Annotated in this window: 52 protein-coding genes and 3 pseudogenes (2 of these 55 cut by a window edge); 19 read left to right on the top strand and 36 right to left on the bottom strand. The window is 64.8% G+C overall.

Annotated elements, in window-relative coordinates:
* From FOM02_RS12915 to FOM02_RS12905, 3 genes are all read left to right on the top strand, one after another.
* A protein-coding gene (locus FOM02_RS12915; protein ID WP_027558474.1) for a L,D-transpeptidase family protein crosses the window boundary here: on the top strand, positions 1-1,257 show its 3' portion. It extends 96 nt beyond the left edge of the window; the window shows 1,257 of its 1,353 coding nt (coding positions 97-1,353); its start codon lies beyond the left edge, outside the window; it ends in the stop codon at positions 1,255-1,257.
* Positions 1,258-1,376: 119 nt separating this feature from the next.
* The gene (locus tag FOM02_RS12910) at positions 1,377-2,198 is read left to right on the top strand and encodes an enoyl-CoA hydratase (RefSeq protein WP_027558473.1); all 822 of its coding nucleotides are present in this window, start codon (positions 1,377-1,379) and stop codon (positions 2,196-2,198) included.
* 254 nt (positions 2,199-2,452) lie between these two features.
* Complete coding sequence (locus tag FOM02_RS12905; protein WP_027558472.1) at positions 2,453-2,734, top strand: hypothetical protein; 282 nt, start codon at positions 2,453-2,455, stop codon at positions 2,732-2,734.
* A 42-nt stretch (positions 2,735-2,776) separates the two neighbouring features.
* Here the strand turns inward: FOM02_RS12905 and FOM02_RS12900 are convergent, their stop codons facing one another.
* The 3 genes from FOM02_RS12900 to FOM02_RS12890 form a co-directional block, all read right to left on the bottom strand.
* Positions 2,777-3,856, bottom strand: a complete 1,080-nt coding sequence (locus FOM02_RS12900) for an isocitrate/isopropylmalate dehydrogenase family protein (RefSeq protein WP_027558471.1) — start codon at positions 3,854-3,856, stop codon at positions 2,777-2,779.
* A gap of 130 nt (positions 3,857-3,986) precedes the next feature.
* Positions 3,987-5,054 carry an alcohol dehydrogenase gene (locus tag FOM02_RS12895; protein ID WP_027558470.1) on the bottom strand — a complete coding sequence of 356 codons (1,068 nt, stop codon included), beginning with the start codon at positions 5,052-5,054 and terminating at the stop codon, positions 3,987-3,989.
* Between the two features lie 148 nt (positions 5,055-5,202).
* Complete coding sequence (locus tag FOM02_RS12890) at positions 5,203-6,399, bottom strand: CaiB/BaiF CoA transferase family protein (RefSeq protein ID WP_027558469.1); 1,197 nt, start codon at positions 6,397-6,399, stop codon at positions 5,203-5,205.
* Between the two features lie 205 nt (positions 6,400-6,604).
* Here FOM02_RS12890 and glgA point away from each other — a divergent pair, with 205 nt between their 5' ends.
* A complete protein-coding gene (gene glgA, locus FOM02_RS12885) occupies positions 6,605-8,020 on the top strand; it encodes a glycogen synthase GlgA (protein ID WP_035730030.1) in 1,416 nt (471 codons plus the stop codon).
* A 289-nt stretch (positions 8,021-8,309) separates the two neighbouring features.
* Here the strand turns inward: glgA and FOM02_RS12880 are convergent, their stop codons facing one another.
* Entirely contained in the window at positions 8,310-9,260 is a 951-nt protein-coding gene (locus FOM02_RS12880; protein WP_027558467.1) for an oxygenase MpaB family protein, read from the bottom strand.
* Positions 9,261-9,344: 84 nt separating this feature from the next.
* A complete protein-coding gene (locus FOM02_RS12875) occupies positions 9,345-10,493 on the bottom strand; it encodes a patatin-like phospholipase family protein (RefSeq protein ID WP_027558466.1) in 1,149 nt (382 codons plus the stop codon).
* Between the two features lie 198 nt (positions 10,494-10,691).
* Between FOM02_RS12875 and FOM02_RS12870 the strand changes: the two genes are divergently transcribed.
* A complete protein-coding gene (locus FOM02_RS12870; protein ID WP_027558465.1) occupies positions 10,692-11,573 on the top strand; it encodes a LysR family transcriptional regulator in 882 nt (293 codons plus the stop codon).
* Between the two features lie 22 nt (positions 11,574-11,595).
* Here the strand turns inward: FOM02_RS12870 and FOM02_RS12865 are convergent, their stop codons facing one another.
* Positions 11,596-12,306: a peroxiredoxin-like family protein gene (locus FOM02_RS12865; protein WP_027558464.1), complete on the bottom strand. Its 711-nt coding sequence runs from the start codon at positions 12,304-12,306 to the stop codon at positions 11,596-11,598.
* 83 nt (positions 12,307-12,389) lie between these two features.
* The gene (locus FOM02_RS12860; RefSeq protein ID WP_027558463.1) at positions 12,390-12,674 is read right to left on the bottom strand and encodes a hypothetical protein; all 285 of its coding nucleotides are present in this window, start codon (positions 12,672-12,674) and stop codon (positions 12,390-12,392) included.
* Positions 12,675-12,911: 237 nt separating this feature from the next.
* On the opposite strand from FOM02_RS12860, the gene FOM02_RS12855 reads away from it, so the two are divergent.
* Entirely contained in the window at positions 12,912-13,391 is a 480-nt protein-coding gene (locus FOM02_RS12855) for a cupin domain-containing protein (protein ID WP_027558462.1), read from the top strand.
* A 162-nt stretch (positions 13,392-13,553) separates the two neighbouring features.
* Complete coding sequence (locus tag FOM02_RS12850) at positions 13,554-14,756, top strand: MFS transporter (RefSeq protein WP_027558461.1); 1,203 nt, start codon at positions 13,554-13,556, stop codon at positions 14,754-14,756.
* Here FOM02_RS12850 and ccoS read toward each other — a convergent pair.
* The 10 genes and pseudogenes from ccoS to FOM02_RS12800 form a co-directional block, all read right to left on the bottom strand.
* A complete protein-coding gene (ccoS, locus tag FOM02_RS12845; RefSeq protein ID WP_027558460.1) occupies positions 14,753-14,917 on the bottom strand; it encodes a cbb3-type cytochrome oxidase assembly protein CcoS in 165 nt (54 codons plus the stop codon). The genes FOM02_RS12850 and ccoS overlap by 4 nt on opposite strands.
* Entirely contained in the window at positions 14,917-17,055 is a 2,139-nt protein-coding gene (locus tag FOM02_RS12840) for a heavy metal translocating P-type ATPase (protein ID WP_265441819.1), read from the bottom strand. The genes ccoS and FOM02_RS12840 overlap by 1 nt, the downstream gene beginning before the upstream one ends.
* Positions 17,056-17,066: 11 nt before the next feature.
* Complete coding sequence (locus FOM02_RS12835; RefSeq protein WP_027558458.1) at positions 17,067-17,552, bottom strand: FixH family protein; 486 nt, start codon at positions 17,550-17,552, stop codon at positions 17,067-17,069.
* A gap of 15 nt (positions 17,553-17,567) precedes the next feature.
* Positions 17,568-19,034, bottom strand: coding sequence for a cytochrome c oxidase accessory protein CcoG (gene ccoG / locus FOM02_RS12830; RefSeq protein WP_027558457.1), 1,467 nt, complete (start codon positions 19,032-19,034; stop codon positions 17,568-17,570).
* 126 nt (positions 19,035-19,160) lie between these two features.
* Positions 19,161-20,036 carry a cytochrome-c oxidase, cbb3-type subunit III gene (ccoP, locus tag FOM02_RS12825; protein WP_027558456.1) on the bottom strand — a complete coding sequence of 292 codons (876 nt, stop codon included), beginning with the start codon at positions 20,034-20,036 and terminating at the stop codon, positions 19,161-19,163.
* Positions 20,037-20,042: 6 nt separating this feature from the next.
* A complete protein-coding gene (locus tag FOM02_RS12820; protein ID WP_027558455.1) occupies positions 20,043-20,207 on the bottom strand; it encodes a CcoQ/FixQ family Cbb3-type cytochrome c oxidase assembly chaperone in 165 nt (54 codons plus the stop codon).
* A 13-nt stretch (positions 20,208-20,220) separates the two neighbouring features.
* Positions 20,221-20,954 (bottom strand): annotated as a pseudogene (gene ccoO / locus FOM02_RS12815) (cytochrome-c oxidase, cbb3-type subunit II).
* A gap of 10 nt (positions 20,955-20,964) precedes the next feature.
* A complete protein-coding gene (gene ccoN, locus FOM02_RS12810) occupies positions 20,965-22,614 on the bottom strand; it encodes a cytochrome-c oxidase, cbb3-type subunit I (protein ID WP_035730034.1) in 1,650 nt (549 codons plus the stop codon).
* Between the two features lie 402 nt (positions 22,615-23,016).
* Positions 23,017-23,442 carry an HPP family protein gene (locus FOM02_RS12805; RefSeq protein WP_027558452.1) on the bottom strand — a complete coding sequence of 142 codons (426 nt, stop codon included), beginning with the start codon at positions 23,440-23,442 and terminating at the stop codon, positions 23,017-23,019.
* Between the two features lie 25 nt (positions 23,443-23,467).
* Positions 23,468-24,301 (bottom strand): universal stress protein, encoded by an 834-nt coding sequence (locus tag FOM02_RS12800; RefSeq protein WP_027558451.1) that lies wholly within the window; start codon positions 24,299-24,301, stop codon positions 23,468-23,470.
* A gap of 204 nt (positions 24,302-24,505) precedes the next feature.
* Between FOM02_RS12800 and fixL the strand changes: the two genes are divergently transcribed.
* From fixL to FOM02_RS12780, 4 genes are all read left to right on the top strand, one after another.
* Positions 24,506-26,023 (top strand): sensor protein FixL, encoded by a 1,518-nt coding sequence (fixL, locus tag FOM02_RS12795; RefSeq protein ID WP_027558450.1) that lies wholly within the window; start codon positions 24,506-24,508, stop codon positions 26,021-26,023.
* Between the two features lie 3 nt (positions 26,024-26,026).
* Entirely contained in the window at positions 26,027-26,644 is a 618-nt protein-coding gene (gene fixJ / locus FOM02_RS12790) for a response regulator FixJ (RefSeq protein ID WP_027558449.1), read from the top strand.
* Positions 26,645-26,702: 58 nt separating this feature from the next.
* Positions 26,703-27,125, top strand: a complete 423-nt coding sequence (locus tag FOM02_RS12785) for a response regulator (protein ID WP_027558448.1) — start codon at positions 26,703-26,705, stop codon at positions 27,123-27,125.
* A 104-nt stretch (positions 27,126-27,229) separates the two neighbouring features.
* Complete coding sequence (locus FOM02_RS12780) at positions 27,230-27,928, top strand: helix-turn-helix domain-containing protein (protein ID WP_027558447.1); 699 nt, start codon at positions 27,230-27,232, stop codon at positions 27,926-27,928.
* Positions 27,929-27,964: 36 nt separating this feature from the next.
* On the opposite strand, the gene FOM02_RS12775 is transcribed toward FOM02_RS12780, so the two are convergent.
* The 4 genes from FOM02_RS12775 to FOM02_RS12760 are packed head-to-tail and all read right to left on the bottom strand — an operon-like array spanning position 27,965 to position 33,873.
* Positions 27,965-29,269 carry an MFS transporter gene (locus FOM02_RS12775; protein ID WP_027558446.1) on the bottom strand — a complete coding sequence of 435 codons (1,305 nt, stop codon included), beginning with the start codon at positions 29,267-29,269 and terminating at the stop codon, positions 27,965-27,967.
* 23 nt (positions 29,270-29,292) lie between these two features.
* Entirely contained in the window at positions 29,293-29,829 is a 537-nt protein-coding gene (locus FOM02_RS12770) for a PRC-barrel domain-containing protein (RefSeq protein ID WP_027558445.1), read from the bottom strand.
* 19 nt (positions 29,830-29,848) lie between these two features.
* The gene (locus FOM02_RS12765; RefSeq protein WP_027558444.1) at positions 29,849-32,053 is read right to left on the bottom strand and encodes an amylo-alpha-1,6-glucosidase; all 2,205 of its coding nucleotides are present in this window, start codon (positions 32,051-32,053) and stop codon (positions 29,849-29,851) included.
* A gap of 56 nt (positions 32,054-32,109) precedes the next feature.
* Positions 32,110-33,873, bottom strand: a complete 1,764-nt coding sequence (locus tag FOM02_RS12760; RefSeq protein ID WP_027558443.1) for an ABC transporter ATP-binding protein — start codon at positions 33,871-33,873, stop codon at positions 32,110-32,112.
* Between the two features lie 277 nt (positions 33,874-34,150).
* Between FOM02_RS12760 and FOM02_RS12755 the strand changes: the two genes are divergently transcribed.
* Positions 34,151-35,221, top strand: coding sequence for a glycosyltransferase family 4 protein (locus tag FOM02_RS12755; RefSeq protein WP_027558442.1), 1,071 nt, complete (start codon positions 34,151-34,153; stop codon positions 35,219-35,221).
* 279 nt (positions 35,222-35,500) lie between these two features.
* Here the strand turns inward: FOM02_RS12755 and FOM02_RS12750 are convergent, their stop codons facing one another.
* The 5 genes and pseudogenes from FOM02_RS12750 to FOM02_RS12735 form a co-directional block, all read right to left on the bottom strand.
* Positions 35,501-37,429 (bottom strand): alkyl/aryl-sulfatase, encoded by a 1,929-nt coding sequence (locus FOM02_RS12750; protein WP_027558441.1) that lies wholly within the window; start codon positions 37,427-37,429, stop codon positions 35,501-35,503.
* A gap of 303 nt (positions 37,430-37,732) precedes the next feature.
* Entirely contained in the window at positions 37,733-39,016 is a 1,284-nt protein-coding gene (locus FOM02_RS46810) for a TRAP transporter large permease subunit (RefSeq protein WP_027558440.1), read from the bottom strand.
* Positions 39,017-39,256: 240 nt separating this feature from the next.
* A pseudogene (locus FOM02_RS46805) lies at positions 39,257-39,601 on the bottom strand (TRAP transporter small permease); the annotation flags it as partial.
* A 259-nt stretch (positions 39,602-39,860) separates the two neighbouring features.
* Positions 39,861-40,871, bottom strand: coding sequence for a DctP family TRAP transporter solute-binding subunit (locus FOM02_RS12740; protein WP_027558439.1), 1,011 nt, complete (start codon positions 40,869-40,871; stop codon positions 39,861-39,863).
* A 200-nt stretch (positions 40,872-41,071) separates the two neighbouring features.
* Positions 41,072-41,842, bottom strand: coding sequence for a methyltransferase domain-containing protein (locus FOM02_RS12735; protein WP_027558438.1), 771 nt, complete (start codon positions 41,840-41,842; stop codon positions 41,072-41,074).
* Between the two features lie 139 nt (positions 41,843-41,981).
* Here FOM02_RS12735 and FOM02_RS12730 point away from each other — a divergent pair, with 139 nt between their 5' ends.
* Positions 41,982-42,725, top strand: a complete 744-nt coding sequence (locus FOM02_RS12730) for an SDR family NAD(P)-dependent oxidoreductase (protein WP_027558437.1) — start codon at positions 41,982-41,984, stop codon at positions 42,723-42,725.
* Positions 42,726-42,810: 85 nt separating this feature from the next.
* Here the strand turns inward: FOM02_RS12730 and FOM02_RS12725 are convergent, their stop codons facing one another.
* The 3 genes from FOM02_RS12725 to FOM02_RS12715 all read right to left on the bottom strand — a co-directional run bounded on the left by FOM02_RS12725 (position 42,811) and on the right by FOM02_RS12715 (position 43,585).
* Positions 42,811-43,008 (bottom strand): hypothetical protein, encoded by a 198-nt coding sequence (locus tag FOM02_RS12725; protein WP_027558436.1) that lies wholly within the window; start codon positions 43,006-43,008, stop codon positions 42,811-42,813.
* 133 nt (positions 43,009-43,141) lie between these two features.
* The gene (locus tag FOM02_RS12720) at positions 43,142-43,396 is read right to left on the bottom strand and encodes a hypothetical protein (RefSeq protein WP_063617168.1); all 255 of its coding nucleotides are present in this window, start codon (positions 43,394-43,396) and stop codon (positions 43,142-43,144) included.
* Positions 43,397-43,414: 18 nt separating this feature from the next.
* Positions 43,415-43,585 (bottom strand): hypothetical protein, encoded by a 171-nt coding sequence (locus tag FOM02_RS12715; protein WP_156950872.1) that lies wholly within the window; start codon positions 43,583-43,585, stop codon positions 43,415-43,417.
* A 501-nt stretch (positions 43,586-44,086) separates the two neighbouring features.
* Between FOM02_RS12715 and FOM02_RS12710 the strand changes: the two genes are divergently transcribed.
* Entirely contained in the window at positions 44,087-44,512 is a 426-nt protein-coding gene (locus tag FOM02_RS12710; RefSeq protein WP_231164372.1) for a helix-turn-helix domain-containing protein, read from the top strand.
* Between the two features lie 131 nt (positions 44,513-44,643).
* Complete coding sequence (locus FOM02_RS12705) at positions 44,644-45,084, top strand: hypothetical protein (RefSeq protein ID WP_027558434.1); 441 nt, start codon at positions 44,644-44,646, stop codon at positions 45,082-45,084.
* A gap of 217 nt (positions 45,085-45,301) precedes the next feature.
* Here the strand turns inward: FOM02_RS12705 and cax are convergent.
* A pseudogene (gene cax, locus FOM02_RS12700) lies at positions 45,302-46,380 on the bottom strand (calcium/proton exchanger); the annotation flags it as partial.
* A 364-nt stretch (positions 46,381-46,744) separates the two neighbouring features.
* Here cax and FOM02_RS12695 point away from each other — a divergent pair.
* Positions 46,745-47,746: an ornithine cyclodeaminase family protein gene (locus tag FOM02_RS12695; RefSeq protein ID WP_027558432.1), complete on the top strand. Its 1,002-nt coding sequence runs from the start codon at positions 46,745-46,747 to the stop codon at positions 47,744-47,746.
* Positions 47,743-48,582, top strand: a complete 840-nt coding sequence (locus tag FOM02_RS12690) for a phosphate/phosphite/phosphonate ABC transporter substrate-binding protein (protein ID WP_051378007.1) — start codon at positions 47,743-47,745, stop codon at positions 48,580-48,582. The genes FOM02_RS12695 and FOM02_RS12690 overlap by 4 nt, the downstream gene beginning before the upstream one ends.
* A 12-nt stretch (positions 48,583-48,594) precedes the next feature.
* Here FOM02_RS12690 and FOM02_RS12685 read toward each other — a convergent pair whose 3' ends face one another.
* The 5 genes from FOM02_RS12685 to FOM02_RS12665 form a co-directional block, all read right to left on the bottom strand.
* Positions 48,595-49,635: an ABC transporter substrate-binding protein gene (locus tag FOM02_RS12685; RefSeq protein WP_027558430.1), complete on the bottom strand. Its 1,041-nt coding sequence runs from the start codon at positions 49,633-49,635 to the stop codon at positions 48,595-48,597.
* 17 nt (positions 49,636-49,652) lie between these two features.
* Entirely contained in the window at positions 49,653-50,495 is an 843-nt protein-coding gene (locus FOM02_RS12680) for an ABC transporter permease (RefSeq protein ID WP_051378009.1), read from the bottom strand.
* Between the two features lie 13 nt (positions 50,496-50,508).
* Positions 50,509-51,288 (bottom strand): ABC transporter ATP-binding protein, encoded by a 780-nt coding sequence (locus tag FOM02_RS12675; RefSeq protein WP_159073921.1) that lies wholly within the window; start codon positions 51,286-51,288, stop codon positions 50,509-50,511.
* Between the two features lie 245 nt (positions 51,289-51,533).
* Positions 51,534-51,887 carry a UBP-type zinc finger domain-containing protein gene (locus FOM02_RS12670; RefSeq protein ID WP_084334227.1) on the bottom strand — a complete coding sequence of 118 codons (354 nt, stop codon included), beginning with the start codon at positions 51,885-51,887 and terminating at the stop codon, positions 51,534-51,536.
* A 227-nt stretch (positions 51,888-52,114) separates the two neighbouring features.
* The gene (locus FOM02_RS12665) at positions 52,115-53,176 is read right to left on the bottom strand and encodes an isocitrate/isopropylmalate dehydrogenase family protein (RefSeq protein ID WP_027558428.1); all 1,062 of its coding nucleotides are present in this window, start codon (positions 53,174-53,176) and stop codon (positions 52,115-52,117) included.
* Positions 53,177-53,347: 171 nt separating this feature from the next.
* Between FOM02_RS12665 and FOM02_RS12660 the strand changes: the two genes are divergently transcribed.
* On the top strand, positions 53,348-54,736 hold the full coding sequence (locus tag FOM02_RS12660; RefSeq protein WP_027558427.1) for an MFS transporter: 1,389 nt from the start codon (positions 53,348-53,350) through the stop codon (positions 54,734-54,736).
* Positions 54,737-54,740: 4 nt separating this feature from the next.
* Here FOM02_RS12660 and FOM02_RS12655 read toward each other — a convergent pair whose 3' ends face one another.
* Positions 54,741-56,363 carry a B12-binding domain-containing radical SAM protein gene (locus FOM02_RS12655; RefSeq protein WP_027558426.1) on the bottom strand — a complete coding sequence of 541 codons (1,623 nt, stop codon included), beginning with the start codon at positions 56,361-56,363 and terminating at the stop codon, positions 54,741-54,743.
* A 313-nt stretch (positions 56,364-56,676) separates the two neighbouring features.
* Here FOM02_RS12655 and FOM02_RS12650 point away from each other — a divergent pair, with 313 nt between their 5' ends.
* Positions 56,677-56,855, top strand: partial view of a (2Fe-2S)-binding protein gene (locus FOM02_RS12650; protein ID WP_027558425.1) — the beginning only. Its footprint extends 271 nt past the window's final position; the window shows 179 of its 450 coding nt (coding positions 1-179); the start codon lies at positions 56,677-56,679; its stop codon lies beyond the right edge, outside the window.

The following is a 56,855-nucleotide window of genomic DNA, read 5'->3' as shown; positions in this document are numbered from 1 at the left end:
CCGGCGACATCAGGCACGGTGCCGGCCGCGGCGAACCCGGCCCATGCGGCTGCGCCGAAAGCGGCCGCGTCGACGCCCATCTCGACGGCGGAGAGCCGCTCGGCCGCAGCCCTCGCGATGACGCATGAGCCAACCTATGACGAGGGCTCTGCCCAGCGCATCAAGGATGCGGCGCTGAGCTATTCGGACCTCGCCGTGCGCGGCGGCTGGCCGACGATCCCGGCAGACGCCAAATTCGCTGTCGGCGTCCAGGGCGCCAACGATGATCTGTTGCGCAAGCGGCTGATCGTCTCCGGCGATCTCTCGGCCGAGAAGGCGACCGGCGCCTTCGACCAGGATCTCGCGGACGCCGTGAAGCGTTTTCAGGCCCGTCATGGCCTCGCCCCGACCGGCATGATGACGCCGCGCACGATCGCGGCGATGAACGTGCCGGTGCAGAAGCGCATTCGGCAGCTCGAGGCTTCGCTGCAGCGGCTCGAGAACATGAATTTCGGCTTTGGCCAGCGCTATGTCGTGGTCAACATCCCCGCCGCCTTTGCCGAAGCGGTCGAGAACGACGTCGTGGTGCGGCGCTATCGCGTCATCGTCGGCAAGACCGAAAAGCCCTCGCCGACGCTGACAGCGCAAATCACCAGCGTCGTGCTCAACCCGACCTGGACGGTGCCGGCCTCGATCGCCAAGACCGAGATCTCCGCGCATATGCGCAAGGACCCGACTTATCTGTCGCGCATGCACATGGAGGTGCTCGATGCCCACGACAATCCGATCGATCCGCATTCGGTCGACTGGTCGGGCACGCACACGCCGAACTTCACCGTGCGCCAGCACAACGGCAGCTTCAACGCGCTCGGTGCGGTGAAGATCGACATGCCGAATTCCTATTCGGTCTACATGCACGACACCAATCAGCGCAATCTGTTCAGCGACGACTATCGCTTCGATTCCCACGGCTGCTCGCGCGTCGACAATGTGCGCGATCTCGCGGCCTGGCTGCTCAAGGACCAGCCGAAATGGAGCCGCGCCGCGATCGACGCGGAGATCGCCAGCGGACAGCATCTCGACGTCGCCATGGCGAAGAAGGTGCCGGTGGCCTGGATCTATCTAACGGCGTGGATGACCAAGGACCAGACCGTCCAGTTCCGCAACGACGTCTATAACCAGGACGAGCAGCTGCTGGAGGCCACCGCCGAGGAGGCGGCGTTCTTCAGCAATGCCGGCAGCCATCCGCTGACCGCGCACATGCACGTGACCCAATAAGCGCCTCTCGCGCCATGCAATCGCGGCACAGGCGGGTGCAAAGCCGCATGCCTTGCCGCGGTTGACCTGGGCCCTGTCGGGGCCGCACATTGCGCTTCGCAATGACGAGCGAGCGCGCGATGCCTGACACTTCCAGCCCGACCGAAACACCTTACGCCGACGGCAAGATCCTCAAGCAGGTCACCGACGGCGTCGGCGTCATCATCTTCAACAATCCCGACAAGCGCAATGCGATGTCGCTGGAGATGTGGGAGGGATTTGGCGAGGCGCTGACGGCCTTGCGCGACGACGATGCGGTCCGCGTCGTGATCCTGCGCGGCGCCGGCGGCAAGGCCTTCGTGTCGGGCGCCGACATCAGCCAGTTCGAGAAGACGCGCCACAATGCTGCGGCGTCGGAGGAATACAGCAAGCGCAGCGCCGCCCAGCGCGCGCTGCTCGCCGACTATCCCAAGCCGACCATCGCCTGCATCCAGGGCTTCTGCCTCGGCGGCGGCATGCAGGTCGCGATGCTCGCCGACATCCGCATCGCCGCGCATGACAGCCAGTTCGGTATTCCCGCCGCGAAGCTCGGCATCGCCTATGGCTTTGACGGCTTGAAGCACCTGGTCTCGCTCGTCGGCCCGTCCTGGGCGCGGCTTCTGATGTACACCGGCATGCGGATCGATTCCGCCGAGGCGCTGCGCATCGGCCTCGTCGAGCGCGTGTTCCCCGATGATCAGCTCTGGGGCGAGACCATGGCGGTGGCCGAAACGATCGCGCACAACGCCCCGCTCGCGATCAAGGCCGCGAAGCTCACCATCGCGCAGGTATTGAAGGACGAAAGCCAGCGCGACATGAACGCGATCAAGGCGATCGGCAACGCCTGCATGGACTCGGCAGATTTTCGCGAGGGCCGTCAGGCCTTCATGGAGAAGCGCAAGCCGAAATTTTCGGGGAAATAACACCGTCGTTGCTGCGGGCGCAGCCCTCTCCCCATCGTCATTGCGAGGAGCGCAGCGACGAAGCAATCCAGACTCTCGCCGTGGAAAGACTCTGGATTGCTTCGCTACGCTCGCAATGACGCGCGGAGAGATCGCGGAACTTCCGACGAAGCTGAACCGTTATTCAGGAAGATTAAATTCCTCTCCTTCCCGCATCGCGATAGCAACTACTTGATCCGCCGCAAGTTCTCTCGCCACCAACGAGGGAGATTGCGATGAAACTGAAATTTGCTGTTCTCGGTCTGGCTGCCCTGGGCGGAGCTGCGCTGGCGTCGGGACAAGCGCTCGCGGCGATGCCGAACGGCATTCCGCAGGCCGACAAGGTCGCAAGCGGCCCGGCGGCGAATGTCGACCAGGTGCGCATGGTCTGCAATGCCTGGGGCCGCTGCTGGTGGCGTCCGAACTACTATGGCGCCTATGGTTACTATGGCGGCCCGCGACGCTTCTACGGTGCACGCCCGTGGGGCTACGGCCATCGCCACTGGCGCCGCTGGTGAGCAACGAAGGGGCCGCAAGGCCCCTTTTCTTTTCGCGACTGTCTACAGCGCTCCCAGCACCGCTTTCGTGATATCCGCCGTGCCGTTGCTGCCGCCGAACTCCATCGGCTTGATGCCGCCGGCATAGACCTGGTCGATGGCGCGCTCGATGGTCTCGCCGGCTTCCGCTGCGCTTTCGACGCCGTGCTTGTCGGCGAGCCAGTCCAGCATCATCGCCGCCGACAAGATCATGCCGGTGGGATTGGCCTTGCCCTGCCCCATGATATCGGGCGCAGTGCCGTGGCACGGCTGGAACACGGCGTATTTGTCGCCGATGTCGGCCGACGGCGCCATGCCGAGGCCGCCGATCAGGCTCGCGGTGATGTCGGAGACGATGTCGCCGAACATGTTCTCCATCACCATCACGTCGAAATCCCAGGGCCGCTTCACCAGCATCGCCGAGCAGGCATCGACATAGAGGCGATCGGTCTTCACACCAGGATGCTTCTTCTCGATCTCGTCGAAGATGCTGCGGAAGAACGCAAAGGCCTTGAACACGTTCGCCTTGTCGACGCAGGTCAGCGCACCCGGCTTGCCGCGCGCCTTGCGCCGCTCGGCGAGGCGGAACGAGAACTCGAACAGGCGCTCGGAGGTCTTGCGCGTGATCACCATGGTCTCGCGCGCGTCCTCGTGGGTGACGACGCCCTTGCCCATCGAGGCAAACAGGCCTTCGGTCGACTCGCGGATGACGACGAGATCGATGCCGCGCTGGTCAGCGCCGACGATCGGACTCGGAACGCCGGGAATGAGACGCGCCGGACGCACCCCGGCATAGAGGTCGAAGATGAAGCGCAGCTCGATCTGCGGCGCGATCTCGGTGTTGTCCGGATAGCGCACCGACGGCAGGCCGCAGGCGCCGAGCAGGATCGCGTCTGCCTCCTCGCAGAGCTTGATGGTGGAGTCGGGCATCGACTTACCGGTCGCGAGATAATTGTTGGCGCCGGCCGGCGCCTCGGTGAAGCGGAAGCGCAAGTCCGATTTCTGCTCGATCTTGCGCAGCACCTCGATGGCCGGCGCCATGACTTCGGGACCGATGCCGTCACCGGCTAGCACGGCAATGTGGAAGGCGTTGTTTGCGGACATGGGGGTTCCTGAGAGAGAGTCGTCATTCCGGGGCGGTCCACAGGACCGAACCCGGAATCTCGAGGTTCCGGGTTCGATGCTCCGGGCCGCGCTTCGCGGTCCCGTTGCATCGCCCCGGAACGACGACACACTACGGCGTCAGCACCGTGCGGCCGACCACCGCGCCCTGCTGCAATTGCAGCAGCGCGTCGTTGGCCTTGGCAAGCGGGGCCGTCGTCACCGGGATCGGCGGCACCTTCTTGGTGCGGACGAGGTCGAGCAGCTCCTGCGTCTCGCGCAAGTTTCCGACATAGCTACCCTGGATCGTCACCGCCTTGATCGGAATCAGCGGCAGCGCCCAGGTCGCGCCACCGCCGAACAGGCCGACGATGATGAGCTTGCCGCCCTTGGTGAGGCAGTCGAAGCCGAGCTGCGTGGTGGCGGCATTGCCGACGAGATCGATCACGGCGCGGATCGGGCCGCCCGCTTTCTTCGCAAGCTGCTCCAGCGCATCCGGCGCCTTCGGATCGACGGTGGTGAGCGCGCCGGCCTTCTCCGCCGCCTCGCGCTTCCTGGCGTCGATGTCGACCATGATCGCGCCCTTGCCGCCCATCGCCTTCAAGAGCGACAGCGCCATCAGGCCGAGCCCGCCGGCGCCGAACATCACGATCGGCGTGTCGAAATGCTGCTCGACCTTCTTCAGCGCGCTGTAGGTGGTCACGCCCGAGCAGGCATAGGGCGCGGTCGTCGCGGGATCGAGTCCCTTCAGATTGAGCAGATAGCGCGGATGCGGCACCAGCATGTGATCGGCATAACCGCCGTCGCAATAAACGCCGAGCGAGCGCGGCGTCAGGCACATGTTCTCGTCACCGGCGAGGCACGTGGCGCACTTGCCGCAGCCGATCCAGGGATAGACGAGGCCGACATCGCCGAGCTTGAGGTCGCCCTGGTCGGTCGGCTTGACGTCGGGACCGAAGGCGAGGACTTCGCCGACGGTCTCGTGGCCCATGGTCAGCGGCAAATTGATGCCGCGGTCCTTCAGCGACAGCGGCTTGCGGCCGTGGCCGAGATCGTAGCCGCCTTCCCAGATGTGGAGGTCGCTGTGGCAGACACCGGCGGCCTTCACCTTGATCAGCACCTGCGTGCCCGACGGCTGCGGCGTGGCTTCGTCGAACTCCCGCAGCGGCGCCTTGAAATCGGCAACCTTGAAACTCTTCATCGGCGTCCTCCCGCATGCTTCTTGTTGTCGCGCCAGCATGCCATGGCAGGCCGGGCGAGACAAACCTGGACCTGTCTAGTTGACACCGGTGGACCGTGGCAAGCCGCACGCCTGCAGGGCCGGATTGCTTGCCGCAGAACGATATTCGTCAGCCCTGCGCGGCGGTCTTGCCGGGCGGAATAGACGCGTCGTCGGTGAGTCCGACCTCGTCGCGCAATTCGCGCGTGTGCTCGCCGAGCACGGCCATCGTCCTGCCCGGCGTGGTGTCGGCGCCCGACATCCGGAACGGCAGATTGAGCACCTGGAACGAGCCGCCTTCGTCCTCGACCGGCGAGAGCGCCCGGCGATGCGCGAGCTGCGGATCGGCCAGCGCCTCGGCCACGGTGCGATAGGCCGACGCCGGCACGCCGGCCGCGGCAAGCGCAGCGAGACAGGCCTCGGTCGATAGCTGCCGCGACCAGGCTTCGACGCCGTCCATCAGGTCGGCCCAATTGTCGCGGCGCGCGCCATAGGTGGCGAAGCGTGCGTCAGTGATCCATTCGGGGCGGCCGATCACCCCCATCAACAACTGGAACGTCTTTTCGCTCGCGATCGTGATCATGACATAGCCATTCGCGGTCTCGGTCGGCCCGAACATCGGCCGCGGCGGCGGCTTGACCGCAAATTGCGAGCTCTGCAATTCGATCACCGTCAGGCTCAGCATCGACTCCAGCATGGAGACGTCGATGTGCTGGCCCTGCCCCGTCACGGTGCGCTGATAGAGCGCGGAGGCAATCGCACCGAAGCCATAGGTGCCGGTGACGACGTCGGCATGATAGATGCCGCAATAATCAGGGCGGTTGCGGCCGGGCTGGTAGGCGAGATGCGCCATGTCGTAGCCGGAGGCCGCGTGGATCACCGGCGCATAGGCCGGTAGCTCGGCGGACGGCCCGGTCTGGCCGTAGCCGGAGATCGAGCAGTAGATCAGCCTCTCGTTGACCGGACGCAGGCTGTCGTAGTCGAGCCGCAGCCGGCGCATCACGCCGGGGCGGAAGTTCTCGACCAGGATGTCCGCGGTCGCGGCCAGCCGGCGGACCGCCTCCCTGCCGTCCTCCGACTTGAGGTCGAGCACGACGCTCTTCTTGCCGACGTTGAGCTGGCCGAACACGGTGCTGCAGCCCTTGCGCAGCGGCGGCCGGGTCCGCATCGTCTCGCCGCCGTCGGTCTCGATCTTGATGACCTCCGCCCCCATGTCGGCAAGCATGCGCGCGCAGTGGGGGCCGGCGATGGTGGTCGAAAAATCCAGGACCCTGAGGCCGGCGAAGGCCTTTGTCGTCGTCCCCTCATGCTTATCTGCTAGCTGCATGCCTGTCGCGTCCTCGCCTGTGTCCTTGAGTCGCCTAGGAACAATCAATTGTTCTCTGTTGTTGGTGCGTCGACCCTAGAGGGCGGCGGCTGAGTAGGAAAGTCTTTACCGAACGGACGCGACGTGTAGGCGGGCTTGGGAATTCCAGGACAACTGGACCCGTTCTTGCATAGCAGCAAACGGGATCGGAAGAGGGCAGCTGTTCTTGAGGGTCTTGTTCGTTACGACAGAGATGGACGACTTCGTCCGCGTCGGCGGGCTCGGCGCCGTTTCCGCCGCCCTGCCCCGCGCGCTCCGAACCTTTGCCGATATCCGGGTGATGCTGCCCGGCTACCGCGACATCATCGAACAACTCACGCATATTCAGATCGTTGGCCGCTGTCCCGCCTTCGCCGAGATGCCGGCCTGTTCGCTCGGCCGGGCTGCGACCAAGGACGGCCTGCCGGTCTATGTGCTGTTGTGCTCACAACTCTACGACCGGCCCGGCAACCCCTATGGCGACGAGTCCGGGCGCGACTGGCCTGACAACGACATCCGCTTCGCGCGCTTCGCCTCGGCCGCCGCTGAGCTGGCCATGGGCAAGCTGGACAAGAATTGGGCAGCAGACCTGATCCACGCCAATGACTGGCAGGCCTCGCTGGTGCCGGCCTATCTCGCCTGGCGCGGCGCCAAGCTGCCGTCGATCCTGACCATCCACAACCTCGCCTATCAGGGCCTCTTCTCGAAGGACTCGCTGCGGCGGATCGGCGCACCGGAGAGCTCCTTCCATATCGACGGCGTCGAGTTCTACGACCAGCTCTCCTTCCTCAAGGCGGGCCTCGTCTACGCCTCGCACCTCACCACCGTCAGCGGCACCTATGCGCGCGAGATCACGACGGACGAATTCGGCTGCGGCCTTGAAGGTCTCCTGCGCATCCGCTCGGACGCATCCGAGCTGACCGGCATCCTCAACGGCATCGACGAGAGCTGGGACCCGCGCTATTGCGCCCAGCTCGCCCAGCAGTTCGGCGCCGGCGACTGGGTCGGCAAGAAGGCCAACGCGGATTACGTGCGCAAGCAGTTCGGCCTTGCGGTCTCGCGCGGGCCGATGTTCGCGATCGTCGCCCGCCTCGTGCACCAGAAGGGCATCGACCTCGTGCTCTCGGCCGCCGACGAGATCGTCGATGCCGGCGGCCAGATCGTAGTCACTGGCTCCGGCGAGCCGGCGCTCGAGCAGGCCCTGATCAACGCGCACCGCCGCCGCCCCGACGCCATCGGCGTCACCATCGGCTTCAACGATGCCCAGGCGCGGCGCATTTTTGCGGGCAGTGATTTCACCTTGATGCCGTCGCGGTTCGAGCCCTGCGGCCTCAGCCAGATGTACGCCCAGCGCTTCGGCTCGCTGCCGATCGGCCACCAGACCGGCGGCCTTGCCGAGACCATCACCGATGGTGAAACAGGATTCCTGTTCTCAAGACCTTCGCACGAATCCTTCCTTGGCGGCGTCCGCCGCGCCTTCGAGGCCTTCATGGCCCATGACCAGCTCGACACCATGCGCCGCAGCGCCATGGGCCGCTCGTTTTCGTGGAGCATCTCGGCGGGCAGCTACAGCGCGCTTTATCGGAAGCTGGCGTCGGTGTGAGGCCGGGGCGCTACACATACTCCGTCATTGCGAGCGGAGCGAAGCAATCCAGACCGCCTCCGTGGGAGGACTCTGGATTGCTTCGCTGCGCTCGCAATGACCACGTGGAGAGAGTGTCGGCCTCAAACTCCTCTCTCGTGCCCCGGACGCAGCGCAGCGCGTCGCCCTTTGCGACGTGATGCGCTGCTGAGCCGAGGCCCATCTCTCGCGAAGTTCGTGGCCCTGGGTCCCGGCTCTGCGCCGCAACGCTCCCGCGTTGCGGCTTGTCCGGGACACAAGAGATTGGGCCTCACCCCTTCCCGCGCTGATCCATCTGCGGCCGACCGATCCAGGCGCGGTTGAGGCAGCGGGTCATCCAGTCGGGCTGAACCTCCCCCCGCAAGCGCGCCTGCGCTTCCTGATAGGGGCTGGCATAGCGCAGCCTGTCGGGCAGTTTCGGATAGACGCGCCGGATCCATCGCAGCGCGCGGTCGGCAGACCTGACGTCCCGCTCGTCGAGCGTAAGATCGAAGCCGGCGCGCAGGCGCTCCGGCAGCATCCTCGCCGTCTGCGCACGATACCAGCGCGGCGGCCGCAGCCACGGACGTGCGCCGTCAAGGATCTGCGCGGCGATCTCGCGCGCGGCCGGGCTGACCGTCAGCGTCTCCGACTGCGCCATTGCCGCGGTGTAGGCCGCAAAGCCAGCCCAGTCCGGCGGCAGATCATCGCCCGTCAGCCCGAACAGCGCGCCAAAGGTCCGGCTCTCCGTCCAGTAGCGCTCGCGTTCCTCGATCGAGAGCGGCGGCAGAACCAAATCGTGCGCCATCAGCGCAGACTCGGTCAGCGTGGCATGAACCCAGCGCAGCGACGGGATGTCGTTGGCGCAGTAGCGCGAGCCGGCCGCGAACGGACCGACGGCCTCGGGCATCTCGCCGACGATCATGGTGTGGCGCCGATGCAGTTGCCGGGCCGACAGCAAGGCACGGTCGAGCGAGCCGAACACCATGGCGAAGACGACGTCGAAGGTGCGATGGAAGCGGCCGATCGGATCGGCAAGCGTGGTCGAGTGCTCGGCGATGGCGGCCGCGACCCAGGGATGCGCCAGTTGCAGCAGCAGCGCGCGGCCGGCGCCGAGAAAGACGGCGGCCTCGCGGTCGATCCGCCAGGTCAGCGTGTCAGGACCGAACACGCCCGCAACCGGCCCCGCCGCATCGGCACGGACCTTGTCGAGAGCGAATTCCAGATCGTTCGCGGACACCAATTGCAGGACCTTTCGAGGTCGAACCAAGGCCGACGATCCGCGCGGCCTGTGGCAATTCGATGAAGCGCGCGATCGCTTATGGCCCTATTCCGCAGCCATCGGCATCTCGTCCGTATGCTCGTGCAGCACCACGCCGGCGAGCGGATCGAATTCGCCGATCCACGGCCTGCGCGCCAGCACCGACTTCGTGTGGGCATAGCCGGCGTGCCAGCGCCGCGTGATGCCGGACGGGCTGAAGTCGATGTCCTTGGTGTGGGTCTCGCGCTCGAGCTGCGGCGCCAGCAGCCGCACCACATGCATGCGGGTCGGACAGCCGTAGCTCATCAGCTCCATCACCGCGGGATCGTTGCGCTCGCCCTCGGGCAGCCGCGCGGCAAGCTGGTTGATGACGTGGCGCAGGCGATGGGCCTGCTGCTGGCGCACGATCTGGCTGGCGATGCGGCTGGAATATTGCACGTCCTTGTGCCGGTTCAGCACCTCCGCCATCGTGGTCGGCTCGGGGCCGACGGGATTCCACAGATGCACGGAGAAGATCAGCGAATCCCTGCGCGGGTTGTCGTCGAACACGGCTTCCGTCGGCGTGTTCGACAGGATGCCGCCGTCCCAATAGAGTTCGCCGTCGATGCGCACGGCCGGGAAAGCCGGCGGCAGCGCGCCCGAGGCCATCACGTGCTGCACCGTCAGCTCGCCGTCGCGGCTGTCGAAATAGCGCATTTCGCTGGTGCCGACATGGGCCGCACCGACCGTCAAACGCGGCGCGCAGCGATTGGCCAGATCGAAATCGACCAGCTCGCTCAGCGTCTTCCCCAGCGGCGCGGTCGAATAATAGCCGGCGTGATCGGCGCCCAGCGGATAGGAATCCCCGGCATGCGCCAGCGGATTGGGACGGAAGAAACCCGCGATGCCGTGGGTCACGGTCGACCAATAGGCCAGCTTCTCATTGAAACCGGGAAACGCGGCGCGCCAGTCCCAGACCGGCTGCTGCTCCATCCGCTTCCAGAATTCCCTGAGGCGCGCGAGCCGGTTCTGCGGCGCGTTGCCCGCAATGAGGCTGGCGTTGATCGCACCGATCGAGGTGCCGATGATCCAGTCCGGCTCGATGCCTGCCTCGTGCAGCGCCTGGTAGACCCCGGCTTGGTACGAGCCGAGCGCGCCGCCACCCTGAAGCACGAGAACGACCTGACCCGGCAGGTCCATGCTCTTTCGTTGCGGGTTGTCCTGCATGCCGTTCATGTCTCGCTCCTGTCGAGCCTATGGCTATCATTCGTCCGGCGTAAGGCCATTGTTACGTCTTGCCGTTGTCCGCGATTGTCGGGCCTTTTGGAAATGCCGGCTGGCTTCCGAAACCATACGCGCGTGCTATTGCCGCCAGCATATCATTTCCCGCCCCGATCGGTTAGATTTCCGGCCGATCTCGCCGGGAGCCGATCCATGGAAATGCATCAGGTCCGCTATTTCCTCGCGGTTGCGCAACTGTTGAATTTCACGCGCGCCGCCGAGGAATGCAACGTGACGCAGCCCTCGCTGACGCGCGCGATCAAGCAGCTCGAGGCCGAGCTCGGCGGTGACCTGTTCCGGCGCGAAAGGCCCGCGGCGCAATTGACCGAGCTCGGCCAGCGCATGCATCCGCTGCTGAAGCAGTGCTACGACGCCGCGGCCGGCGCACGCTCACTCGCCTCTTCATTCAAGAGCGGAGAAATTGGCGCGCTCCGTATCGCGCTCACGCATTCGATCGACCTCGCGCTTCTGATTCCGCATCTCAGCGAGATCAAACGGCAGTTCAACCGGCTCGAGCTTCGCTTCCTGCGCGGCTCGAGCCGCGAGGTCGCCGAGTTCCTGAAGAAAGGCGAAGCCGAGCTTGGCATCGCCGCCGAGATCGACGAGTCCTGGGAGCGGCTCGACGTCTGGCCGCTGTTCACGGAGGGCTTCGAGCTCGTCGTCGGCAGCGGACACCGGCTGGCCGGCCGCAGCAACGTCGAACTCGACGATCTGCGCACGGAGCAGTTGCTGGGTCGGACGTTCTGCGAGCACTCCAGCCGCGTCGCTGCAAGCCTGCGCGAGTACGGCATCGAGCATGGACACGAGATCTCGAGCGAGCGCGATCTGATCGAGCTGGTCGAAGCCGACGTCGGCGTCGCCATGGTGCCGCACACGTCGGCCGTGCCGGAGAAGCTGACGCGCACTGCGGTCACGGGGCTGGACGCCCGCCGCACCGTCAGCCTTTACGGAGTGGCCGGCCGTCAGCGCACAGCGGTCGCCAACGCCGTGATGCGGATGCTGCGCGGTGCGGACTGGCGGGAAATCGCTGGGTAGGGTCAGAATGATAGCGCGAGATCTAGCCTCTCGCGCGCTCCAGCGCTGCTAGCAGATCGTCGATCTCCATGCGCTTGCGGAAATCCGGATCAACGAAACGCGCTTTGACAATCCCATCGCGACCGACGACGAATACGGCCGGGATCGGCAGCATCCAGCCGTCATTGCCGTGGAATTTCGCCATGTCCTGATAAGACAGCAGGTCCTGGATTTCGGTACCGAGCCAGATCGCGAGATTGAGCGACAGCGCATAGCCGTTGTCGAGATCGGTCAGGACCGGAAATGGCGCGCCGGACTCGGCCTTGAGCTGCCGCGCATATTCCTGCGTCTCCGGCATGATCGCGACGACGCGCGCGCCCATGGCCTCGATGCGGTCGAGCGCCTGGACGACAGCGCGGACGTTGAGCCGGCAATAGGGGCACCAATGGCCGCGGAAGAACATCACCGCGACCGGGCCGCTCTCCAGCAGTGCAGTCAGCGTGACGAGACGTCCGCTGTCGTCCGGCAGCATGAATGGCGGCATCGCATCACCCAGGCGCGGCGCGGTCTCGCCTCCGCCATTTCCGCCCAATCGCACCACCAGGCGGTCGACCGCCTCGCCATAGGCCGGGAAGACCTCACGGCTGGCATTGGCATAGGCGCGGAGCTGTTCGTTCAGCGTGCCGTCCATGTCGCGGCAGCGCAGGAAGGCAGACCTGAGCCGCTCGGCGTCGGTTGGCGAGAGAGACGTCATCTTCCGCTCCGGCATTCGTGAGGTGAATATTAGTTCCCTGGTTCGGCCGCCCGCAAGGGGGCGGCCGCAACGCCGGGACCGGTTCAGTTCACGTAGAAATTGCCGGTCGGATCGAGCCGCCCCGAGGTCGAGTACAGCGTGCCGTTGTCCATGAAGAAGACGGTGTTCTCCGGCACTTTCTTCGCGTTCTTCATCATGGCCTCGTGGTTCTTCTCGGCCGGGGCCATGGCCATCGCCGACATCTTGCCGGGGCCGCCATAGACATAGGCCATACCGGCCTTGAAATCCCAGGTCGCCTCCGAGAAGGCCGATGTAGCGATCACCGCGAAGGCGGCGGTAAAGATCAGGGTCTTTGACACTTTCGTCATGAGATGCTCCTCCGGATTGACGTGAACGCCCGCCAATCGGGCGCACTGCCATCGGACGCCAGACACAGGAGAAGCGGAAATGCCGATGCCCAATCGGTTCGATAGCCGATGTGCATCAACATAGCGCCCAGCTATCGCATCGAGAGCAAGCCGGTATTTCAACATCGACGCGGCTTCGACGAAGCTCCTGCCATAGCCGGCAACCAGCGAGGTTGCGGCCAACACAGGAGACTTCCCATGTCTAGGCATCACGTAATGTCGCGCACGGTTTGGACAGGCCTCGCCGTTCTCGGATCGCTCACACTTGCGCAGCCGGTCCTCGCCGGCGAATGCCCGGCCGACAAGATCAAGCCGAATGCGCAGCAGATGGTCGACTACAAGCCCGTCGGCGTCACCGACGTCACGCTCGGCGCAATCGATCTCGGCAAGCAGCCGGCCCATATCGAGGGCCGCGAGCTGCGCTTTCGCAAGCTGACCATCGCGCCCGGCGGCATCGTGCCGTGGCACAGCCATGACGACCGCCCCGCCCTGATCTTCGTGCAGCAGGGCGAAATCGTCGAACACGCCTCCAACTGCATCGATCCGATCGTGCACAAGGCTGGCGACATTCGTCCCGAAGTCAACGGCACCTCGCATTGGTGGAAGAACCTCGGCAAGGAGACGGTCATTCTCTATGTCGGCGACGTCCGCAAGGATCCCAACGACCATCACATGTGATGGGTGCATTCCGGCCCCGTCATTCCGGGGCGATGCGCAGCATCGAACTACGGTGCGCAATTGCGCACCTGAGAATCTCGAGATTCCGGGTCTGGTGCTCCGGGCCGCTTTGCGGTCCCGTCCGCCCCAGCCCGGAATGACAGATCAACTGTGAGCCATGCCATGACCGATCTTTCCGCGTCGATCAAACCGGCCGCGATGACGATGGATGTGCATTCACCGGGCCTTGTGCTGCGCTCGCTCGTGATCGGCCTCACCGCATTCCTGACCGTCGTCGACCTCTTCGCGACGCAGGCGATCCTGCCCTCGCTGACGCGCCACTACGGCGTCACCCCTGCAGCAATGGGCTTCGCCGTCAATGCCAGCACCTTCGGCATGGCCATCGCGAGCCTCGTCGTCGGCTTCTTCAGCCCGCACATCAACCGTCGGGCCGGCATCCTGGTCAGCCTCCTGCTACTGGCAATCCCCACCAGCCTGCTGGCGTCCGCACCCAATCTTGCCGTCTTCACGGCCTTGCGGGTCGCGCAGGGCCTGTGCATGGCGTCTGCCTTTGCACTCACCCTCGCCTATCTCGGCGAGCAATGCAGCGCCATGGACGCCGGCGGCGCGTTTGCCGCCTACATCACCGGCAATGTCGCCAGCAACCTCTTTGGACGGCTGATCTCGGCGGCGCTCGCCGACGGCTTCGGCCTTGCCTGGAATTTCTATGTCTTCGCAGCGCTCAATCTGGCCGGCGCAGTACTGGTCTATTGCACCATCGGACGCGTGCGGCCGATGCATGCGATGATGCCGGCGGCTTCGCCGCTCGCCGCCATCATCGCGCATTGGCGCAACCCGCGGCTTCGCGCCGCCTTCGGCATCGGCTTCTGCATCCTGTTCGCGTTCATCGGTACCTTCACATTCGTCAATTTCGTGCTGGTGCGGCCCCCGCTGTCGCTGGGCATGATGGACCTCGGCCTCGTCTATTTCGTCTTCCTGCCGTCCGTCGTCACGACGCTTCTGGCCGGCAAGGTGGCCGCACGGCTGGGAACGCGGCCCACGATCTGGGGCGCGCTCGCTGTCGCCGGGCTTGGCCTGCCGCTGATGTTGACGTCGCATTTGGCCGAAGTGCTCGCCGGCATGGTTCTCGTCGGCGTCGGCACATTCTTCGCGCAGGCCGCAGCGACGGGCTTCGTCGGACAGGCCGCGACCGACAACCGCGGCATCGCCAGCGGGACCTATCTTGCGTGCTACTTCTGCGGCGGGCTGGTCGGTACGGCCGTGCTCGGGCGATTGTTCGACAGTTTCGGCTGGCACGCCTGCGTCGCGGGCGTCGGCGCGGCCCTCGCGCTGGCGGCCCTGCTCACCCTTGCCTTGAAGCGCTAGCGCTTGGCCGGCATTTCCGGCGGCTCGTCGTCTGCGATGGCGCGCCAGGCGGCGCCGTCGAGATCATCGTACTGGCCGCTTTTCAGCGACCAGAGGAAGGCGACGAGACCGGCTCCTCCAAGCATCAGGGCCAACGGGACCAGGATGACCAGGATCTCCATTACCCAAGCTCCCGCGAGGTGTTCCGGGCGCGCAGCGAGTTCAGCATCACCAGGATCGAGGATCCGCTCATGGCCGCCGCGGCGATGAGCGGCGTGACGATGCCGCTGATCGCGACCGGTACGGCGAGCACATTGTAACCGATCGCAAGCCAGAGGTTTTCTCGCATCAGATGCAGCGCCTTGCGCGACGCGTCGATGGCGGCCACCACAGGCGCCAGCGGCCGGCCGAGGAAGACGAGATCGGCGGTGGCCTGGCTGAGATGTGCGGCCGAGATCGGCGACATCGAGACATGGGCTGCCGCGAGCGACGGCGCATCGTTCATGCCGTCACCGACCATCAGCACCTTTGTGCCGCGCCGCTTCAATTCCTCGATCCGTGCGATCTTATCGGCCGGCGTCACGCCCGCGCGCCACTCGGGAATGCCGAGCGCATGCGCTGCTGCGACCACCGCCGGCTCACGGTCCCCGGAGAGGATCTCGATGCCGATGTTGCGCGCCTTCAGCGCCGCGATCACGGCCTGGGCATCTGGGCGCAGCCCTTGGCGCACCGAGAGGATGAATTTTTCGCTCCCTTTGCTGAATGCGACGATGGAGGCCTCGGGATCGAGATCGTCGGTCAAGCCGACAAGTCCCTCGGCGCCACAGAAGGACGGACGGCCGAGACGCAGCTCGACACCGTCCACGGTGGCGCGCACGCCCTGCCCGGCCTCTTCAACGGCACCGACGATCGGCGACCTCGCGCCTGCAGCCTGCGCCACCGCGGCCGCCACGGGATGATGGCTCGACAGTGCAAGCCGGCCGGCGAGCTCGAAGATGCCGGCGGGGATATCGGCCGCGTTGGTCACTTCGAGATCAGGCAGCGTCAGTGTGCCGGTCTTGTCGAAGATGACGTGGTCGGCCTCGGCAAGGCGCTCGATCGCATCGCCGGCATTGAGCAGAACGCCGGACTTGAACATCGTGCCCGCGGCCACCGTCTGCACGGTGGGGATCGCAAGACCGAGCGCACAGGGGCAGGTGATGATCAGCACCGCAACGCCGGTCACGATCGCATCGTGCCACGACGCGCCGGCGACAACCCAGCCGAGGATGAACTCGACAGCATGCTGAATCAGAGCTTGCGTCTCGGTGGGTGACAAGGCATCCATCTCGGCGAGCAGCGTCGCTTCCGACGCCGCCGAGACCCGCACCCGCAGCGTGCCGGAGATGTTCATCGATCCCGCATAGACCGGCGTGTCCTGCTCCGCCGTGACGTAGAGCGTCTCGCCGGTGATCAGGCTCTGGTCGATCTCGGACCGTCCCTCGATCACCGTGCCGTCGACCGCGCAGCGCTCGCCGGGCCGCAGCAGCACGATGTCGCCGGGATGGATCGCGGCGATCGGCACCTGGGAGATCTCATCGGGCCCGATGAACTTCGCCGCGGTCTCGGCCTTCAGCGCAGCGAGATTGCCGGCGACCGCACGGGTACGCCGCCGCATGTTCTGGTCGAGGAAGCGGCCGACCAAGAGGAAGGTCAGCAGCATGATCGCCGCGTCGAAATAGGCATGCTCGGCGTGGTGGATGGTCTCGACCACGGACATGCCGAGCGCAAGGCACACGCCGATCGAGATCGGCACGTCCATGTTGGTGGTCTTGTTCGACAGCGCGCGCCAGGCCGAGCGGAAGAACGGCTGGCCGGCATAGGCCGCCGCCGGCAGCGCGATCAGCGCCGACAGCCAGTGAAAGAAGTCGCGCTGCTCCGGCAGCATGTCCGAGACGTTGCCCGACCACACCGGGATCGACAGCATCATCACGTTCATGGTGGCGAAGGCTGCGACGCCGAGGCAGCGCAGCAGGAAGCGGGATTCGGCAACCTCGGCCTCTTCCGCGCTTTCGGTCTCGAAAGGATAAGCCTTGTAGCCAAGCTCCTCGAGGCGATCGATGAAGCGGGCGGGATCGAGCGTGCCCTGCTTCCACTCCAGCGCGACGCGGCGGTCGGTGAGGTTCACGCGCGCCAATGTGACGTCGGGGATGGCCGACAGTCCGCGCTCGATCTTGGCCATGCAGCCGGCGCAGTGAACGCCCTCGACGGCGAGATCGATGTGCTTGATCCCCTCGCCCGCGGTGCGGACATAATGCGAAAAATCCCGCGTGACCTGCATGACCATGTCCCTCAGTTCAGGATCACGCGATTGCGCGACATGAACACGCGCGTGCCGCGCGCCTCGCCCTCGATCACGAGATCCCACTGGCCGGGCGCAACGGCGGCGACATTGCCGCGATAGATGCCGATGCCGGCTTCAGGAAGCTCGACGGCGAGATCGGCGCGCTTGTCGGTCGGCCGCTCCAGCCGTCCGCCGAATTTCAGGCCGCTCACCGGCTGGCCCTTCGCGTCACGCGCATCGACCTGAAGCGTGGCACCGCCATCGGCGCGGCGCTCGATGTGAGCGCTGACCTGCCAATTTCGCGCGGCTTGGTCATGAGCTGCCGAGATCTCGCGATCGTAGGTGAGACCCGCGGCATAGGGACTGTCGACGTCGGTGCCGGGCAGCGTCGCGATCGCGAGCTTCATCATGGTGACGTTGACGCCGATCACGAGGCCGAAGAAGGCGACCAGCATCAGGAACACCTTCGTTCCAGTCAGCGGCTTGGCGGCCATGGCAGTCTCCTGAACTTACGGCGCGACAAAGTTGTCGGTTGTGGTCGCGACCTCGCCGAGGCCGATGTCGGTGACGTGGAAGCGCACGGGGATCGACTTCTCCGGATTGCTCTCCGCCGGCGCGGTGACCAGCAGGCGCAGCTCGCTGGTGGAGTCGCGCGGGATCACGATCATCGGCCGATCAGGCGTCACGGAATCGATGCCGACCACATGCGTGGTCAGGTTGGCCGGGCCATCCGCATCGATCGCGACGAGGCGGTCGTAGCCGCTCTTGTTGAGCAGCCGCACCGTATAGGCGTTGCGGATCGAGCCGTCGCTGAGCCTGACCGCGACCGGGTTGCGATCGTGCAGCACGTTGACGTCGAGCAGGCTGCGGGTCGCCAGCGTATAGATCATGAAGCCGCCGATGACCGCGATGATCGCGCTGTAGACGACGGTACGGGGCCGGACGATGCGGTAGACCGGCGCCTTGCCTTCCTGGCGGCGCTGGATGTTGATGTCGTTGTCATAGCCGATCAGCCGCTTCGGCCGGCCGATCTTGGTCATCACGTTGTCGCAGGCGTCGATGCAGAGCCCGCACTGGATGCATTCCATCTGCGGTCCGTTGCGGATGTCGATGCCGGTCGGGCAGACCGCGACGCATTGATAGCAGTCGACGCAGTCGCCGACATGCTCTCCGAGCGCCCGCACCTCGGCCGCCTTCTTCACCGACGTGCGCTTCTCGCCGCGATCGTAGCGATAGGTGACGTTGAGCGCCCATTCGTCGGTGAGCGCGGCCTGGATGCGCGGCCACGGGCACATATAGGTGCAGACCTGCTCGCGCATGAAGCCGGCGAGCACGTAGGTCGTCGCGGTCAGGATGGCGATCCAGATATAGGCGATCATCGGCGCCTGGAAGGTGACGAGCTCCTTCACCAGCGTCGGCGCGTCGTTGAAATAGAGCACCCAGGCGCCGCCGGTCCACCAGGCGATCATCAGCCAGATCGAATGCTTGAGCACGATCTCGGAGATGCGCTCCAGCTTCATCGGATCGGACGACTTGTCCTTCCTCATCCGCTCGCGCCGATCGCCCTCGACGAGGCGCTCGACCGCGTAGAACAGATCGGTCCACACGGTTTGTGGACAGAGATAGCCGCACCAGATGCGGCCGCCGACCGAGTTCATCAGGAACAGCGCCACCGCAGCGACGATCAGGAGGCCGGTAAAGTAATAGACCTCCTGCGGCCACAGCTCGATGAAGAAGAAATAGAAGCGGCTGTTGGGCAGATCGATCAGCACCGCCTGGCTAGGCGCACCGAGACCGCGATTCCAGCGCACGAAGGGCAGGAAGTAGTAGACGCCGAGGCAGAACGCCATCAGGCCCCACTTGATCCGGCGGAAGGTGCCATGGACGCTCTGGGGATAGACCTTCTTGCGGGCCGCGTAGAGCGGCCCGTAATCGTCGTCCGATGTGAGCTCGTTCGGGTTCACGGTCTTGTTCATCGCTAAAGGCGTCTCGAAAAGGTGCGATCAAACCTAGACCCGACGCCGCCGCGTCGGTTGATCCAGCTCAAGCGGGGGCACTTTTGTTCACTCTGCTTGCGCGACTAAGGCTTGAGACTCGACGAGCTACTTTCCGCCGCCCAGCGAGTGGACGTAGACCGCCATCGCCTTGAGGGTGGCGGAGTCGAGCCGTCCTTCCCAGGCCGGCATGACGCCGGCGCGTCCCTGGCTGATGGTCTCGATCAGGGTCGCCTCGTCCGAGCCGTAGAGCCAGATCTTGTCGGTCAGGTTCGGTGCGCCCATCTCCGGGTTGCCCTTGCCGCCGTCGCCATGGCAGGCGACGCAATTCTCCGCAAAGATCTTCTCGCCCTTGGCGGCGTCAAAACCCTTGCCGGTCGACAGGCCCGACAGCGAGCGTACGTAGTTGGCGACCGTGACGATCTCGTCCGGCTTGAGCACGCCGTCCTTGCCGAAGGCGAGCATCTGGCCCTCATGCGTCTTGGCATGGCCGGAGCGCGCGCCGAACTGGATGGTCTGCATGATCTGCTCGAGCGTGCCGCCCCACAGCCAGTCGTCGTCGTTCAGGTTCGGAAACCCCTTGGCGCCGGCGCCGCCTGAGCCGTGGCACGGCGCGCAATTGTCGCCGAACACGGTCCTGCCCTTGGCGCGGGCGAGCGCCAGCAGAGCCGGATCCCTCTCGATGTCGGCGAGCGGCGCCGCCGCCAACGCCGCCATCTTCTCACCGCGCAGCGCCTCGAGATTGGCGAGCTCCACCGCGAGGCTCGCACGCGTCGAGTAGCCGAGCAGCCCGGTGGTGTTGCTGGAGATCAGCGGCCAGGCCGGATAGACGATCCAGTAGCCGATCGCCCAGATGATGGTGAGGTAGAAGGAGATCACCCACCAGCGCGGCAGCGGCGTGTTGAGCTCCTTGATGCCGTCCCACTCATGTCCGGTCGTGGACTTGCCGGTGACGGAATCGATGTCGCCATGATGATCGGTCATGATCTCTTACTCCTCCCGCAACGGCAGGCGTGCCGCTTCGTCGAACGCGGCCTTGTTGCGGGGCCAGAATGCGTAGGCGATGATCGCGAGAAAGATCGCGACGAACACCGGCGTCCAGATCGTCGTGACGAGACCAGACGCGAGATTGTCGAGTGTCAGGATGGCTTTCATCGGTGATGCCTTCTCAGCGAAGATTGGCTTTCTCGTTGTAGAGCTTGAAGTCGACCAGCGTGCCGAGCATCTGCAAGTAAGCGATCAGCGCGTCCATCTCGGTCGGCGTGCCCGCCTTGCCGTCGAAATTGCGCACCGCGGCCTTGGCGTAGCGCTTGGTGAAGGCGTCGGTGCCGGCATTGTCAGGATCGGCCTGCGCCTTCAGGTCGGCGCCAGCGTTCGCGATCTGGTCGTCGGTGTAGGGCGTGCCGACGGCCTTGAGCGTCTTCATGTGGTCGGCGATCGTATCAGGGTCGACTTCGGTCTGACTGAGGAAGGGATAGCCCGGCATCACCGACTGCGGCACGATCGCGCGCGGATTGGCCAGATGGGTGACGTGCCAGTCGTCGGAATATTTGGCGCCGACGCGGCAAGATCGGGACCCGTGCGCTTCGAGCCCCACTGGAACGGATGATCGTACATGCTTTCGGCGGCGAGCGAAAAGTGGCCGTAGCGCTCGACCTCGTCGCGCAAGGGACGGATCATCTGCGAATGGCAGAGATAGCAGCCCTCGCGGACATAGACGTTGCGGCCCGCGAGCTCCAGCGGCGTGTACGGCCTGACGCCGTCGACCGCCTCGATCGTGCTCTTGAGGTAGAACAGCGGCGTGATCTCGACGAGCCCGCCGATCGCGATCACCAGCAAAATGCCGACGATCAGGACGATCGAGTTCTTTTCGAAGATTTGGTGGCGTGTCCAGAACGACATGGAAGGCTCCTCATTCCGCCGGCTGGAGCGCGACGGGCATCTGGACTTGCTGCTCGCCTGCGCGAACGGTCATCCAGAGATTGTAGGCCATGATCAGCGCTCCGATCAGGAACAGCCCGCCGCCGGCAGCGCGGATGATGTAGAAGGGATGCATCGCCTCGACGGTCTCGATGAAGGAATATTCGAGGAAGCCGAGCGAGGTGTAGGCGCGCCACATCAGGCCCTGGAGGATGCCGGAGACCCACATCGCCGAGATGTAGAGAACGATGCCGAGGGTCGCGATCCAGAAGTGCCAGTTGACGAGCTTGAGGCTGTAGAGGCCCTTGCGATTCCAGGCCCATGGCACCAGGCAATAGAGCGCGCCGAAGGAGACGAAGCCGACCCAGCCGAGCGCGCCGGAATGCACATGGCCGATGGTCCAGTCGGTGTAGTGGCTGAGCGAGTTCACCACCTTGATCGACATCATCGGGCCTTCGAAGGTCGACATGCCGTAGAAGGCGACGGAGACGACCAGCATGCGCAGCACGGGATCGGTGCGCAGCTTGTCCCAGGCGCCCGACAGGGTCATCAGGCCGTTGATCATGCCGCCCCAGGACGGCATCCACAGCATGATCGAGAAGGTCATGCCGAGCGTCTGCGTCCAGTCGGGCAGCGCCGTGTAGTGCAGATGGTGGGGACCGGCCCAGATGTAGAGGAAGATCAGCGCCCAGAAGTGGATGATCGAGAGCCGATAGGAATAGATCGGCCGCTCGGCGCGCTTGGGAATGAAGTAGTACATGATGGCGAGGAAGCCGGCGGTCAGGAAGAAGCCAACCGCGTTATGGCCGTACCACCACTGGAACATCGCATCCTGGATGCCGCCCCACGCAACGTACGACTTCGAGCCGAACACAGAGACCGGAAGGGCCGGATTGTTGCCGAGATGCAGCACGGCGATCGTCACGATGAAGGCGAGATAGAACCAGTTCGCGACGAAGATGTGCGGCTCCTTGCGCTTGATGATGGTGACAAGGAACACCAGCAGGTAGACCACCCAGACGATGGTCAGCCAGAGATCGGCATACCATTCCGGCTCGGCATATTCCTTCGACTGGGTGACGCCGAGCAGATAGCCGGTGCCGGCGACCAGGATGAAATAGTTGTAGCCGAGCACGACGAACCAGGGCGCGAGATCGCCGGCAAGGCGCGCGCGGCAGGACTTCTGCACGACGTAGAACGACGTGCCGATCAGCACGTTGCCGCCGAAGGCGAAAATGACCGCCGAGGTGTGCAGCGGCCGCAGGCGGCCGAAGCTGGTCCAGGGCAGGTCGAAATTCAGCGCCGGCCAGGCCAGCTGCGAGGCGATGATGAGACCGACGAGGAAGCCCGCGATGCCCCAGAACATCGCCATGACGGCGGTGAACTTGATCGGGCCCATGTTGTAGTTGGGGCGCCCGTTGATCTCCGCCGGCGGCAGCTCCGCCGGGCGATCGAAGTAGCGGTTGATGATCACGAACACCGCGGCGAGGCTCGCCGCCGCGCTCAGCGCGGCATGAAAAGCGAAGGGCGCATCGAGCGCCTTGGCCGAGGCGATCACGCAGAGGAAGGCGGTGACTGCGAACGCGACAGCCAGTCCGCTTTCACCTGATGTCATGGATTTTGAGATGGAGGGCTGGCTCATCGCGGATTCTCTTTCGAAAGAACACGGAGCCAGAAACCACATTCACCCTCGCGGGGAATTGATTGAAATCAAGACGGGCGTTTTGGTTCGTCGTAGGTGGCAAACATTTTTGGGAGCTCCCGTATTTCTGCGGAGCCGCCGGTTGAAGTGCCCTCTCCTTTCATGTCCGTCGAAGCCTTTGCGGCGGATTCGGGAGAGGCAGCGATCACGGTGCGGTAGACTCACTTGGGTGAGGAGTCTGGCTCCGCGAATCCAGTATCGTAGGGTGGGCAAAGGCGCACTTGCGCCGTGCCCACGATTTGTCGAACACGCGACAGGATGGTGGGCACGCTTCGCTTTGCCCACCCTACGATATCTGTGATCGCGGATAGATACCCCTCATCCGGTGCTTCGCGGAAGGACTCACTCCCTCGCCGTCGCCTTCAGCGCGGCGATGACATCCTCGCGGGCGATGATTCCGGCGAGCTTCTGCGCGCCGTCGAGCACGATGATGCTGCGGATGCGGTGTTCGACCATGATCTGGAGCACGCGCGTCAGCCGCGTGTCGGGGCTGACATAGATGAACTCCGGTGTCATGACGTCGCCGATCCTCCGGCTCATCAGGTCGTGATAGCGCGGCAGCATCTGGTTCGGAGTGAACGCAAAGCATTTCAGGATGTCGAACTTGGTGACGATGCCGACCACCTGCCCGTCGTCCTCGACCGGATAGGAGTTGAAGTCATCGGTCTCGAACATTTCGCTGAGCGCGAGCAGGTCCTGGTCGCGCCGCACCGTCTTGACCTTGCGCGTCATGTAGCCACTGGCTGTCTCCTCGAGAAACTTGTACACGGCGCGTCCTCCTCGAATGGTTCAGTCAGTGCGACAGCAGCACGCAGCGCACCGACTGCGTGACCAGGTGCTCGGTGACGCCGCCGAGGATCAGCTCGCGAAAGCGCGAATGACCATAGGCGCCCGCGACGATCAGGCCGGCGCCGACATCGCCGGCGACCTGCTCCAATTGCGCGGCAGCAGAATCGTTCCGCACCGCCTCTGTGATGCGCGCGCTCGCGGTGATGCCGTGACGGGCGAGCCAAGCGGCGACATCGGTGACGCCGGCCATCACCGCCGAGCGGTCGTCGTCGCGCTCCGGAATCTCGACAACGGTGACGTCACTCGCCTTGCGCAGCATCGGCAGCGCGTTGGCCACTGCACGGCGCGACTCCGGCGTGTCCTTCCAGGCCACCAGCACGCTGCGCAGATCGAGCCAGTTGACCTTGTCGGGGACGACGAGGAGCGGGCGGCCGGCCTGCATCACCAGATCCTTGGGGCTAGCTAGCGCGAACGCGTCGGGGAAGGCCGGGCCGTACCCGCCGCTGACGATGATGTCGGCGCAGCGCGCCTGCGCCAGCACGAATCGCGCCGGAAAATCCAGGGCGCTGCGCCACTCCGCCCGGCCGCCGCGCGCTTTCGTGGCGCTGCGGAACTGGGCTTCCAGATCGGCAAGGCGCTTCCTGATGGAGGCTTGCTCCTGATCGATCAGGCTCTGGGCCTCAGCGCCGTCGGTGAAATAGAGCGGCGGCGCATACTGCCCCGCGGCGACGCCGATGATGGCCGCCTCGAATCGCTCGGCGAGCTCGCCCGCGACCTGAAGACGCGCCTCGTTGGACTGATCGAGCGCCAGGCTGACCATCACGGTCGCGTATGTCATGGGGTGTCTCCGCACAGAAGGAACTGCCGCGGAATCTAGCCGCGCCAGCGCGCGGCATGATGAGGTAGATCAAACCGCCGGGCACCGGCTTGCGGCAAATCCGCCAATGGAATCAGACATCCGAACTTGCCTCTCGCCCGCCCATGGGCGAAATTGCGGCCATGTTCGCGGCATAGTCCGCCGCGCCAGAATGGGAGCCATCGATTGTCGCCGACCCGCGTAACGCATCCGTCAGACGACAGTCGGGGCGAGCATTTCCGGGTCCGGATCGAGGGGTTCGGCGTCGGCACCTGGGATCTCGACCTCACGACGCGGGAGCTGGAGTGGTCCGAAACCGCGCGGATGCTGCTCGGTATCGGGCGCGGCCAGCCGGCCAGCTACGACCTCTTGCTCTCCCGCCTCGAGCCCGAGGACCGCGCCCGCGTCGAGGACGCGATCAGGCAGGTCATCGAGCATGGCGGCGGCTTCGACGTCTCCTTCAAAATTTCCGGCAATGCCGACCGCGGCAAATGGCTCAGGGCCCGCGCCGGCCTGATCCGCGACGATGCCGGCGTCGCCCGCCATCTCAGCGGCATCCTGCTCGACATCGACGAGGAGAAGCAGGTCGAGGAAGCCCTGCGCACGCGCGAGAATCACCTCCGCTCCATCCTGCACACCATTCCCGACGCCATGATCGTGATCGATGGCCACGGCATCATGCAGCTGTTCAGCACGGCCGCGGAGCGCCTGTTCGGCTGGTCGGAGCAGGAGGCGATCGGCCAGAACGTCAGCATCCTGATGCCGGAGCCGGACCGCACCCGTCACGACAGCTACATCGCGCGCTATCGCTCGACCAATGATCCGCACATCATCGGCATCGGCCGCATCGTCACCGGCAAGCGCCGCGACGGCACGACGTTCCCGATGCATCTGTCGATCGGCGAGATGCAGTCCGGCGGCGAGCCCTATTTCACCGGCTTCGTCCGCGACCTCACCGAGCACCAGAAGACCCAGGCGCGGCTGCAGGAGTTGCAGTCCGAGCTCGTCCACGTCTCGCGGCTCACCGCGATGGGCGAGATGGCCTCCGCCCTCGCGCACGAGATCAACCAGCCGCTGGCGGCGATCAGCAATTACATGAAGGGATCGCGGCGGCTGCTCGCCGGCAGCACGGATCCCAACACGCCGAAGATCGAGAGCGCGCTGGACCGCGCCTCGGAGCAGGCCTTGCGTGCCGGCCAGATCATCCGCCGCCTGCGCGACTTCGTCTCCCGCGGCGAGTCCGAGAAGCGGGTCGAGAGCCTGTCCAAGCTGATCGAGGAGGCCGGCGCGCTCGGGCTCGCCGGCGCGCGCGAGCAGAACGTGCAGCTCCGCTTCAGCCTCGATCCCGATGCCGATCTCGTCCTCGCCGACCGCGTGCAGATCCAGCAGGTGCTGGTCAATCTGTTCCGCAATGCGCTGGAGGCGATGGCGCAATCCGGGCGGCGCGAGCTCGTCGTCGCCAACAAGCGCGTCGCCGACGACATGATCGAAGTGGAAGTCTCCGACACCGGCTCCGGCTTCCAGGACGACGTCATTCCAAACCTGTTCCAGACCTTCTTCACCACCAAAGACACCGGCATGGGCGTCGGACTGTCCATCAGCCGCTCGATCATCGAGGCTCACGGCGGGCGCATGTGGGCCGAGAGCAACGCATCGAGCGGCGCGACATTCCGCTTCACCCTGCCGGCAGCCGACGAGACCTGAGCTATGACGACCAAGGGACATGTCTACGTCATCGACGATGACGCCGCGATGCGGGACTCGCTGAACTTCCTGCTGGACTCCTCCGGCTTCGGCGTAACGCTGTTCGAGGACGCGCAGAGCTTCCTCGACGCCCTGCCCGGCCTTGCCTTCGGCTGCGTCGTGTCCGACGTGCGCATGCCGGGCCTCGACGGCATCGAGCTTCTCAAGCGGATGAAGGCGCAGGCCAGCCCGTTCCCGATCCTGATCATGACCGGCCATGGCGACGTGCCGCTCGCGGTCGAGGCGATGAAGCTCGGAGCCGTCGACTTTCTCGAAAAACCCTTCGAGGACGATCGCCTCACCACGATGATCGAGACTGCGATCCGCCAGGCCGAGCCGGCGGCCAAGAACGAGACGATCGCGCAGGACATCGCCGCCCGCGTCGCTTCCCTCAGCCCCAGGGAGCGCCAGGTCATGGAGGGCCTGATCGCCGGCCTCTCCAACAAGCTGATCGCCAGGGAATACGACATCAGCCCGCGCACCATCGAGGTCTACCGCGCCAATGTCATGACCAAGATGCAGGCGGGCAGCCTGTCGGAACTGGTCCGGCTGGCGATGCGCGCCGGCATGCTGAAGGATTGAGGCAAACCGGATTGAGGCAAGTCAATCTGCGCGGCTCAGGCTGTGCTAGCCAGACGCGATGATCGAGATCGGCTCGCACCCCCAGCGGCTTCCCATGGCGCCCTCGGCAAAACCCGTCGTCTATGTCGTCGACGACGATGCCGCCGTGCTGGGATCGCTGCGATTCCTGCTCGAAACCGACGGCTTCGACGTGCGGACCTTCAGGAACGCCACGGCGCTGCTGAATGCCGCCAGCGAGCCCGGCGCCGACTGCTACGTGATCGACTACAAGATGCCGGACATCAACGGCATCGAGCTCGCCGGCCGCCTCCGCCAGTTCGACGAAGGCACGCCGGTCATACTCATCACCGGCTATCCCGACGGAAATATCTCGGCCCGCGCGGCCGCCGCGGGCGTCAAGGACGTGATCTTGAAGCCGCTTCTCGACGAAAACCTGGTCAAGCGCATCCGTGGTGCGATCCAGGAACGGCGCCGGAATTGACCTTACGGGATTCTACGTAGGTAAACCTCCTTAAGATAACGCGCGAAATTTCCGGATTGCGCAAACCCGCGTAGCAATGCTCCATCACAACGGAGATGGCGCAGATGCTGACCCAGACGCTCGACACCCAGGCGATCAACACGCAACTTCGTGGCAAGATTGCCCCTGCCCATCCTGTCTCCGACCAGTTCGGCGCGATCACCGGCCATGTCGGCCTCGTCGCCACCGAGTTCTCCTACCGCAAGGACGAAGAGATCTACGGTGAGGACGAGCCGTCCGAATATGTCTACCAGGTCGTGTCGGGCGCCGTGCGCAGCTACAAGCTTCTCTCCGACGGCCGCCGCCAGATCGGTGCCTTCCATCTTCCCGGCGACGTGTTCGGCCTCGAATCCGGCCCGACCCACCGTCTCGCCGCCGAAGCCATCATCGACACCAATGTCCGCCTCGTGAAGCGCGCCAGCCTGGAGAAGGCCGCCGGCACGGACGTGCAGGTCGCCCGCAAGCTCTGGGCCATGACCGCCGGCGAGCTCCGCCACGCCGAAGACCACATGCTGCTGCTCGGCCGCAAGACCGCGATGGAGCGTGTCGCGACCTTCCTGCTCGAAATGGACCGCCGCCTCGCGGTCGCCGGCATGATGGCGCTGCCCATGTGCCGCCGCGATATCGGCGACTATCTTGGCCTCACCCTTGAGACCGTGTCGCGCGCGCTGTCCCAGCTCCACGCCCAAGGCATTCTCGGTTTCTCCGGCGCCCGCCAGATCGTGCTGCGCAACAGGGCGCGCCTGCACAATCTCGACGCCTGACTTTTCCTCCCCACTGACTTGGCCGGCTGATGTCGTTCAGCCGGCCATTTCTTTTGGCGCAAGCCGCCGGGTCTCCGGCATCACCAGCAGGATCAGCAACAGCCCCGTCGCGGCGATGCCGGACAGCCCGATGAACGCGGTGGCGTTGCCGAACTTGTCGCTGACATAGCCGCCCAGCGCAGTGCTCAGCGACGCGCCGATGCCGGTCGCGGTGCCGACGATTCCCTGTGCCAGATTGAAGTGTCCGCTGCCGAAGGCGACGTCGGCCACGATCAGCGGAATCATCACCGCGAACACCGCCGCCGTGATGCCGTCGAACACCTGCACCGCGACCAGCAGATAGGGATCACGCACCGTGGCGAACAACAGACCGCGGATCGTCAGCGCGCCGAACCCGATCAGCAGCAGCGGCCGGCGGCCCCAGAGTTGCGCCTTGCGCCCGACCGTCGGCGACAGCAGCGCCACGATCGCCTGGGGCACGACGATGCAAAAGGCAACGAGCACCGTTGCCCACTGGCTCGACCTGGCCGTCACTGCGCTCGCCATCAGCGGCATCATCGAGGCGTTCGCGAGCTGTAACAGCAGCACGCTCAGCGCAAACACGATCAGCGGCCGCTGCCTGATCAGGTGCCAGATATTGGTGTCGCCCGGCACCGGCGCCTCGCGCGGCATCTCGCCGTGGCAGCGCGCGATGTCGACCTCCTCCTCCCGGATCCGCGACAGCGCGATCAGGGTCGGGATCGCCAGCAAGAAAGTGACCAGGAACACCGAGCGGCTCGACAACAGATAACCGGCGGTGCCCATCACGGCGGCCGCGACGCCGTTACCGAGCGAGGCGAAGCGCGCATTGCGCCCGAGCCGCTCGCCGATCGCGAGTGGCCCGACGAGGCCGAGGCTGATCGCCGCGATTGCAGGTCCCAGCACGCAGCTCGCCGCCGCATGCAGTGTCGCCGCCGTCACCACCACGGGGAAGATCGGCATCGCCGCATAAGCGAGCGCGCAGAAGCCGATGGTCACGATCGCAAGGGCCGCGACCAGCCGCTCGGATTTCGCGGCATCGATGATGGCGCCGCCCGGCATCTGCCCGATCAGGGCGACGATGCCGCCGATCGAGAGCACGAGGCCGATCTCGACCTGGGTCCATTTCTGCGTCGTCAGGTACACCGCGATGAAGGGACCGAACCCGGTCTGCACGTCGGCAAGGAAGAAGATGAACCAGTCGAGACCGCGCAGGCTCTGGCGCGACGGCGCCGGAATGGGCGCAAGCCGCAGCGCTGCGGCGTTGTTCTGTTCAACGTGGCCGCCGCGATCCGCATGGTTCGGCTTCCTCGACAACAGCACAGGCAGTCAGCCCTCCCCGCGTCTCACTGGATGGCTTGCAGCGGTTGAAGACTGCCGGACGCGCCGAGCACGACCATCGGCGTGTCTTCCTTGTATTCCGGCGCGGCAGCGACCTGAGCCTTGGTCAGCTCCAGCGTGATGCTGTCCTTCTTGTTGGTGATCTTGCCGAAATGAAGCGCGTTCCAGTCCACCACGATCTTGCGGCTGCCGACGCCCAGGAAGCCGCCAAAATCGATCACGGCGGCGCGCACATGGCCGGTGCGGTCGACGATGATGTCGACGATGCGGCCCATGCCCTCGTCGGCGGCGCTGCGCACGTCGCGGCCGAGCACGCCATGCGCATCGCTCGCGCCGATGATGGTCACCGAGGGCGGCGGCGCGGCATCCTTCGGCGTCACCGGCACCGTCGAGGCCGGCGGCTGCGCAGCCGCCGGCGCATTGGCTTCACTTGGCGGCGAGGTTGGGGCCGCCGCAGGCGGCTCCTCCGCGGCACGCGACATTGCGACCGTCAGGCCGGCGACGATCGCCACGCTCAAGACCAGCCATCGGACAGCACGCATGGACCCTCCTTGCGCGCGATCAGCGCGCCAGCACGATCGAGACCTGGATCTGGCCGCGCGTGCGCAACACCTCCAGCGCGACGTCGTCGCCGTGGCGGCTGACGCGCAGATCGACGCTGGACTCGCCGAGGCGCAGATCGCGCAGGATCACCTCGTTCAGGAATGCCGGCAGATGCGGATTGCGCAGGCGGATCTCGCCGCGCGCCACATCGAACTCGATGCCGAGCGCCGCCTCCAGCAGCGTGAACGGCGTCGCGCTGGCCCAGGCCTGCGGCGCACAGGCGACCGGATAGAGCGTCGGGCCGCGCCGCTTCTCGCGCCGGAAGCCACAGAACAGCTCGGGCAGCCGGCGCAGATCCATGTAGGTCGCAGCGTCGAACAGGCCCTTGAAGACATGCGCGACCGAATGCTTGAGGCCGTAGCGCGCGAGCCCGAGCGCGATCAGCGCGTTGTCGTGCGGCCAGACCGAGCCGTCATGATAGGACATCGGGTTGTAGCGCACCTCGCCTTGCGCGACGGTGCGGATGCCCCAGCCGGAGAAGAAGTGCGGCCGCATCAGATCGGCGGCGACGAGGCGCGCGCGATCCTCGCGGATCATGCCGCTGAACAGCACCTGCCCGGCATTCGAGGTGCGCACCTTGCACGGCCGCTTCTTGCCGTCGAGCGCGAGCGCATAGGTGCCGAGCTCCTCGCACCAGAACGCCTTTTCGAAGCGCTCGGCCAGCGCGTTGGCTTCGGCCTCAAGCTTGCGCACTCGGTCCGGCTTGCCGAGCCGCAGCGCGCAACGCGCGGCAAGCTGCTTGGCCGCGTAGACGTAGCCCTGGACTTCGGCGAGCGCGATATTGCCTTCCGCGAGCTGGCCGTCGGCGTGGAAGATCGCGTCGTAGGAATCCTTCCAGCCCTGGTTGGCCAGTCCCTTTTCCGTCGCGCGCTGGTATTCGACGAAGCCGTCCTGATCGGGATCGCCCGGACCGTCGATCCAGGCGAGGCCCGCCTCGATCGCCGGCCACAGCTCGATCAGCGTCGCTGCATCGCCGGTGCGCTCGAAATAGCTGCCGGCGAGCAGGATGAACAAGGCGGTGGAATCGACGCTGCCGTAATATTGCGAGAACGGCACCTCGCGCAGCGCCGCCATCTCGCCGCCGCGCATCTCGTGCAGGATCTTTCCGGGCGCCGCGTCGGCAAGCGGATCGACCGTCTTGGCCTGGAAATGGGCGAGCCGCCTGAGGACGCCCTTGGCGACGCGCGGGTCGACCCACAGCATCTGCAGCGCGGTGATCAGCCCGTCGCGACCGAAGGTCGTCGAATACCAGGGAATGCCGGCATAGGGATAACGCCCCTGCGGCGTCTCCGTCATCAGCATGTTGAGGTCGGCCATGGCCTGGCACAGCACCTCGTTGAAGATGTTGTTCGAGGTTTCGATGCTGGCCGCGCCCATCGTCGACTGCCGCATCTCGCGGCGATGGGCGAGCAAGCCCCTGAAGAAACGCGCGGGCTTTTCCGTGACCGGCCGGTTGCAGGACACGGCGACGAACAGCGATTTCGATTGATGCGGATCGAGCTCGACCTGCCAGGTCGCGGCGTTCACCGACAGCCGTGTCGGACGCGGGTCGAAATGCAAACCGGTCGTGCGCTCGGCATCGTCGAGGCCGCGATAGTCGAACAGCACGTCGGTCGGCCCGAGCAGCTTGCTCGTGCCGGTGCCCCGGCGCGGCCGCTGTTCGCCGCGGACCTCGAACAGGTCGGCAAAATCGTTGTCGAACAGCAGCGTCAGCTCGAAGCTCGCCGGCCGCTCGCCATGGTTCTGCACGCCGATGCGTTGATAGGCCGAGCCGTGCCACAGGAAGATCGTGCGCACGATGTGCAGCAGATCCTTCTGCAGCACGAGGGCGCCCTCGCGGTAGATGTCGGGATTGGTGAGATCGACCGTCAGCGCCGAATTGTCGTCGCGTAAGTTGGAGCCGAGCAGCAGCGGCTGGAGGTCGTTGAGCACGAGTTCCAGCCGCGCCAGGTAGCGCGTGTCATGGTGGAACAGGCCGTCCGGCCCGCCGGCCGAGGCGCCGATGTCGCCGTGGCTGTCGAGCACGATGAAGGTGTCGTCGTGCTTGAGCGAACGCCGCGGCCGCGCCGACGGCCCCGTCATCGGGATGTAGAACGGCTGCTCCGCGACCTGCTCCACGGTCCGCGTCACAGAGACGAATTTGGTGACGACTTCGGCTGCCATGAGCTGCTCCCCTGCCTTGTTTCGAAACGCAACCAACGCAGACGCAACTGTTGGGTTTACGCGGCGAACTTCGCGAGCCGGCTCATTTCCTGCGTCACCAGCTCACGGTACGGACCGTGACCCTGCATCAGGCGGTCGGGCGCGCCGTCCTCGATGATCTTGCCATTCCTCAGCACGATCACACGGTCGAAATTGCGCAGCGTCGCGAGCCGATGCGCGATCGCGATCACGGTGCGGCCGCGCATCAGGCGCGACAGCGCCTCGCGGATCGCTTCCTCCGACTCGCTGTCCAGCGCCGCCGTCGCCTCGTCCAGCAGCAGGATCGGCGCATCCTTCAGGAAGGCGCGTGCGATCGCGATGCGTTGGCGCTGGCCGCCGGACATCTTCACACCGCGGTCGCCGACCATGGTGTCGAGCCCCTCAGGCAGAGTTTCCACGAAATCGCAGCGGGCGGCAATGGCCGCGCGCAGCACCTCGTCGTCCGTCGCGTTGGGGCGGCCGTAGCGGATGTTCTCGCGGATGGAACGGTGGAACAGCGAGATATCCTGCGGCACGACCGAGATCGCCTCGCGCAGGCTGAGCTGGGTCACCATCGAGACGTCCTGGCCGTCGACGGTGATGCTGCCCTCGTCGACGTCGTAGAAGCGCTGAAGCAGCGTGAACAGGGTCGACTTGCCGCCGCCGGACTGGCCGACCAGGCCGACGCGCTGGCCGGGCTGCAGCCGCAGGCTGAACCGCTCGAAGATCTTCTCGCCGCCGGGATAGCCGAAGGTGACGTTGTTGAACGCAATCGCCGCGCCGCTCTTCACCAGCGGCTCCGCCTCGGGGTGATCGCGTAGCTCATGCGGCACCAGGAGGGTCGCGATGGCCTCGGTCAGCCGTGCGACATGCTGGGTGACGTCGACCAGCGCCACCGCGAGATCGCGCGTGGCGTTGAGGATGGACAGGCCGAGGGTGCAGACCAGCACGACGTCGCCGGTGGTCGCCTCACCCTGCTGCCAGAGCGTGATCGCCCAGGCCATCAGCGCAACGGTCAGGACGACTGTCACACCGGCATGGGTGAGCCGCAGCTTCTCCAGATAGCGCAGGCTGCGGCCGCGCGCGGTAAGCTCGCGGTTGACGGTAGCGTCGAACCGCTCGTGCTCGTGGCTGATGCCGCAGAAGGCGCGGACCAGCGGCATATTGCTGATGACGTCAATCATCTCGCCGTCGACCACGGCCGCCTTGTCGGCGAAATCGTCATGCAGGGGCTTGCCCGCCGCGGCCAGATGGAACATCGCGATCACCATCCCGCCGGCGATCACGATCAGGCCGAGCGCCATATAAGGACTGACGGTTCCGATCAGCATGATTGCCGCAACTGTGGCAATGCATGGCGGCAGCACATTCCAGACGAACATGTTCTCGACGGTGAACACCGCATTCGAGGTCGCCGTGATGCGGCTCGTCAGCATGCCTGGCATGCGGTCGGAGAAATAGCTCGGCGCGTGTCCCGTCAGGTGACGAAATATGTCACGGCGCAAATCGCCCGTGACACGAACGAAGGTGAAGCTCGCGGTCCAGCTCGCGATCCGCCACAGGAAGTTGTCGGCAGCGATCAGCGACATGAGCAAAATGAATGCCAGCCATACGCTACCACCATGCGATGTTCCCGACGACAGACTGTCGACGAGAGATTTGACGCCGTACTGCGTGCCCACGGAGCAGGCAACGGCTGCGACGACAGCAGTCAGGATCACGAGATGCGACGCGAGACGACGCCGAAGATAGCGCAAGACAAAGGCAAATGGCCTGCGCGCGTATCCAGAAAGCTGATCCATATGGCACTCGACCCCGTGTGATGATTTCCAGTTTTGTGGCTGACCGACAGAACATCGACCAGCTCGCCTCGGTTCCCGGGCAGGCTGATCACGACATGCGGATGCGGACGATCTGCGAAGACGAGATGGCAGCATCGAGACAGGTGCGAGATGTGTCCAATAAGTAACGTTTGTTGAGAGGAACTTCGCAACTGCGGGAACGTTCCCTTAGCTGGCATTGCCGGTGCCGTACGCGCTGGGGGTTTTCAATATTCATGATCGCAGAGGAGAAGGTGAGATGCGCATCGCGCAGGTAGCTCCGTTGACGGAGGCTGTTCCACCCAAGCTGTATGGCGGCACCGAGCGGGTGGTGCATTGGTTGACGGAAGAGCTGGTTGCCCTTGGACACGACGTCACACTGTTCGCCAGCGGCGACTCGAAGACGTCGGCGAAGCTGGATGCCCTATGGCCGCGAGCGCTGCGCCTCGACGGTTCCGTGCGCGATCCCAACGCGTTGCACATGGTGCTGCTGGAGCGGGTGCGGCAGAAATGTGACGACGAGGAGTTCGACTTCCTCCACTTTCATCTCGACTATTATCCCTGGTCGCTGTTCTACCGGCAGCCGACACCGTTTGTGACCACGCTGCACGGCCGGCTCGACCTGCCGGAGCATCAGCCGGTGTTCGACACCTTCTCCAAGATGCCCGTGATCTCGATCTCGAACGCGCAGCGGCGGCCGGTGCCGCAGGCGAACTGGGTGACGACGATCCATCACGGCCTGCCCGAGAATCTGCTGACGCCGAAGCCGGCCAAGCAGGAATATCTCGCCGTGCTCGGCCGCATCGCTCCGGAGAAGGGCGTCGACCGCGCCATCAAGATCGCGACCCATTGCGGCATCCCGCTGAAGATCGCGGCCAAGGTCGATCGCGCCGACCAGGACTATTATGACGAGCTGATCAAGCCGATGATCGTGAACAATCCGCTGGTGGAGTTCATCGGCGAGATCAGCGACCACGAGAAGTCGGACTTCCTCAGCGGCGCGCTCGGACTTCTGCTGCCGATCGACTGGCCGGAGCCGTTCGGCCTCGTCATGATCGAGGCCATGGCCTGCGGGACGCCGGTCGTCGCCTTCAATCGCGGCTCCGTGCCGGAGATCATCGACGAGGGCCTCACCGGCTTCGTGGTCGAGGACATCCTCAGCGCGGCCGGTGTGGTCAACCGTCTTCCGAGCCTGAATCGCTCCGCGATCCGCAAGCAGTTTGAGTCGCGCTTCACCGCGCGGCGGATGGCGCTCGACTATCTCGCGGCCTATCGCAGCCTGACCGAGGAGCAAGCACCGCGGATCAAGCTGGTGAGCAGCGCGGAGTAAGCGGCTCCACAAACGGTGTCGTCCCGGACAAGCGAAGCGCCGATCCGGCAACTGTTATGTTGGGTTGGCTTTCAGGTACGGCTTTCTGTCCAACGGCTTCCCGCCCAACCCATCCTGACAGACTTCCAAGACACAGGGACCCATAACCACAGGGCGTTGTTTGGCGACGACTCGGAGTGACCGGTCTCGTACAAAATTCCTCCCTGTGGTTATGGGTCCCGGGTTCGCGCTGCGCGCGCCCCGGGACGAGAGTTGTGTGTGCCGCGCGTTCAACGCGCCCTACACCACCACCGTCCGCTTCGGCTCCACGATCTCGAACATCCGCGGAAACTCATCCATCAGGCCCATCAGCTCGGCGAGCTTCATCGGGTTGCCCGACAGCTTGATCTTGCCGGCCGCCACCGCTTCCGGAAAGCTCGTCCGCTTCGCAATGACCTCATCGAGCGTCGCGCGCGCCAACGTGAAGCTGGCATCGGCGCCTTCGGCCTGCACGCCCTCGGTATAGGTCAGCGCGCAATTCTCCAGATTGAGCACGAAGGTCTCGCCGGTATCCGAAAAGCTCCAGTTCAGCACGATGCGCTTTCCTTCCGCCTTCGGACCGTTGAGGCGGATGCCGAGCACGTCCCAGAGCTGCCCGGTGCGCAGCGCGGCCAGCGTCTCGCGCGGCATCGGCGGACGCGGCAGGGCCTTCGGCATGCCCTGGCGCAATTCCTGCGCGCCGAACAGATAGGCGTTGCGCCACGTCGCGCTCTCGGCGGCATAGCCGAGCTGCTCCAGCGTGTCCGCCAGCAGCGCGCGCGCCACCTGATTGTCCGGCTCGGCGAAGACGAGATGGCCGAGCGCCTGCGCGACGAAGCGGAATTCACCCTTGTCGAAATCCGCACGCGCCCGCGTCAGGATCGCGTCGGCGCCGCCCATGTACTCGACATACTTCTTGCCTGATTCCACCGGCGGCAGCGGATCGAGATTGACTGGGTTGGCGTCATACCAGCCGAGATACTTTTGGTAGATCGCCTTCACATTGTGCCTGATATGGCCGTAATAGCCGCGGCCGTGCCAGGCGCCTTCGAGGCTCTTTGGCAACTGGATCGTCTCGGCGATCTCCGTCGCCGTGAGGCCGTGGTTCATCAGGCGGATGGTCTGGTCATGCGCGAACTTGTAGAGATCGCGCTGCTGCCGGATCATGGTGCCGATGCGCTCGCGTCCCCACACCGGCCAGTGATGCTGACCGCACATCGCCTCCGCCTTGCCGTCCCACAGCTGCAAGGCCTCATTCAGGTATTTCGACCAGGCCAGCGCGTCGCGCACGTCGGCGCCGCGGAACGGCAAGAGATTGTGAAAATTGTGGGTGCAGTTCTCGGCGAGGTTCAACAGCTTGTAGCGCGGGATGAAGAAGTGCATCTCCGCCGGCGCTTCGCTGTTCGGCGCCATCTGGAATTCGAACTCGACGCCGTCGATGACGCGCCTGTCTCCGGTCGCCATGATCAGATCGGTCGGACGCAGCAGCGCGACCGCGCCCGCCGCCATCGACTTGCCGAGGCCGCAATCGACCTGGCCTCGTGCCCCCTTGGCCAGGAACGGCCCGAATTGGTACTGCGCCCGGCGCAGCATCGCGGGGCCCGCGATGATGTTCTCGGAGACGGCGTGCTCCATGAACAGGTTCGGCGCGATGATCGGCACACGCCCGGTCGCGAGAGCATCTTCCTGCAGCACGCCGCGCGCGCCGCCCCAATGGTCGGTGTGGGTATGGGTGAAGATCACGGCCGCAACCGGCCTCGTGCCGCGATGCGCAAAATAGAGGTCGAGCGCGGCACGCGCGCCTTCGATTGAGGTCAGCGTGTCCACCACGATGACGCCGCGATCGCCCTCGATCAGCGTCATGTTGGCGATGTCGAGCCCGCGCACCTGGTAGACGCCGGGCACGACCTCGAACAGCCCATGCTGCATGTTGAGCCGCGACTGCCGCCACAGGCTGGGATTGACCGTCGGCGGCGCCTGCTCGGCAGACAGGAAGCCGTAAGGCTCGAGGCTCCAGACCGTGCGCCCTTGCGGATTTGTCACCTTCGCGTTGTCGATCGTGCCGAGAAAGCCGCGCGCTGCATCGTCGAAATCCCGTGTGTCGGAAAACGGCAGCGCGTTGAGCATGCTCTCATGCTGCGCGATGACGGACGGCGTTGCGTCCTTCGGCTCGCTGCTGAGTTCAGTCATCTTGCGTCCTCCCGGCCTGATGCGCGGCATCTAACCGCATCTCGCGGATGATTGCCATCGCTGACCGAGACAGCACAGGTGCCCTTCCCTTCTCCCCTTGCGGGAGAAGGTGGCATAGGCGGCCCATGGCCGCCGTTCTTAAGAGGACGCCGAAGCGACGCTTCGGCTATGGCGCCGGATGAGGGATCTCTCTCCGCTCACAACAGTGCTCGTGAGGATGGATAGCCCGTCACCCGTCTCGCCGCTATGCGGCGAGCCACCCTCTCCCGCAAGGGGAGAGGGTGCACCGTCCATGCGGCAACGCTAGTGCATCCCCAGCACCCTTGGCAGCCACAGCGTCAAATCCGGCCAATAGGTCACGATGACGAGGAAGCCGAGCATGGTGATCAGCCACGGCATCACCGCGACCGCAAGATCGGTGATGCGCATTCGCGCTATCATGGATGCGACGTAGAGGTTCAGGCCGACAGGCGGATGGCAGAGGCCGACCTCCATGTTGACGTCCATGACGATGCCGAAATGGACGAGGTCGATGCCGAGCTTCTTGGCTGCCGGCGCCAGGATCGGGGCCATGATCAGGATGATCGAGTTCGGCTCCATGAAGTTGCCGGCGAGCAGCAAGAGGATGTTGACCACCAGCAGGAAGCCGACCCAGCCGAGATTCTGCGCCGCGATCCAGTCGGCGAGCGTCGCCGGCAGGTTCTCGTTGGAGAGCACGAAGGAGAACAGCACCGCGTTGGTGACGATGTAGAGCAGCATCGCGCTGGTGTTGGCGGCGCGCAGCAGCACCCGCGGCACATCCACCATCTTGATCGCCTTGTAGACGAACACCGCGATGACGAAGGAGTAGACCGCGGCCATCGCGGCCGCCTCGGTGGCGGTGAACAGGCCGCTATAGATGCCGCCGATGATGATGACGACCAGCATCAATCCCCAGATGCTCTCGCGGAAAGTGCGGACGGTTTCGCCCCAGGTCGCTTTCGGCAGCCGCGGATAGTCGCGATTGCGGGCGAGCCACCAGGTGACGATGCAGAGCATGGTCGTCAGCAGGATGCCGGGGAGCAGGCCTGCAACGAACAGCGCGCCGATCGAGGTGTTGGTCGAGACCGCGTAGACGATCTTCGGGATCGACGGCAGCATCAGGATGCCGAGCGAGCCGGCGACCGTGATGATGCCGGCGCCGAAGCGCATCGGATAGCCGTGCCGGACCATCTCGGGCAGCACGATGGCGCCGATCGCGGCCACCGTCGCGACGCTCGAGCCGCAGACCAGCGCGAACATAGCGCAGGCGACGATGCCGGCGAGGCCGAGGCCGCCATACCAGTGACCGATCAACGAGGTCGCGAAATTGATCATGCGGCGCGCGACGCCGCCATGGGTGAGGAAATTGCCGGCGAGGATGAAGAACGGGATCGCCATGATCTCGAAGCCCTCGATGCCCGTGAAGAGCTTCATCGAGACCGCCTCGATCGGCACCGTGGTCAGAGTGAACAGGAACGTCATCACGGTGAGGCCGAGCGCGATCGAGACCGGGATGCCGGTCAGCATCAGCGCGATCAGCAGCGCGAACACGGTCGCGGCACGCATCCAGTGCGGCAGCACCACCACGCCGAACTTTTCGGCAAGGCACATCATGAAGATCAGGACCGGCGCCATGATCAGGATGACGCCGAGCGGCGAGACTTTTCGCGCGGCGGCCCGGGTTGCGGCACCGGCGGGTTGCGGATGCAGCGCCGGCGAGGCGTCGGCCTCGACGCCCTCGACATGACTCTCGTCGTGATGCGGCAGCTCGCCGGTCCAATAGTAGATCCACGAGACCTGGAGGAAGCGGAAGCACATCAAGCCCGAGCCGAGCGGGATCGCCAGATAGACGAACCACATCGGCGCTTCCAGATCGTTGGACTGCTGGCCGGTGTGGAACATCTCGCGCACGAACGAGGCGCCGAAGGCGGCGATCATGCCGGTGAACAGCGCGCCGCAGAGCAGCGCGAACAGGATCACGTGCTTGCGCGAATGCTCCGGCAGGCGGTTGACCAGCAGGTCGACGCCGACATGGATGCCGGTGCGCACGCCATAGGCCGCGCCGAACTTCGCCATCCAGATGAACATGTAGATGCAGAGCTCTTGCGCCCAGGACAAATCGAGCTCGGACAGGAAGGTGAACACCGCCATCGACAGCGATGCCAGCCAGCTCATCCCGTGCGCGGCCGCCCATCTGGAAAGGGCGATCGATTCGCCGGCGCCGTAACGGTGCACAACAGCAATGAAGATCAGGCCGGTTGCAGCCGCAATGAGCGTCGCGATCAACCATTCTTCGAGATGGTTGAGCGCCGAATTGAGCACGCGAAGCAAATCAAGATCCCCCTATCGATACGAAACGGCCGGAAGTGCTTGCACTCCCGACCGTTGGTATTGTTCTTCAGGAAACGCGTCAGTTCATCTTGACGTCGAGTTCCTTGGCAACGAGATCGAGCACTTCCTGCCCGACCCGGCCCTTGGCCCATTTATAAGTCGGCTGCATCGCCTCCTGCCATGCCTTGCGGTCGGCGTCGCTGAGATAATGCAGCGTGGTCTTGCCGGTCTTCTTGATCTCGGCGAGCGCATCCTCGTTCTCCTGATGCGCGATCAGATTGGTGTAGTCGGTCGCTTCGTTCATCGCCTTCTCGAGCTGGGCCCGGATGTCGGGCGGCAGGCCGGACCAGAATTTCGAATTGACGATGACGGCATATTGCAGATGCGCGTGATAGGACACGGTGATGTCCTTCTGCACCTCGTAGAACTTCTGCGTCAGATAGTTGGACGCGGTGTTCTCGCAGCCGTCGACCACGCCGGTCTGCAGCGCCTGGTAGACTTCGGAAAACGCCATGATCTGCGGGATCGACCCGAGCAGACGGAAATACTGGTCGGCGATCTTCGAGCCGGAGATGCGGAACTTCAGGCCCTTGAAGTCCTCCGGCTTCATCAGCGGACGGTTCGACGACACCATGTGGAAGCCATTGTCCCAATAAGCGAGCCCGGTGATGCCCTTGGCTTCCAGCTTCTGGAACAGCCATTTGCCGACCGTGCCTTTCATCGCGCTGGAATAGGTCGCATCGTCCTTGAACAGCCAGGGCAGATCGAGCGCCTCGAATTCCTTGATGCCGAGCGGGGCGAATTTCGCGGTCGAGGGCGCCAGCATCTGCACCGAGCCGAGTTGGAGCGCCTCGATCTCCTCCTTGTCCTTGTAGAGCGAGGAGTTCGGATAGACCTCGATCTTGACCTTGCCGTCGGTGTATTTCTCGGCGAGTTCCTTGAACTTCAGCGCGCCCTTCCCCTTCGGGGTGTCATTGGCGACGACGTGGCTGAACTTGATGATGATGGGGCTCTGGGCGAAGGCGGGGACCACGAGGAACGTCGCGAAAGCAAGCGTCGCCGCTGCGACCGCAGGAAGCAGTTTGCGCATGAAGGACCTCCCCAATAACCCCAGAGAACAGGGTCTTTTTTGTTTTGCGTCCCCAGTAGTGGCAGCAATCCGCCACCCTGCCAACTAGACCTAAGCCCAATTTGCCGCAGGCAAGCTATCTTGACGAGTGCCGCATGTGCAACCCGGCACCCGCTCCACGCCAATGGAGCGAGCGCTTATGTCGCATTGCGGCAATGCCATCAGCCTTTGCGCTGGGCGACCATGAACAGACGGCGGAACGGAAACAGCGTCTGTCCTGCGGCATTCTTCGGGTACGCCTTCGCGACCCGCTCCCCGTAGGCCGCTTCGAACGCCGCCTTCTCCTCGCCCTGCAGGACGTCGAGATAGCGCGTCAGCCAGGTCCCCTTGGTCCATTCCTTCACGGGGTTCTCGCCTTCGAGCACCTGGAGATACTCGGTCTCCCAGATGTCGATATTGGCTGACTTCGAAGCAAGGAGATCATGATAGAAGGCCGGCCCCTCCACCGGCGGCGGCGTGACGAGATGCTCGACCTTGGATCGCCAGGGTCCGTTGAGCGCGGTCTCGCCGATCAGCACATGCGACGGCGCCAAAAAGTTGCGCGGCATCTGCACGGCGAGCATGCCGCCGGGCTTCACCTTCTCCATCACCGATGGGAAGAGTGCCGCATGATTGGGCAGCCAGTGCAGTGCGGCATTGGAATAGATCAAATCATACTGTTTCGCCGGACGCCACTGGCCGAGGTCCTCATGTGACCATTCCACATCAGGCGCCGCCTTGCGGCCGGCCGCGACCATCTCGGCCGAACCCTCGACGCCGGTCACGACCGCATCCGGCCAACGCTCCCTGATCAGTTTTGTGACGTTGCCGGCACCGGCACCGAGATCGGCGACCGTGCGCGGGCCAACATCGGGAATTCGCATCAACAGGTCGACGGCGGGCCGCAAGCGGTGGCCAGAGAATTTCAGATATTGCTGCGGATCCCAGACCATTACATGCGCCTTTTCTTTTTCATGTTTCCTTCGCTGTCGCTCTTGGTTACCACTGCTCGTCCTGATCAGGCAATTCGCAAAGCCGGCGGGACGGGCAGGAAACGAACGGCAACAAGCAAAAAAACAAGAGGGCGTTGTTATGGACCTCGGGCTCAAATCGAAAACCGCAGTCGTGACGGGAGCGAGCATCGGCATCGGCCGTGCCATCGCCAAGGGCCTCGCTGCCGAAGGCGTGCGCGTCGTCGGTGTTGCGCGGCGCACCGACCTGCTCGCCGAACTCGTGAAGGAGGTCGGCTCCGGGCTGATCACGCCGTTCGAGCAGGATGTGATGGAAAAGGACGCCGCGGAGAAGATCGCGGCGTTCGCGCTGAAGGAGCTCGGCCATGTCGACATCCTCATCAACAATGCCGGCGGCAGCCGCCCCCTCCCCGTCGATGCGCCCGACAGCAAATGGGACGAGGCGATCGCGCTCAACTTCACCAGCTACCGCCGCATCGCCCACGCGCTGCTGCCGCAGATGATCGCGCGCAAATGGGGCCGCATCGTCAACATCACCGGCAAGTCCGAGCCGGAAGGCCTCAACGCCGCCTTCGCGGCGAAGGCCGCCGTGCACGCCTGGGCCAAGGGCCTGTCGCGCGAGATCGGCGAGCACGGCATCACCATCAACTGCATCCCGCCCGGCCGCATCATGAGCGAGCAGATCCGCCGCAACTATCCGCCGGAGTACCGCGAACGCTTCGCCGAGGAAGAGATCCCGGTCGGCTATTGGGGCGAGCCGGAGGATCTCGCAGCCCTCGCGGTGTTCCTGGCCTCGCCGGTGGCGCGCTACATCACGGGCACGGTGATCCCGGTGGACGGGGGATTACGGAGGTATCAGTTCTAGGGCGGGAGCTCGAGCCTCGTTGCGCTGACCGGCTTCCCGTTGCTTCTTGAAGTCGGTCACGATCTGAAGATCGCGGCCGTCGCACTTAAGGCGCGACGCTGCTCTTGGCGGCGCGGCAGTGCTTTTCGCAGAGCGCCTCCAGCCTGACCCGATCAGGCGGGCTGCGAAGATCGTCGTTCTGATGGAGCAGTTGCTCCAGCTCGAAGGTCTCGTCCGGGGAAAGTCCGGGAAGGATGATCATGCCTTTGGCATTCGTGGTGAACTCGAAATAGCGAGCGCTCATCTGGAATTCCGAAAATGACTTAGGATCAATATCGGCGATCCTAGCGATGGGACGACAATCCGCCAAGGGTCGATAAGAGGCGACGAGGGGCGACCATGCGGCCGGTGCAGGACTTGCACCGCAGAGCGCGCGGTCAGACCGATGTGATCTTCCGCAGCTGCGCGCGCGCGTCGAGGAGGTCGTCCGGTGCGGCGAGATAGGCCGGCCAGTCGATCGGCCTGCAGACCAGGCCGCGGCGGCCGATCTCGCGAAGCAGGCGGTCCGCGCGCTGCTTTGCAGGGACACCTACGAGGCGGGTGCCAGCCAAGGCATCGGCTTGCACCTCGTTGCGGATGAACTCGTACATCCGCAGGATGAAATGATCGGAGAGGCCTTCAAAGTCGTCCATGGTGATCCCAGGCTCGTGTCAAGACAACGTCCATGCGAGGACACGCCAGCTGACCCAGGCGATCGCGCCGATCCAGGCGATCATCGCGCTGCCGACCGCGCCAAAGAACGCGAGCGCGACCAGATAGTCGCTGGTCTGCCGGCGCTGAACGCTGACAGGCGCTGCTTGCGTGGCGGTTCTATCAAGCATTTTGGTCCCTGACGGATGACAGGGATAACGAGCCCAATGCGGATCGACAAATGGACGACGATATTAACCTCACCAGTCAACCTTAAGACGGAACCCGCGCCTCCTCGCGCGAGGCGTCCGACCCGGCGCGAACCGCTGTCTGATGACAAATCAGCCTAGGGCCATGGCTAAAGGATCACAGCTAAGGGCCGTGAGGCGACATCGGCGGCTTGGTTGCGGCCGTGTCGCTCAGCATCTCGAGCTGGCTCGCCAGTGCGCTGAGGCTGCGTGATATGCTCTTCAGGATGGTGGCAGTCCTGGCGGGCAGACCTGCTTCGGTCGCCTTTCGCTTGAAAGCCCTCGCGAGTGCGCGGCACTCTACGGCAGAGGGCAGACTTCTATGCACGGTCGCTTTGACTCCAGCTGACACATCCGCGTTTTCTGCTTCGCGTTTTCCGCGCGTTTTGCAAACGAAGATGCCCCCGCTAAACACAAATGCAAGCAAAAACGAGAGTGGCGAAAATGGCCGGGAAAACCTCAGACAATTCAGATCCAGCATTGGCGAAGCGTCACAAGCAATCGGCGATCATCGGCCGCTTGACCGTGGCCTGCTTCGTGGCGATGCGCAGTGGCTACGCGCGCAAGCATCTCGGGGCGGTGTTTGAAGAGCTGCTGACGGCGCTGGCGATCCGCGTCGCCGACGATCTCGGCGCACCGCCCTTGACGGCTTCCGACCTGTCCAGGCATCTGGGATTGCCGCGCTCCAACGTCCGCCGCTGCCTCGAAGCCCTGATCGAGGAAGGCGTGGTCCGCAAGGAGAATGAACACGGCTACAGGGGAGAGTTGGACTGGCTCGCCTCCCGGATCGATGCGGAGTATTTCCTGATAATCCGCAATGCGATCATCACCGCGGCGGACGAGTTGAAGGCGCTGGACGCGCCCGCGTAACGAGGCCTGCGCAGGCGGCGCCTGGCGGCGGATGCTTGATCTAGATCAAGCTTGCCACGGCACCGCCATTCCGGAATGGTTGTCGATGGCCGCGCACAAGCGCCGCCCCATAGCCAAGGAGATGATCGATCATGACCTCCTCGAACTTCCTGCGTCGCCTCATGCTCGCTGCGGCAAGCACCTTGCTTCTCGGCACGGGCGCCCAGGCCGGGCCGATCCCCACGCATCTGTCGGCGATGAAATCGATGGTCGATCAGGCCACGACCGAAGTGCGTTGGGTCGGCGGCTGGCGCGGCGGCTACGGCTATCGCGGCGGCGGCTACCGCGGTTGGGGTTATCGCGGAGGCTGGGGCTATCGCGGCTACGGCTATCGCGGCCTCGGTTATGGCGTCGCCGGCGCCGTGGTCGGCGGCGCGATCGCGCGGAGCGCCTATTACGGCGGCTATGGTGGCTACTATCCCGCCTACAGCTACGGCTACAGCTACCCGTCCGCATCGTATTACGGTTATGGCGGCAGCTACGGCTACGCCGACGATTATTGCGCGCCCTCCGGCAGCTATTGGGCCTACTAGAGCGTTTTCGAGCGAAGTGGAAGCCGGTTCGCGTGAAGAAACCGCGTCAAAACAAGAATCTAGAGCTTCGGTTCTGATTCAATCAGAACCGAAAATGCTCTAGCCCGTAGGATGGGTAGAGCGCAGCGAAACCCATCGATCGCCGTCCAAATTGAAACGTCATGGGTCTCGCAGGTGCTCTACCCATCCTGCGCACTTCATCCCTCGCCCGCCGGCGGACCACATAGAGGGTCAGCGCGAACACCGCGTAAATGAGGATCATCAGGCGCCGACGAACCAGGCCGAGCGTCCGCTCGCGGTGACGAACGCGGACGTGACCGTTGCGATCATCACCATGGTCACCGCGCCCGGCCAGAACTGCAGGTCCATCGGCTTCGGCCCGACGACGTAGCTGAGCAGCACCAGCGCGGGGGCCACGAACAGCGCGATCTGGGAGGCGCTGCCGAGCGCAATGCTGACAGCCATATCGAGCCGGTTCTTGCGCGCCGCGCCGAAGGCCACGGCAAATTCCGCGGCGGCGCCGACCAGCGAGACGACGATGAAGCCGACGAAGGCCGGGCTCATCCCGAAGGTTTCCGCCGCCTTCTGCACCGATTCCACGAAGATTTCGCTGACCAGCGCGACCAGCACGGTGACGACCAGCAGCGTGCCGGCGGCTACTCCGATCGGCCAGTGCGCCTCCTTGTCATCGCCGTGATCGGTGCTTGCGAACAATTCCTTGTGCGTCCCGAGTGAGAACAACAGGCCGAGCCCGTAGGCAATGATCAGCAGGACCGAAATGCCGACACTGAGCTTGTGGATGATCCCGCCGTCCTGCGGCAGGTGCTCGAGATCGGCGACCGCCGAAGGCGCCAGCAGGGCGACGGTCGCCATCAGCAGCAGGCCGGACGAAAGCCGCGCGCCGGCGCGGTTATACTCCTGCACGTGGTAGCGCAGGCCGCCGAGCAGCAGGCAGGCGCCCAGCATGAACACAGCATTGGTGACGATCGCACCCGCAATCGATGCCTTCACCAGCATGTACTGGCCTGCGCGCAGCGCCGCGATGGCGATGATCAGCTCGGTCAGATTGCCGAGCGTGGCATTGAGCAGTCCGCCCACGGCATCGCCGGTCTTGGCGGCGACCGCCTCGGTGGCATGGCTGAGCAGCGCCGCCAGCGGCACGATCGCAAGCACCGCCAGCACGAACAGCAGCGTGTGGGAATGCGGCGCCGCCGCCTCGGCCACCAGCACGATCGGCACGAACACCAGCATCGAGAGCAAAGGGGTATCCCGGATTTCCCTGAGCAGAGTCTGCATATCGGCCGCCCTTTCCATGGATGCTGATGGAAAGGTCCGGCGGGCGAACGGGGGAGTGTTGATCTGGCTCAAACGTAGCCAGGGAGACGCGCCGCTGGACGGCATGAAGCGGGCACCGCGCGTGGTACAAGCGGATGGGGTTGAGCGCATCGAAACCCATCGACGGAGCCAGCGTGGCACGCCGCGGAGGCCGCCCTGCACGCCTCGCAAAAGGCTTGTCGCGCGGGATCGGCGAGCACGGGATCACCCGTCAACGGCCTCCCTCCCGGCCGCATAGGTCGCTCCACGCCGTGTGCGTTGACAGCCCCCGCGGGCCCTTTAATGTCTAGACATATTCCGGAGCCGTCTTCTCGGGAGCCTCGCCATGCCGCCGATCTACATCGCCTATCTGAATCGCCTCGACATCGATGAGCTCAAGATCACCGACGAGGAGATCCTGGCCGCGATCGAGACTAGCCTGGCGGCGCAAGGCCGTGGCGACACGGTCATCGAACCGCGAGTCCATCTCGAACCGGGCGTGGCCAACGGTCATTTCAACGTGCTTCGCGGGGCGATCAAGGCGCCTATCGACAGGGCCGGTGTGAAGGTCGTCGGCGACTTCGTCGACAATTACAAGCTCGGCCTCCATTCGGAGCTGGGAATATTGACCCTGTTCGACCCGTCAAACGGTGCGCCGAAAGCGATCATGGACGCCAGCGGCATCACCGACATGCGCACAGGTGCGGTCACCGCGATCGGCGCCAAATATCTCGCCCGAAAGAACTCGAAAGTCCTGGGACATATCGGGGCGCGCGGCACCGCCTATTGGAACGTGCGATTGCTCGATCATCTCTTCGACTTCGACGAGATCCGGGTCCATTCGCGGCGAGAAGACAGCCGTAATGGCTTTGCCGAACGGCTCTCGCGCGATCTCGGAAAGAAGGTCATCGCAACCGCGGATTGGCAGTCCTGCCTCGAAGGCGCCGACATCGTCGTCGAGGCGTCCCGTCTCGACAAACCGGCGCCCATGCTCAAGACCGAATGGATCAAGAAGGGCGCCTTCGTCGTCCCCTATGGCACGATGAGCGCGATCGAGCTCTCACTGACCGATATCATGGCCAAGCTCGTGGTCGACGATTGGGGGCAGTGCAAAGGGGGCAAGTTCGGCAGCCTCCGCGCGCACGTCGAGGCCGGCAAGCTGTCCGAGAAGACGCTGCACGCCGAGCTTGGACAGATCGTCGCCGGGCTGAAACCTGGCCGCGAAAGCGACGCGGAGACCAATCTGCTCTGGCATCGCGGGCTTTCGCTCTCCGACATCGCACTGGGTCATGCCATGCTGGAGAAGGCCGAGCGTCTCGGCATCGGCCAACGTCTGCGGTTTGCATGACTGGCGGCGCACGGCCGTCCACGCTGTACTACGTCGCGAACGCGCGGATGTATTCGGGCGTGCCTGCAGCGGCTGCGGCCTGGACCGAGTTGTTCGACTGGCTGGCGCGCGAGAGCGGGATTGCCCTTGACGTCATCGATCATGCATTCCCGCTACCGCTGTCCGATCTGTGGGCGCGCAGGGACCTCGGTGCCGCCTTCATGTGCGGATTTCCGTTCATGCTCGCGGCCGACCGCCCCCGGCCTGTCGCCGCGCCTGTTCCATTCGGCGCGCTCTACGGCGGGATGCCGGTGTATGCGACGCGCCTTGTCGTCCGTGCCGACTCCCGATTTCGATCGCTTGAAGACACGTTCGGCGGCCGGCTTGGCTTCACCGTCCCGGACTCGCATTCGGGTTACAACGCCCTGCGCCACCATCTCTTGCCGCATTATCGACAACGCGGTGCGAACCTTTATCGCGAAAGCGTCGGGCCCCTCACGACACCAGGCCGGGTCATCAGGGCGCTTCTCGACGATGAGATCGACGTTGGTCCGCTCGACAGCTATGCGCTGGATTTGATGCTGCGCCACGATCCGCTACTCGACTCGCAGATCCGCATCGTCGCGACCACCGACCTTGCGCCGATCCCCTTTCTGGTCGCGGCAGGCGGGTGCCCCGACGACGTTATCGCCGCACTGCAGACGGCGCTTTGGGGCTTTGCAGCGGTTCCCGCCTGCGCATCCCTCCGCGAGCGACTCTGCCTCGACGCCTTCGCTGCCGTCGACCTTGCCAGCTACGAGCTCACGTTGCGCTGGGATGCCGAAGCGCGCGCCGCCGGTTATGCGCAACCAGGCTAGGCGCCGCCTGCTCTATTTGGCCTTCGCCGCGTCCACGAAGCTGTTGGTCCACAAATCGTCCTTGGTCGCCGCGGCGTCGAATTCCTTGCCGAAATTGTTGCCTACCTCCTTGTTGAAGGTCAGCGCGTTCTTCATGCCGTCGACGTCGATCGCGCCGCGGCCCGCCACACCGCTGCTCATGCTCTTGACCGCCGAGGCGATCGCCTGCGGATCGGCCTTGGCGAAGAACTGCTTCTGGATCGCGTCAGCCGTCTCGGCTGGCTTGTCGAGCACGGCTGCGCTTGCCGCCTGCATCGCATTGACCGTCTTCTGGATCAGTTCGGAGGCGCCAGGGCTGATCGGCTTCTTTGCGACCAGGACGAGATAGGGTTGCTTGGCGAGAAGCGGGAATTCATCGCCCATCGAGACGAGCACGAGGCCAGTACCCGCCTTCTCCGCAAGAAATCCCTCGGGCGGAGAAAGAACGAAGGCATCGATGCGCTTGGCCTCGAGCGCCGCCTGGATCGCGATGGGGCTGCCGACCTGCGCCACCTTGATATCGTTTTTCGCATCGAGCCCGCCTTGACCGGCGAGCCAGCGCGCCGCGGCCTCCTGTGCGCCGGCGAGCGCGGTCGCGCCGAACGTCGCGCCCTTCAGGGCGGCCAGCCGCTTCGGCAGGGGATCGGTCGGCTTCACGCCGGCGCGTTCGAGGAAGTCCTTGGACACGACGAGTTGCAGCGTCACTTTCGACATCAACGAATAGACGATCTCGAACGGCTGGCCCTTGGCCACCGCACGCAGCATCGAATCCGGACCGACTGCGGCCAGATCGATATCACCCGCATCGAGCGCCGCGAGTGCGGACGCATCGCCGCCGGGCAACGCGGCGATCGTGGCGGTGAGGCCTTGCGGCTTGAACGTGTCGAGCGCGCGCCCCGACCAGACCGGGAGGAAGCTTAACGTCGGGGCTCCCAATCCGATGCGAACCGCCTGCTGGGCTTCGGCGAGGCTGGGCAGCAAGGCGATTGCCGCGGCGACCGTGGCCGCCCTCGCCCATTTCATCGTGACGCGCATGGATCAATTCTCCCGATTCAAGCGTCGATCGGGCCTGAACCCGACAATGTTCGCCAGCGCAGAAGGCGACGCTCGATCGCGCCGGCAACGAGGTTTGCAAAAGTAACGAAGCCGAGCAGGATGACGATCCCCGCGAAAACGCCGGCAGGATCGTAGGTCGACGACGCCTCATGGATGAACAGGCCGAGCCCCTGCATCGACGATGTGAACTCGCCGACGATGACACCAATGACGCTGTAAGGAATCGCCAGCCGCATGCCGAGCATGACGAACGGGGCGGCGGCGGGCAGGAAGACGTGATAGGTCAGCTGGCGCTGGTTGGCACCCATCACCAGCGTGAGATTGACGAGCTCGCGATCGACGCTGCGGACGCCGGCGAACACGTTGTAGAAGACCAGGAAAAACACCATGATCGAGGCAAGCGCGACCTTCGATCCGATGCCGATGCCGAACCAGATGATGAACAGCGGTGCCAGCGCGATCTTGGGAACCCCGTAGAAGGCCATCACATAGGGCTCGAATATCCGGGCAAGCCGCGGCGAGCGACCAAGCGCGTAACCGGCGAAAACACCGCCTGAGACGCCGATAACGTAACCGAGCACGAGCTCCTGCCCGGTGATCCATAGATGCGGATAGATTTCGCCGGAGGCGAACAACTCGTACAGGCGCGCGGCAACCGCCGTCGGCTTGCTGACGTAGATCTCCTTGATCAACCGCCCCGAGGCCCACTGCCAGCAAACCAGAAGTGCGATACCCGGCAGGAGCTTCGCAAGCCATTGCAAAGCTTTCGCACCGATCAAGCCCGGTCCGCCGCCCGCACGCGTTGACGCGATCGAAGACCGGGATGCAGCTTCGCTCATGCCTGCTGCTCGCTCAATGGATCTGTCCGGCTTGAAGCTGGGAACGAAATTCGGTCCAGACGGCGTCGTAGGCGGCATCGAAGCTGGGGTTCTTGAACGGCTCGAACATGTTGCGCGGCCGGGGCAGGCTGATCTCGATATTGGCGAGCAGCCGTGAGGGCCTCTGGCTCAGCACGACGACGTTATCGGCGAGCAGCACGGCTTCGGTAATGTCATGGGTGACGAATATGACGGTGGCGCCGGCTTCCATAGACAGGGTCTGGAGATCGCTTTGCATCACCATACGGGTCTGGGCATCGAGAGCGCCAAACGGCTCGTCCATCAGGATCACGTCGGGGCGATAGACCAGCGTGCGCGCGATCGATCCGCGCTTCTGCATGCCGCCGGAGAGTTGGCTCGGATAATGCTGCTCGAACCCCGTCAGGCCAACAGACCGAAGGACATCGTCAACCCGTTTTTGCCGTTCGTGCGCGGGGACGCCGCGGAGCACCAGCGGCAACTCGACGTTTTCGGCAAGAGTCTTCCAGGGCAACAGCTGCGCCTGCTGCGGCACGAAGCCCACCTCGGTATTGACCGACGTGACCTTGCGGCCACGGTGATGGACCGTCCCGCGCGTTGGAAAGAGCAGGCCGGCGGCCATCTGGAGCAGCGTGCTTTTCCCGCAGCCGCTCGGTCCGATCACCGCGATGAACTTGCCGCGGGCGGCCTCGAAGCTGATCCCGTCCAGCACACGGATCTGCGTTCGCTGCCCCGGCGACGGAAAGTCCTGTCCTATCCCGTCGAACACGAGCACGCGATCATCCATGCCGATCAACCTTCAACGAACATGTCTATACATATTCCAAGCCGTCGAAATGGGCAAGCCAAGGCCCATGGCGAGAATTTGGGCTTCATGGGTCGAATGAGAGGCAGGTGCGGACGGCGAGATCGCTGCCGCGGCGCACCGACGTTGCGGCCCCGGCATGAATGATCGCGTGAGCCGACCGGTCTGGGCCGACAAGTTTCAGGACACCCGCCGATAGCTAAAAGAGCTACGGCCTAGTCATGGAGCAGCGTTTGCCAGTCTGGAGGCACCGCCCCCGCCGGCCCGGGCACCGGCTGATCCAGCGGACGGGAGAGCGGGCCTGGTAGCTTCGGACCGGCGAAAGCCTCACCCGTGCGATAGTCGTAAAACCATCGTTCGCCCGGCTCGAAGCTCGTGATGATCGGGTGACCTGTTGCTGCGTTGTGTTTCGATGCATGCTGATTGGGTGACGCATCACAACAGCCGATGTGACCGCACTCGACACATCTGCGAAGATGGAACCACCACCCGCCCGCAGCCGAGCATTCCACGCAGCCCGTTCCGCTCGGCCTGGCGGCGGGGTTGATGCCATCCGTCTCAGACTTCATAGGTTCAACCCACTCCAAGTGCGCGCCGTCGCCGCGAACGCATTCACGCCGCGATCCGCGACGATCACATCCTGCCGGTGTTTTGCCCGACGTGTCAACGTGACCGCAGTCACGCACGTCGTCGCGGCACGCCCGAAAATCCCGTGTCGATCAAGGGCCCTCTACTGTGCATGGGGTTGTTTTCGATTTTTTGTTTTGAACCCCGACAAAAAACGCGAAGAAGCCCCTCACTCCGCCTGCAGGATCTCCGCGATCGCAGCGCCTGCCGCGATCGTGCCGAGCTTGCCGCCGACGTCACGCGTCGCCCTGCCCTCGCGAAGCGCCTTCGCCACCGCAGCCTCGATCGCACGCGCCGCTTCTTCATAGCGGGCGGCGCCGCTCCTCTCGCCGTGCCAGGCCAGCAGCAGCGCGGTCGACAGGATCAGGGAGACCGGATTGGCGACGTCCTGCCCCGCGATGTCGGGCGCCGAGCCGTGCGCGGCCTGCGCCATCGCGTAGCGGTCGCCGACATTGAGCGAGCCGCCGAGGCCGAGGCTGCCGGAGAGTTCGGCGGTGAGATCGGACAGGATGTCGCCGAACATGTTGGTGGAGACGATCACGTCGAAGCGGTCGGGGCTCCGCACCACATGCGCCATCATGGCGTCAACCAGGATGTCGTCGACTTCAAGGCCGGGATAGGTCTTGGCCGCTGCGCGGCAGATGTCGAGGAACATGCCGTCGCCGATCTTGAGCACATTGGCCTTGTGCACGATGGTGAGATGTTTGCGTCGCTTCATCGCCAGGCGGCAGGCGGCGTGCGCGATGCGCTCGCAGCAGAGCCGCGTGATCCGGCGCAGCGAGATCACGACGTCAGGCGTGACCAGCATCTCGCCATTGCCCTGCTCCATGTTGCGGTCGGCGTAAAACCCCTCGGTGTTCTCGCGCACCACGACGAGGTCGAAATCACCGATGCGGCCCGGCCGCCCCGCATAGGTGCGCGCCGGCCTGACATTGGCGTAGAGGTCGAGGCTCTTGCGGAAGTAGCGTGAAGGGTTGATCTCGCCATGCGCCTCGTCCTTGAAGTCGAAGGTCGCGGTCGGGCCCAGGATCAGGCCATCGGCGGCGCGGACGATGTCGAGCAGCTCGGGGCGCACGGTGGTGCCTGATAGCTTCAGGCTGGCATGGCCGACCGCGTGCTCCTCGAGCCGCAGATCGAGCTGGAAGCGTTCGGAGGCCGCGCGCAGCACGCCCGATGTCGCGGTCGTGATCTCGGGCCCGATGCCGTCACCCGGCAGAACGACGATTTGCATGGCGTTTCCCCAAAATTGCAGTCACGGCGCGATCATACGCCGGCACGAGGCGACATCGCCTGACCTTCGCGCATACACAGCATGCAAGCATATGCCTGTGGAAGGCGGCTTCGGCGTAGTACATGCCAAAAGTCCCTTTTGGCCACGCCGCCGGAGCAACGCGCTGACGCAATGACAATCACGTTACCTGCCGCAGCGCGCGAACCCGACCATCCCATTGCCGACGGCCTTCCGGTCACGCAGCGGCGCTGGGCGATTGCCGCGATCTTCACCGCGCTGGCGATGGCCTCGCTCGACACCGCGATCGCTAATATCGCCCTGCCCGCCATTGCCGCCGATCTGCATGTCACGCCGGAGCAGTCGGTCTGGGTGGTCAACGTCTACCAGATCGCGCTGGTGGCGACGCTGCTGCCGCTCGGGGCGCTCGGCGAGATCGTCGGGCACCAGCGCATCTATCTCGGCGGCCTGGTCCTGTTCACCATCGCCTCGCTGCTCTGCGCGGTGGCGTGGTCGCTCGATAGCCTCTTGGTCGCACGCACGCTGCAGGGCCTCGGCGCCAGCGGCATCATGAGCGTCAACACGGCGCTGGTGCGCTTCGTTTATCCCGGGCGGATGCAGGGCCGCGGCTTCGGCCACAACGCGCTGGTGGTCGCGACCGCCTTCACCTTCGGACCGTCGATCGCCTCCGCCATCCTCGCGGTCGGCCCATGGCCGTGGCTTTTCGCCGTCAACATCCCATTCGGCCTCGTTGCGATCGGCATCGGCTTTGCGATGCTGCCGAAGACGCCGCGGGCCGATCACGGCTTCGACTTCCTCGGCGCGCTTCTCGCCGCCGCATGCCTCGGCCTGTTCATCACCGGCGTCGGCAGCGCCGCGCACAATCTGTCGCCGGTTGTCGTCGGCATCGAACTGGTCGCGGCCATCGCGCTCGGCTTCATCCTGACCCGCCGCCATGCCGATCATCCGGCGCCGATGCTGCCGATCGACCTGTTCGGCCGGCCGATGTTCGCGCTGTCGGCGGCGACGGCCGTTTGCTCCTTCGCTGTGCAGGGCCTCGCCTTCGTCTCGCTGCCGTTCTATTTCGAGGACGTGCTGGGACGTTCGCAGGTCGAGACCGGCTTCTTCATGACGCCGTGGCCGCTGGTGGTCGGCATCATGGCGCCGATTGCGGGACGCCTGTCCGACCGCCATCCGGTCGGCCTATTGGGCGGCATCGGCCTCGTGCTGCTCGGCCTCGGCATGGCGCTGCTCGCGCTGCTTCCGGCGAGCCCGAGCATCCCCGATATTGTCTGGCGCATCATGATCTGCGGCATGGGGTTTGGCTTCTTCCAGGCGCCGAACATGAAGGCGCTGATGGGAAGCGCGCCGCCGCATCGCAGCGGCAGCGCCTCCGGTATCGTCGCTACCGCGCGCCTGACCGGACAGACGACCGGCGCCGCACTCGCCGCGGCCTGCTTTGCCATGGCCGGACATAACGGTGCGACAGTGGCGCTGGCGCTCGGCGCCGGCTTTGCCGCGCTCGGCAGCGTCATGAGCTTCTTGCGGCTGGCGGTGAAGTAAGCCTCTAAGCCAGGTGCCGGGCAGCCGTCGCGTCGATCGCCGCGGCCGCCGCGACGACGGGCTCGTCGTCGAGCGCGGCGAGGCGCCCGTCGATCGCCTCGATGACCTTGCGCGAGAACGGGCCGAGATGGGCATAGGCCGCGATCAACTGCACCGCGATGCGCGCCGATGAGGTGTCGCGCTTGGCGCAGTTCATGAAGGTCTCCCACAGCGGCCCGCGCGCCTCCGGAAGCGCGGTGACCACGCGGTGCACCGTCTCCATCGCCCCGACCTTCGCGCGGATGTCGCCTTCCGCGAGCTCATGGCGCTGCCTCGAACGGTCGAGCAGCGTCATCAGGCGGTCGACACGCCGCGCATACGCCGCCGGGCTGTAGATGTGCTCCAGAACCCGCTTGTAGTCCGTCAGGATGTCGCGCAATGGGCGGACCGGATCGAAGTTGATGCCGGCCGTGCACTGATCGGCACCGATGGTCGGCGCTATATCGTGACCCGGATGCAGCCGGCCTTCGCGCTCCAGTCGGCGCGTGAGCTGCGTGTTCGGCAAGGCGTAGAGCAGGCCGACCATGGCGACCGGGATCGCGGCTTCCTCGATGAAGTCGATCATCGCCTCCGCCATCGAGACCTTCTCGTTGTCGAAGCCGACGATGAAGCCGGCGGTGACCAGGATGCCGGCGGCGTAGATCTTGTGGATGCTCTCGGCGATGTTGCGCCGCGTGTTCTGCTTCTTGCGCATCGCGACCAGCGTCGCGGGATCCGGGCTCTCGATGCCGACGAAGATACCGAAGAAGTTTGCGGCTCCCATCAGCTCCAGCAATTCAGGGTCATCGGCGAGATTGACCGATGCCTCAGTCGACAGTTCGAAGGGATAGCCGTGCGCGCGCTGCCATTCAGCGAGTTGCGGCAGGAACTGCCGCAGCGACTTCTTGTTGCCGATGAAATTGTCGTCGACGAAGTCGAGATGACCGCGGTAGCCCATGTTGTAGAGCGTCTCGAGCTCGACGAACATCTGCTCGGTCGTCTTGGTCCTGGGCACGCGTCCGTAGAGCTCGATGATGTCGCAGAACTCGCAGGTGAACGGACAGCCGCGCGAATATTGCACACCGATATAGAGATAGTCCTCGAACTTCAGGAGGTCGAAGCGCGGCACCGGCGTCTTTGTCACGTCGGCCTGGAATTTCGGCGCGGTGAAGACACCGGATCGGGCCCCGCTTTGCCAGGCCGCGATGAACTCGTCGATGATGCCCTCGGCCTCGCCGAGCACCCGGAAGTCGGCATTCTCGTAGATGTGGGGGCTGGAGGTCGGATCGGGGCCGCCGACGACCACCGGCTTGCCGGCCGCGCGGCACATCTCGATCAGGCGCAGCGTGTCGGCCTGCTGCGGCAGCATGCCGCCGGTGAAGACGACGTCGGCCCAGGCGAAATCGTCATCGCTGAAAGCTTGCGTGTTGCAATCGATCAGCCGGACGCTCCAGTCCTTGGGCAACATCGCCGCGACCGTGATCAGGCCAAGGGGGGCTGCCGGGCGCCGGACGCCCATCAATTTGCAGGACTCGCCAAAACTCCAGAACGACTCCGCGGTGAAGAGCGGATAGAGCATCAGCACGTTACAGGGGCTCGGCACGTCGATGGCACTCCTTTTGAGTCGGCGCAGTGTAGCAAAGCGCTCTCATCTTGCACCCCGACAAAAGGACCAAACTGTGGTCGTTGCATGCAAGGGAACCTGCAAACGTCGCCCCAAGCGGGGGCCTTGGCGCTCCGGGAAAGGTCGTTCAGCCCGCCCAGCCGGGGCGAGGCAAAACACCGCGGGTGCCCCAATCTTCCCGCAGCCGCGAGAATCTTCAATAGCTGCCCCTCGGACTATTGATTTGAAGAGTTCCAAATTGCCGGACACATTGCGCCCCTGAGTCCAATCGGTGGATTGGGCCAATCAGGGGACTGCGATGGCAAACCTAACAATCAACGGAAAAACCTTCACGCTCGACGTCGAGCCGGATACCCCGCTGCTCTGGGCGATCCGCGAGAATGCCGGCCTGACCGGCACCAAATATGGTTGCGGCATTGCACAATGCGGCGCCTGCACGGTTCACATGGACGGCGTCGCCACCCGCTCCTGCGGCAT

The organism is Bradyrhizobium sp. SEMIA, from assembly GCF_014844175.1.
GTDB classification, from domain to species: domain Bacteria; phylum Pseudomonadota; class Alphaproteobacteria; order Rhizobiales; family Xanthobacteraceae; genus Bradyrhizobium; species Bradyrhizobium arachidis.
This window is presented reverse-complemented; position numbering and strand designations above follow the sequence as displayed.

Bases quoted from the DNA above. Each gene is read 5' to 3' on its own strand.
- FOM02_RS12910 (WP_027558473.1), top strand. From the start codon at position 1,377: ATGCCTGACACTTCCAGCCCGACCGAAACACCTTACGCCGACGGCAAG.
- FOM02_RS12905 (WP_027558472.1), top strand. From the start codon at position 2,453: ATGAAACTGAAATTTGCTGTTCTCGGTCTGGCTGCCCTGGGCGGAGCT.
- FOM02_RS12900 (WP_027558471.1), bottom strand. From the start codon at position 3,856: ATGTCCGCAAACAACGCCTTCCACATTGCCGTGCTAGCCGGTGACGGC.
- FOM02_RS12895 (WP_027558470.1), bottom strand. From the start codon at position 5,054: ATGAAGAGTTTCAAGGTTGCCGATTTCAAGGCGCCGCTGCGGGAGTTC.
- FOM02_RS12890 (WP_027558469.1), bottom strand. From the start codon at position 6,399: ATGCAGCTAGCAGATAAGCATGAGGGGACGACGACAAAGGCCTTCGCC.
- FOM02_RS12875 (WP_027558466.1), bottom strand. From the start codon at position 10,493: ATGAACGGCATGCAGGACAACCCGCAACGAAAGAGCATGGACCTGCCG.
- FOM02_RS12870 (WP_027558465.1), top strand. From the start codon at position 10,692: ATGGAAATGCATCAGGTCCGCTATTTCCTCGCGGTTGCGCAACTGTTG.
- FOM02_RS12865 (WP_027558464.1), bottom strand. From the start codon at position 12,306: ATGACGTCTCTCTCGCCAACCGACGCCGAGCGGCTCAGGTCTGCCTTC.
- FOM02_RS12860 (WP_027558463.1), bottom strand. From the start codon at position 12,674: ATGACGAAAGTGTCAAAGACCCTGATCTTTACCGCCGCCTTCGCGGTG.
- FOM02_RS12855 (WP_027558462.1), top strand. From the start codon at position 12,912: ATGTCTAGGCATCACGTAATGTCGCGCACGGTTTGGACAGGCCTCGCC.
- FOM02_RS12850 (WP_027558461.1), top strand. From the start codon at position 13,554: ATGACCGATCTTTCCGCGTCGATCAAACCGGCCGCGATGACGATGGAT.
- ccoS (WP_027558460.1), bottom strand. From the start codon at position 14,917: ATGGAGATCCTGGTCATCCTGGTCCCGTTGGCCCTGATGCTTGGAGGA.
- FOM02_RS12840 (WP_265441819.1), bottom strand. From the start codon at position 17,055: ATGCAGGTCACGCGGGATTTTTCGCATTATGTCCGCACCGCGGGCGAG.
- FOM02_RS12835 (WP_027558458.1), bottom strand. From the start codon at position 17,552: ATGGCCGCCAAGCCGCTGACTGGAACGAAGGTGTTCCTGATGCTGGTC.
- ccoG (WP_027558457.1), bottom strand. From the start codon at position 19,034: ATGAACAAGACCGTGAACCCGAACGAGCTCACATCGGACGACGATTAC.
- ccoP (WP_027558456.1), bottom strand. From the start codon at position 20,036: ATGACCGATCATCATGGCGACATCGATTCCGTCACCGGCAAGTCCACG.
- FOM02_RS12820 (WP_027558455.1), bottom strand. From the start codon at position 20,207: ATGAAAGCCATCCTGACACTCGACAATCTCGCGTCTGGTCTCGTCACG.
- ccoN (WP_035730034.1), bottom strand. From the start codon at position 22,614: ATGAGCCAGCCCTCCATCTCAAAATCCATGACATCAGGTGAAAGCGGA.
- FOM02_RS12800 (WP_027558451.1), bottom strand. From the start codon at position 24,301: ATGACATACGCGACCGTGATGGTCAGCCTGGCGCTCGATCAGTCCAAC.
- fixJ (WP_027558449.1), top strand. From the start codon at position 26,027: ATGACGACCAAGGGACATGTCTACGTCATCGACGATGACGCCGCGATG.
- FOM02_RS12785 (WP_027558448.1), top strand. From the start codon at position 26,703: ATGATCGAGATCGGCTCGCACCCCCAGCGGCTTCCCATGGCGCCCTCG.
- FOM02_RS12780 (WP_027558447.1), top strand. From the start codon at position 27,230: ATGCTGACCCAGACGCTCGACACCCAGGCGATCAACACGCAACTTCGT.
- FOM02_RS12770 (WP_027558445.1), bottom strand. From the start codon at position 29,829: ATGCGTGCTGTCCGATGGCTGGTCTTGAGCGTGGCGATCGTCGCCGGC.
- FOM02_RS12765 (WP_027558444.1), bottom strand. From the start codon at position 32,053: ATGGCAGCCGAAGTCGTCACCAAATTCGTCTCTGTGACGCGGACCGTG.
- FOM02_RS12760 (WP_027558443.1), bottom strand. From the start codon at position 33,873: ATGGATCAGCTTTCTGGATACGCGCGCAGGCCATTTGCCTTTGTCTTG.
- FOM02_RS12755 (WP_027558442.1), top strand. From the start codon at position 34,151: ATGCGCATCGCGCAGGTAGCTCCGTTGACGGAGGCTGTTCCACCCAAG.
- FOM02_RS12750 (WP_027558441.1), bottom strand. From the start codon at position 37,429: ATGACTGAACTCAGCAGCGAGCCGAAGGACGCAACGCCGTCCGTCATC.
- FOM02_RS46810 (WP_027558440.1), bottom strand. From the start codon at position 39,016: ATGCGTGCCGCGACCGTGTTCGCGCTGCTGATCGCGCTGATGCTGACC.
- FOM02_RS12740 (WP_027558439.1), bottom strand. From the start codon at position 40,871: ATGCGCAAACTGCTTCCTGCGGTCGCAGCGGCGACGCTTGCTTTCGCG.
- FOM02_RS12735 (WP_027558438.1), bottom strand. From the start codon at position 41,842: ATGGTCTGGGATCCGCAGCAATATCTGAAATTCTCTGGCCACCGCTTG.
- FOM02_RS12730 (WP_027558437.1), top strand. From the start codon at position 41,982: ATGGACCTCGGGCTCAAATCGAAAACCGCAGTCGTGACGGGAGCGAGC.
- FOM02_RS12725 (WP_027558436.1), bottom strand. From the start codon at position 43,008: ATGAGCGCTCGCTATTTCGAGTTCACCACGAATGCCAAAGGCATGATC.
- FOM02_RS12720 (WP_063617168.1), bottom strand. From the start codon at position 43,396: ATGGACGACTTTGAAGGCCTCTCCGATCATTTCATCCTGCGGATGTAC.
- FOM02_RS12715 (WP_156950872.1), bottom strand. From the start codon at position 43,585: ATGCTTGATAGAACCGCCACGCAAGCAGCGCCTGTCAGCGTTCAGCGC.
- FOM02_RS12710 (WP_231164372.1), top strand. From the start codon at position 44,087: ATGGCCGGGAAAACCTCAGACAATTCAGATCCAGCATTGGCGAAGCGT.
- FOM02_RS12705 (WP_027558434.1), top strand. From the start codon at position 44,644: ATGACCTCCTCGAACTTCCTGCGTCGCCTCATGCTCGCTGCGGCAAGC.
- FOM02_RS12695 (WP_027558432.1), top strand. From the start codon at position 46,745: ATGCCGCCGATCTACATCGCCTATCTGAATCGCCTCGACATCGATGAG.
- FOM02_RS12690 (WP_051378007.1), top strand. From the start codon at position 47,743: ATGACTGGCGGCGCACGGCCGTCCACGCTGTACTACGTCGCGAACGCG.
- FOM02_RS12685 (WP_027558430.1), bottom strand. From the start codon at position 49,635: ATGCGCGTCACGATGAAATGGGCGAGGGCGGCCACGGTCGCCGCGGCA.
- FOM02_RS12680 (WP_051378009.1), bottom strand. From the start codon at position 50,495: ATGAGCGAAGCTGCATCCCGGTCTTCGATCGCGTCAACGCGTGCGGGC.
- FOM02_RS12670 (WP_084334227.1), bottom strand. From the start codon at position 51,887: ATGAAGTCTGAGACGGATGGCATCAACCCCGCCGCCAGGCCGAGCGGA.
- FOM02_RS12665 (WP_027558428.1), bottom strand. From the start codon at position 53,176: ATGCAAATCGTCGTTCTGCCGGGTGACGGCATCGGGCCCGAGATCACG.
- FOM02_RS12660 (WP_027558427.1), top strand. From the start codon at position 53,348: ATGACAATCACGTTACCTGCCGCAGCGCGCGAACCCGACCATCCCATT.